Origin of the sequence: Microbacterium sp. LWO12-1.2, from assembly GCF_040675875.1 — a bacterium.
In the GTDB taxonomy this organism is placed as follows: Bacteria; Actinomycetota; Actinomycetes; order Actinomycetales; family Microbacteriaceae; genus Microbacterium.
In genome coordinates, this window is record NZ_JBEGII010000001.1 from 1127421 (window position 1) to 1183590 (window position 56170).

Annotated in this window: 58 protein-coding genes and 2 tRNA genes (2 of these 60 only partly in view); 41 read left to right on the forward strand and 19 right to left on the reverse strand. The window is 66.6% G+C overall.

Annotation, left to right across the window (positions count from 1 at the left end; genetic code table 11):
- Positions 1 to 840: the 5' portion of a glycerol-3-phosphate dehydrogenase/oxidase gene (locus MRBLWO12_RS05300; RefSeq protein WP_363553397.1), read on the reverse strand. It extends 870 nt beyond the left edge of the window; the window shows 840 of its 1710 coding nt (coding positions 1–840); it begins with the start codon at positions 838 to 840; the stop codon falls past the left edge of the window.
- Between the two features lie 102 nt (positions 841 to 942).
- On the opposite strand from MRBLWO12_RS05300, the gene MRBLWO12_RS05305 reads away from it, so the two are divergent.
- Positions 943 to 1914 carry a sugar-binding transcriptional regulator gene (locus MRBLWO12_RS05305; RefSeq protein WP_363553399.1) on the forward strand — a complete coding sequence of 324 codons (972 nt, stop codon included), beginning with the start codon at positions 943 to 945 and terminating at the stop codon, positions 1912 to 1914.
- A 41-nt stretch (positions 1915 to 1955) separates the two neighbouring features.
- On the opposite strand, the gene MRBLWO12_RS05310 is transcribed toward MRBLWO12_RS05305, so the two are convergent.
- Positions 1956 to 3107, reverse strand: coding sequence for a glutamate--cysteine ligase (locus tag MRBLWO12_RS05310; RefSeq protein ID WP_363553401.1), 1152 nt, complete (start codon positions 3105 to 3107; stop codon positions 1956 to 1958).
- A gap of 209 nt (positions 3108 to 3316) precedes the next feature.
- Between MRBLWO12_RS05310 and rpsP the strand changes: the two genes are divergently transcribed.
- The 4 genes from rpsP to trmD are packed head-to-tail and all read left to right on the forward strand — an operon-like array spanning position 3317 to position 5304.
- Complete coding sequence (rpsP, locus tag MRBLWO12_RS05315) at positions 3317 to 3745, forward strand: 30S ribosomal protein S16 (protein ID WP_017830730.1); 429 nt, start codon at positions 3317 to 3319, stop codon at positions 3743 to 3745.
- 6 nt (positions 3746 to 3751) lie between these two features.
- Complete coding sequence (locus MRBLWO12_RS05320) at positions 3752 to 3982, forward strand: RNA-binding protein (RefSeq protein WP_363553403.1); 231 nt, start codon at positions 3752 to 3754, stop codon at positions 3980 to 3982.
- Positions 3966 to 4583 (forward strand): ribosome maturation factor RimM, encoded by a 618-nt coding sequence (gene rimM, locus MRBLWO12_RS05325; protein WP_363553405.1) that lies wholly within the window; start codon positions 3966 to 3968, stop codon positions 4581 to 4583. Before MRBLWO12_RS05320 ends, rimM begins: the two co-directional genes overlap by 17 nt.
- 19 nt (positions 4584 to 4602) lie before the next feature.
- On the forward strand, positions 4603 to 5304 hold the full coding sequence (trmD, locus tag MRBLWO12_RS05330; RefSeq protein ID WP_363553407.1) for a tRNA (guanosine(37)-N1)-methyltransferase TrmD: 702 nt from the start codon (positions 4603 to 4605) through the stop codon (positions 5302 to 5304).
- On the opposite strand, the gene MRBLWO12_RS05335 is transcribed toward trmD, so the two are convergent.
- Complete coding sequence (locus MRBLWO12_RS05335; RefSeq protein WP_363553409.1) at positions 5301 to 5894, reverse strand: histidine phosphatase family protein; 594 nt, start codon at positions 5892 to 5894, stop codon at positions 5301 to 5303. The genes trmD and MRBLWO12_RS05335 overlap by 4 nt on opposite strands.
- A 62-nt stretch (positions 5895 to 5956) precedes the next feature.
- On the opposite strand from MRBLWO12_RS05335, the gene MRBLWO12_RS05340 reads away from it, so the two are divergent.
- Positions 5957 to 6694, forward strand: coding sequence for a class I SAM-dependent methyltransferase (locus MRBLWO12_RS05340; protein ID WP_363553411.1), 738 nt, complete (start codon positions 5957 to 5959; stop codon positions 6692 to 6694).
- 1 nt (position 6695) lies between these two features.
- Here the strand turns inward: MRBLWO12_RS05340 and map are convergent, their stop codons facing one another.
- Positions 6696 to 7478 (reverse strand): type I methionyl aminopeptidase, encoded by a 783-nt coding sequence (gene map, locus MRBLWO12_RS05345; RefSeq protein WP_363553413.1) that lies wholly within the window; start codon positions 7476 to 7478, stop codon positions 6696 to 6698.
- 109 nt (positions 7479 to 7587) lie between these two features.
- On the opposite strand from map, the gene MRBLWO12_RS05350 reads away from it, so the two are divergent.
- The 9 genes from MRBLWO12_RS05350 to MRBLWO12_RS05390 all read left to right on the forward strand — a co-directional run bounded on the left by MRBLWO12_RS05350 (position 7588) and on the right by MRBLWO12_RS05390 (position 14679).
- Positions 7588 to 8076, forward strand: coding sequence for an MFS transporter permease (locus MRBLWO12_RS05350; RefSeq protein WP_363553415.1), 489 nt, complete (start codon positions 7588 to 7590; stop codon positions 8074 to 8076).
- A 171-nt stretch (positions 8077 to 8247) separates the two neighbouring features.
- Positions 8248 to 8595, forward strand: coding sequence for a 50S ribosomal protein L19 (rplS, locus tag MRBLWO12_RS05355; RefSeq protein ID WP_091037582.1), 348 nt, complete (start codon positions 8248 to 8250; stop codon positions 8593 to 8595).
- Positions 8596 to 8713: 118 nt separating this feature from the next.
- Complete coding sequence (gene lepB / locus MRBLWO12_RS05360; protein ID WP_363553418.1) at positions 8714 to 9442, forward strand: signal peptidase I; 729 nt, start codon at positions 8714 to 8716, stop codon at positions 9440 to 9442.
- Complete coding sequence (locus MRBLWO12_RS05365) at positions 9439 to 10098, forward strand: ribonuclease HII (protein ID WP_363553420.1); 660 nt, start codon at positions 9439 to 9441, stop codon at positions 10096 to 10098. Before lepB ends, MRBLWO12_RS05365 begins: the two co-directional genes overlap by 4 nt.
- Before the next feature lie 50 nt (positions 10099 to 10148).
- On the forward strand, positions 10149 to 10475 hold the full coding sequence (locus tag MRBLWO12_RS05370; RefSeq protein ID WP_017830719.1) for a DUF2469 family protein: 327 nt from the start codon (positions 10149 to 10151) through the stop codon (positions 10473 to 10475).
- A 120-nt stretch (positions 10476 to 10595) separates the two neighbouring features.
- Positions 10596 to 10958, forward strand: a complete 363-nt coding sequence (locus MRBLWO12_RS05375; protein ID WP_363553422.1) for a YraN family protein — start codon at positions 10596 to 10598, stop codon at positions 10956 to 10958.
- Positions 10955 to 12484: a YifB family Mg chelatase-like AAA ATPase gene (locus MRBLWO12_RS05380; protein WP_363553424.1), complete on the forward strand. Its 1530-nt coding sequence runs from the start codon at positions 10955 to 10957 to the stop codon at positions 12482 to 12484. The genes MRBLWO12_RS05375 and MRBLWO12_RS05380 overlap by 4 nt, the downstream gene beginning before the upstream one ends.
- Positions 12481 to 13674, forward strand: a complete 1194-nt coding sequence (gene dprA, locus MRBLWO12_RS05385; protein ID WP_363553426.1) for a DNA-processing protein DprA — start codon at positions 12481 to 12483, stop codon at positions 13672 to 13674. Before MRBLWO12_RS05380 ends, dprA begins: the two co-directional genes overlap by 4 nt.
- Before the next feature lie 102 nt (positions 13675 to 13776).
- Positions 13777 to 14679: a tyrosine recombinase XerC gene (locus MRBLWO12_RS05390; protein ID WP_363553428.1), complete on the forward strand. Its 903-nt coding sequence runs from the start codon at positions 13777 to 13779 to the stop codon at positions 14677 to 14679.
- 61 nt (positions 14680 to 14740) lie between these two features.
- On the opposite strand, the gene MRBLWO12_RS05395 is transcribed toward MRBLWO12_RS05390, so the two are convergent.
- Positions 14741 to 15289 carry a murein hydrolase activator EnvC family protein gene (locus tag MRBLWO12_RS05395; protein WP_363553430.1) on the reverse strand — a complete coding sequence of 183 codons (549 nt, stop codon included), beginning with the start codon at positions 15287 to 15289 and terminating at the stop codon, positions 14741 to 14743.
- 295 nt (positions 15290 to 15584) lie between these two features.
- Here MRBLWO12_RS05395 and rpsB point away from each other — a divergent pair, with 295 nt between their 5' ends.
- The 9 genes from rpsB (at position 15585) to MRBLWO12_RS05440 (ending at position 22321) form a co-directional block, all read left to right on the forward strand.
- Positions 15585 to 16526, forward strand: a complete 942-nt coding sequence (gene rpsB, locus MRBLWO12_RS05400; protein WP_363553432.1) for a 30S ribosomal protein S2 — start codon at positions 15585 to 15587, stop codon at positions 16524 to 16526.
- Between the two features lie 44 nt (positions 16527 to 16570).
- Entirely contained in the window at positions 16571 to 17398 is an 828-nt protein-coding gene (gene tsf, locus MRBLWO12_RS05405) for a translation elongation factor Ts (RefSeq protein ID WP_363553434.1), read from the forward strand.
- Positions 17399 to 17489: 91 nt separating this feature from the next.
- Positions 17490 to 18206: a UMP kinase gene (gene pyrH / locus MRBLWO12_RS05410; RefSeq protein WP_141872152.1), complete on the forward strand. Its 717-nt coding sequence runs from the start codon at positions 17490 to 17492 to the stop codon at positions 18204 to 18206.
- A 68-nt stretch (positions 18207 to 18274) separates the two neighbouring features.
- Positions 18275 to 18829: a ribosome recycling factor gene (frr, locus tag MRBLWO12_RS05415; protein WP_363553436.1), complete on the forward strand. Its 555-nt coding sequence runs from the start codon at positions 18275 to 18277 to the stop codon at positions 18827 to 18829.
- 5 nt (positions 18830 to 18834) lie between these two features.
- Positions 18835 to 19995 carry a phosphatidate cytidylyltransferase gene (locus MRBLWO12_RS05420; RefSeq protein ID WP_363553438.1) on the forward strand — a complete coding sequence of 387 codons (1161 nt, stop codon included), beginning with the start codon at positions 18835 to 18837 and terminating at the stop codon, positions 19993 to 19995.
- Positions 19992 to 20573: a DivIVA domain-containing protein gene (locus MRBLWO12_RS05425; protein ID WP_363553440.1), complete on the forward strand. Its 582-nt coding sequence runs from the start codon at positions 19992 to 19994 to the stop codon at positions 20571 to 20573. Before MRBLWO12_RS05420 ends, MRBLWO12_RS05425 begins: the two co-directional genes overlap by 4 nt.
- A 66-nt stretch (positions 20574 to 20639) precedes the next feature.
- Positions 20640 to 21305, forward strand: coding sequence for a transglycosylase SLT domain-containing protein (locus MRBLWO12_RS05430; RefSeq protein WP_363553442.1), 666 nt, complete (start codon positions 20640 to 20642; stop codon positions 21303 to 21305).
- Between the two features lie 9 nt (positions 21306 to 21314).
- Entirely contained in the window at positions 21315 to 21602 is a 288-nt protein-coding gene (locus MRBLWO12_RS05435) for a hypothetical protein (protein WP_363553444.1), read from the forward strand.
- A 2-nt stretch (positions 21603 to 21604) separates the two neighbouring features.
- On the forward strand, positions 21605 to 22321 hold the full coding sequence (locus MRBLWO12_RS05440; RefSeq protein ID WP_363558528.1) for an alpha/beta hydrolase: 717 nt from the start codon (positions 21605 to 21607) through the stop codon (positions 22319 to 22321).
- Positions 22322 to 22327: 6 nt separating this feature from the next.
- On the opposite strand, the gene MRBLWO12_RS05445 is transcribed toward MRBLWO12_RS05440, so the two are convergent.
- Positions 22328 to 23383 (reverse strand): AI-2E family transporter, encoded by a 1056-nt coding sequence (locus MRBLWO12_RS05445; protein ID WP_363553446.1) that lies wholly within the window; start codon positions 23381 to 23383, stop codon positions 22328 to 22330.
- A 175-nt stretch (positions 23384 to 23558) separates the two neighbouring features.
- On the opposite strand from MRBLWO12_RS05445, the gene MRBLWO12_RS05450 reads away from it, so the two are divergent.
- Both MRBLWO12_RS05450 and MRBLWO12_RS05455 read left to right on the forward strand, forming a co-directional pair.
- The gene (locus MRBLWO12_RS05450) at positions 23559 to 25484 is read left to right on the forward strand and encodes a glycosyl transferase (protein WP_363553448.1); all 1926 of its coding nucleotides are present in this window, start codon (positions 23559 to 23561) and stop codon (positions 25482 to 25484) included.
- A complete protein-coding gene (locus MRBLWO12_RS05455) occupies positions 25481 to 26404 on the forward strand; it encodes a tetratricopeptide repeat protein (RefSeq protein WP_363553450.1) in 924 nt (307 codons plus the stop codon). Before MRBLWO12_RS05450 ends, MRBLWO12_RS05455 begins: the two co-directional genes overlap by 4 nt.
- Positions 26405 to 26462: 58 nt before the next feature.
- Here MRBLWO12_RS05455 and glgB read toward each other — a convergent pair whose 3' ends face one another.
- From glgB to glgX, 3 genes are all read right to left on the reverse strand, one after another.
- On the reverse strand, positions 26463 to 28664 hold the full coding sequence (gene glgB, locus MRBLWO12_RS05460) for a 1,4-alpha-glucan branching protein GlgB (protein ID WP_363553452.1): 2202 nt from the start codon (positions 28662 to 28664) through the stop codon (positions 26463 to 26465).
- Positions 28661 to 30733 carry an alpha-1,4-glucan--maltose-1-phosphate maltosyltransferase gene (locus MRBLWO12_RS05465; RefSeq protein WP_363553454.1) on the reverse strand — a complete coding sequence of 691 codons (2073 nt, stop codon included), beginning with the start codon at positions 30731 to 30733 and terminating at the stop codon, positions 28661 to 28663. Before MRBLWO12_RS05465 ends, glgB begins: the two co-directional genes overlap by 4 nt.
- A gap of 66 nt (positions 30734 to 30799) precedes the next feature.
- Entirely contained in the window at positions 30800 to 32872 is a 2073-nt protein-coding gene (glgX, locus tag MRBLWO12_RS05470) for a glycogen debranching protein GlgX (RefSeq protein WP_363553456.1), read from the reverse strand.
- Positions 32873 to 32965: 93 nt separating this feature from the next.
- On the opposite strand from glgX, the gene MRBLWO12_RS05475 reads away from it, so the two are divergent.
- From MRBLWO12_RS05475 to MRBLWO12_RS05490, 4 genes are read left to right on the forward strand one after another with little or no spacing between them, the layout of a single operon-like run.
- Entirely contained in the window at positions 32966 to 34141 is a 1176-nt protein-coding gene (locus MRBLWO12_RS05475) for a cysteine desulfurase family protein (RefSeq protein WP_363553458.1), read from the forward strand.
- 9 nt (positions 34142 to 34150) lie between these two features.
- Positions 34151 to 35248 carry a tRNA 2-thiouridine(34) synthase MnmA gene (mnmA, locus tag MRBLWO12_RS05480; RefSeq protein WP_363553460.1) on the forward strand — a complete coding sequence of 366 codons (1098 nt, stop codon included), beginning with the start codon at positions 34151 to 34153 and terminating at the stop codon, positions 35246 to 35248.
- A 58-nt stretch (positions 35249 to 35306) separates the two neighbouring features.
- Entirely contained in the window at positions 35307 to 37643 is a 2337-nt protein-coding gene (gene ligA, locus MRBLWO12_RS05485; protein ID WP_363553462.1) for an NAD-dependent DNA ligase LigA, read from the forward strand.
- Positions 37640 to 38107: a hypothetical protein gene (locus MRBLWO12_RS05490; protein ID WP_363553464.1), complete on the forward strand. Its 468-nt coding sequence runs from the start codon at positions 37640 to 37642 to the stop codon at positions 38105 to 38107. Before ligA ends, MRBLWO12_RS05490 begins: the two co-directional genes overlap by 4 nt.
- A 121-nt stretch (positions 38108 to 38228) precedes the next feature.
- On the opposite strand, the gene MRBLWO12_RS05495 is transcribed toward MRBLWO12_RS05490, so the two are convergent.
- Both MRBLWO12_RS05495 and MRBLWO12_RS05500 read right to left on the reverse strand, forming a co-directional pair.
- A complete protein-coding gene (locus MRBLWO12_RS05495) occupies positions 38229 to 40067 on the reverse strand; it encodes a DEAD/DEAH box helicase (protein WP_414685443.1) in 1839 nt (612 codons plus the stop codon).
- A 47-nt stretch (positions 40068 to 40114) separates the two neighbouring features.
- Positions 40115 to 41815: a long-chain-fatty-acid--CoA ligase gene (locus tag MRBLWO12_RS05500; RefSeq protein ID WP_363553466.1), complete on the reverse strand. Its 1701-nt coding sequence runs from the start codon at positions 41813 to 41815 to the stop codon at positions 40115 to 40117.
- 70 nt (positions 41816 to 41885) lie between these two features.
- Between MRBLWO12_RS05500 and gatC the strand changes: the two genes are divergently transcribed.
- The 6 genes from gatC to MRBLWO12_RS05530 are packed head-to-tail and all read left to right on the forward strand — an operon-like array spanning position 41886 to position 47451.
- On the forward strand, positions 41886 to 42185 hold the full coding sequence (gatC, locus tag MRBLWO12_RS05505; RefSeq protein WP_363553468.1) for an Asp-tRNA(Asn)/Glu-tRNA(Gln) amidotransferase subunit GatC: 300 nt from the start codon (positions 41886 to 41888) through the stop codon (positions 42183 to 42185).
- The gene (gene gatA, locus MRBLWO12_RS05510) at positions 42182 to 43699 is read left to right on the forward strand and encodes an Asp-tRNA(Asn)/Glu-tRNA(Gln) amidotransferase subunit GatA (protein ID WP_363553470.1); all 1518 of its coding nucleotides are present in this window, start codon (positions 42182 to 42184) and stop codon (positions 43697 to 43699) included. Before gatC ends, gatA begins: the two co-directional genes overlap by 4 nt.
- Entirely contained in the window at positions 43699 to 45213 is a 1515-nt protein-coding gene (gene gatB / locus MRBLWO12_RS05515) for an Asp-tRNA(Asn)/Glu-tRNA(Gln) amidotransferase subunit GatB (RefSeq protein WP_363553472.1), read from the forward strand. Before gatA ends, gatB begins: the two co-directional genes overlap by 1 nt.
- Positions 45214 to 45261: 48 nt before the next feature.
- Positions 45262 to 46518, forward strand: a complete 1257-nt coding sequence (gene dinB / locus MRBLWO12_RS05520) for a DNA polymerase IV (RefSeq protein WP_363553474.1) — start codon at positions 45262 to 45264, stop codon at positions 46516 to 46518.
- Positions 46519 to 46568: 50 nt separating this feature from the next.
- Positions 46569 to 46886, forward strand: a complete 318-nt coding sequence (locus MRBLWO12_RS05525; RefSeq protein ID WP_363553476.1) for a hypothetical protein — start codon at positions 46569 to 46571, stop codon at positions 46884 to 46886.
- Entirely contained in the window at positions 46870 to 47451 is a 582-nt protein-coding gene (locus MRBLWO12_RS05530) for a hypothetical protein (RefSeq protein WP_363553478.1), read from the forward strand. Before MRBLWO12_RS05525 ends, MRBLWO12_RS05530 begins: the two co-directional genes overlap by 17 nt.
- A 13-nt stretch (positions 47452 to 47464) precedes the next feature.
- On the opposite strand, the gene MRBLWO12_RS05535 is transcribed toward MRBLWO12_RS05530, so the two are convergent.
- The 7 genes from MRBLWO12_RS05535 to orn all read right to left on the reverse strand — a co-directional run bounded on the left by MRBLWO12_RS05535 (position 47465) and on the right by orn (position 52332).
- The gene (locus MRBLWO12_RS05535; RefSeq protein ID WP_363553480.1) at positions 47465 to 47953 is read right to left on the reverse strand and encodes a DUF2017 family protein; all 489 of its coding nucleotides are present in this window, start codon (positions 47951 to 47953) and stop codon (positions 47465 to 47467) included.
- Entirely contained in the window at positions 47950 to 48246 is a 297-nt protein-coding gene (gene clpS, locus MRBLWO12_RS05540) for an ATP-dependent Clp protease adapter ClpS (RefSeq protein ID WP_363553482.1), read from the reverse strand. The genes MRBLWO12_RS05535 and clpS overlap by 4 nt, the downstream gene beginning before the upstream one ends.
- The gene (locus tag MRBLWO12_RS05545; RefSeq protein ID WP_414685507.1) at positions 48243 to 48590 is read right to left on the reverse strand and encodes a metallopeptidase family protein; all 348 of its coding nucleotides are present in this window, start codon (positions 48588 to 48590) and stop codon (positions 48243 to 48245) included. Before MRBLWO12_RS05545 ends, clpS begins: the two co-directional genes overlap by 4 nt.
- 47 nt (positions 48591 to 48637) lie before the next feature.
- Positions 48638 to 49267, reverse strand: a complete 630-nt coding sequence (locus MRBLWO12_RS05550) for a LysE family transporter (RefSeq protein ID WP_363553486.1) — start codon at positions 49265 to 49267, stop codon at positions 48638 to 48640.
- Positions 49268 to 49307: 40 nt separating this feature from the next.
- Positions 49308 to 51467, reverse strand: a complete 2160-nt coding sequence (locus MRBLWO12_RS05555; RefSeq protein ID WP_363553488.1) for a heavy metal translocating P-type ATPase — start codon at positions 51465 to 51467, stop codon at positions 49308 to 49310.
- A 126-nt stretch (positions 51468 to 51593) separates the two neighbouring features.
- Positions 51594 to 51669, reverse strand: a tRNA-His gene (locus MRBLWO12_RS05560).
- A 36-nt stretch (positions 51670 to 51705) separates the two neighbouring features.
- Complete coding sequence (orn, locus tag MRBLWO12_RS05565; RefSeq protein WP_363553490.1) at positions 51706 to 52332, reverse strand: oligoribonuclease; 627 nt, start codon at positions 52330 to 52332, stop codon at positions 51706 to 51708.
- A 79-nt stretch (positions 52333 to 52411) separates the two neighbouring features.
- Here orn and MRBLWO12_RS05570 point away from each other — a divergent pair.
- Positions 52412 to 52483, forward strand: a tRNA-Arg gene (locus MRBLWO12_RS05570).
- Positions 52484 to 52500: 17 nt separating this feature from the next.
- Here the strand turns inward: MRBLWO12_RS05570 and MRBLWO12_RS05575 are convergent.
- Complete coding sequence (locus MRBLWO12_RS05575; RefSeq protein ID WP_363553492.1) at positions 52501 to 52770, reverse strand: hypothetical protein; 270 nt, start codon at positions 52768 to 52770, stop codon at positions 52501 to 52503.
- Positions 52771 to 52973: 203 nt separating this feature from the next.
- Here MRBLWO12_RS05575 and MRBLWO12_RS05580 point away from each other — a divergent pair, with 203 nt between their 5' ends.
- From MRBLWO12_RS05580 to MRBLWO12_RS05595, 4 genes are all read left to right on the forward strand, one after another.
- Positions 52974 to 53480, forward strand: a complete 507-nt coding sequence (locus MRBLWO12_RS05580) for a single-stranded DNA-binding protein (RefSeq protein ID WP_363553494.1) — start codon at positions 52974 to 52976, stop codon at positions 53478 to 53480.
- A gap of 78 nt (positions 53481 to 53558) precedes the next feature.
- On the forward strand, positions 53559 to 54050 hold the full coding sequence (locus MRBLWO12_RS05585; protein ID WP_363553496.1) for a DUF6993 domain-containing protein: 492 nt from the start codon (positions 53559 to 53561) through the stop codon (positions 54048 to 54050).
- A gap of 63 nt (positions 54051 to 54113) precedes the next feature.
- Complete coding sequence (gene ettA, locus MRBLWO12_RS05590; protein ID WP_363553498.1) at positions 54114 to 55793, forward strand: energy-dependent translational throttle protein EttA; 1680 nt, start codon at positions 54114 to 54116, stop codon at positions 55791 to 55793.
- A 7-nt stretch (positions 55794 to 55800) separates the two neighbouring features.
- Positions 55801 to 56170, forward strand: partial view of an acyl-CoA thioesterase gene (locus MRBLWO12_RS05595; RefSeq protein WP_363553500.1) — the 5' portion only. It continues 125 nt past the right edge of the window; 370 of the gene's 495 nt are visible here — the first part of the coding sequence; it begins with the start codon at positions 55801 to 55803; its stop codon lies off the right edge, out of view.

Genomic DNA, 56170 nt, shown 5'->3' on the forward strand with positions numbered 1-56170 from the left:
CGGGTGGTCCAGCACGATGTGCGAACCCTTGGTTCCGCCCATGAAACGGGTGTCCGTGCCCAGCGCGTCGTTGGTGAGGTCCGTCCAGGGGCCGGAGGTGTTGACGACCACGTCCGCCGCTACCGCGAACTCCGTGCCGCTCTCACGATCGCGAAGGAGCACGGTGTCTCCGTCGCGACCGATCGCCTCGACGTAGTTGAGGGCCTTGGCTGCGGGGTGGGCGGCAAGACCGTCCTGCAGGACGTCCAGCGCGAGGCGCTCCGGGTCATGCATCGAAGCGTCATAGTACGTCGCGGTGTACTTGATGTTCGGGTCGAGCGAGGGGAGCTCCGCGAGCGAGCGCTTACGCCCGAGGAAGCGGTGCCGGGGGACGCTGCCGCCGTCACGGGAGAACGTGTCGTAGATCGTCAGGCCGATCTTGATCAGGAAGGCGCCGCGCTCCTGCGGCTTGCCGCTGCGGTGCGTCAGGAAACGCAACGGAGCGGACAGGATCCCCGAGAAGGTCGAGTAGATCGGGATGGTCGTCTGCAGCGGCTTGACGTAGTGGGGAGCGATCTTGAGCAGACCGTTGCGCTCCTCGACCGACTCGCGCACGAGACGGAACTCGCCGTTCTCGAGATACCGGATGCCACCGTGGATCATGTGACTCGAGGCGGATGAGGCGCCCGAGGCGAAGTCTCCGCGTTCGACGAGGAGGACGTCGACTCCCTGCAGTGCCAGATCCCGGAATGCGGAGATGCCGTTGATCCCGCCACCGATGAGAAGGACGCTCGTGCGTCCGGATTCACGGACTGCGCGTACCTCAGCGCGTTCCGCTGACGAGTGCGTCGACTCGATCATCTTCGACCCCTATTCCTTGCTTGCCACCCAGCATCGACCTGTGGAACGCTGTGCGCAAGTCCACTGCACATATGTGCAAGGATCGAGGGCGAGGAGGAACCCATGGCCGACCCCGGCGCGCAATCCCGCGATTCGAAGCTGATCGCGGCGCTCACTGCTGCGCAGCTCTACTACATGCAGGACAAGACCATGGAGGTGATCGCCCAGGAGTTGGGTACCTCCCGCTCGTCGGTGTCGAGGCTGCTGAGCTTCGCGCGCGAGAGCGGACTGGTCGACATCCGGATCAACTCACCCCTCGAGCGGCTGGGGATTCTGGAGCAGCGGATCCGTGATCGCCATCGTGTGGCGGCGCACGTGGTCCCGATGTCTGAGATCGTGAGCGAGGTCGAACGGCTGGAGCGGGTCGCGCTGACCGCCGGCAGGCTCCTCTCGCAGTTCGTCGACTCGAACATGATCATCGGCGTCGCATGGGGTTCGACGATCAGCGCGGTCAGCCGCGGTCTGACGCAGAAGGAGACCCACAACACGACCTTCGTGCAGCTCAACGGTGCGGGAAACACGCAGACCAGTGGTGTCGAGTACTCCAGCGACATCCTGCAGCGATTCGGTAGCGCGTTCGGCGCGCAGGTGCAGCAGTTCCCCGTGCCGGCGTTCTTCGACGATCCGGCGACGCGTGAGGCCATGTGGCGTGAGCGCAGCACACGCAGGGTTCTCGACCTGCAGGCCAAGATGGACATCGCCGTCTTCAGCCTCGGTTCCCCGGCGGCGGAGGTGCCGAGCCGCGTCTACGTGGGCGGCTACCTCGGTCGCGACGACTACCGGAGTCTTCGAGAGGATCATGCGATCGGCGATGTGGCGACGGTGTTCTTCCGCTCTGACGGCTCATGGCGTGATATCAGGGTCAACGCGCGAGCAACAGGGCCGGGGCTCGATCGCCTGCGGCGGGTCCCTCGCCGGGTGTGCGTCGTCTCCGGCATCCCTAAGCTCGTGAGCCTGCGTGCCGCCATCGCGGCAGACCTCATCACCGACGTGGTGCTCGATGAAGGCCTCGCGCGACAACTCGTCGACGACTGAGCTGTTCGTCGACGACTGAGCTGTGAGGCTCCCCGAGAGGCTCAGGACTCGTCGATCGATGACTCCGGCCCTGAGCGGAACTCGCGGATCAGATGCTGCACGACCTCGCCCAGGTCGCCGTCCGACGCATCGGCCACCGCGAGCTGGCGTGCGTAGCTCGCTCCTTCGTCGAGGATCGTGTGCAGGCTGGCGAACTCTCTTGAGCATCCCATCTCGACGGCGATGGGGGCGAGGTCGTCGATGGTCTGCGCCAGGTGCTCGCTCACAGGGAGCTGCCTGCCCTCGGCATCGACGATGATGCGGGCGTCGAGTCCGTAGCGGGCGGCACGCCACTTGTTCTCACGGTGATACCAGGCAGGCATCTGGGGGAGTGCTTCTCCCGCGTCGAGTGCGCGGGAGAAGTGCTCGACCAGGACTTGGACCAGGGAGGCGATGGCGGCGAGCTCCGGGAGTGTGGAGACGCCGTCGCACGCGCGCACCTCGATCGTGCCCCACTTCGGGGCCGGTCGGATATCCCAGCGGACCTCGGAGGCATCGGCCATGACGCCCGTGCGCACCATGTCTTCCAGATACGCCTCGAATTGGGACCAGTCCTGCAGAGGCCAGGGGAGTCCGGCCGTGGGAAGCTGCTGGAACACGAGAGCGCGGTTCGATGCGTAGCCCGTGCGCTCGCCCGCCCAGAACGGACTGGAGGCGGCGATCGACTGCAGGTGTGGCAGGAAGCCCGTGAGCGCATTGATGATCGGGAACACCTTGCGCTGGTCCTCGACGCCGATGTGGACGTGGATGCCCCAGATCATCATGTTGCGGCCCCACCACTGCGTCCGCTCGATCAGCGTGTGGTACCGCGTCTTGTCGGTCACCTGTTGGTCGAACCACTGCGCGAAGGGATGACTGCCTGCCGACAGCAACTCGATACCTGCGGGATCGGTGGCCGATCTGACGGCGGCGATCGCCTGAGCGATGTCATCCACGGCCTGGGCGACGGAGTCGCCGACACCACTGGTGACCTCGATGGTGTTGGTGAGGAGTTCGCCGGTGACGGTGTGACGCTCGTCGACGCTTTCCTCCTCGAGCGCGGCCAAGAGGTCGGGGGCGCGTCCGACCAGGTCACCGCTCGCCGGATCGGCGAGCATGATCTCCCATTCCAGTCCGACGGTGGAGCGGGCCGAAGGCGCGAAATCGAGCGTCACGAGCACAGTCTGGCACGCAGAGCGAAGGTGTCTGCAACACCCGTGTCGCTGCGTTTCGCTCCTGGCGCTCCTATCTGGCAGAATAGAAGGTCGGACGACCTGCTCGACCCTCTATCCAGCTATCGTCCTCACCTTTTGAGCTTCCGCCGGGTGTGCACCCCACTCTCCAGGCGATCAGTTCGTTTCCTTCCACACAATTCAGGAGAATCGTGGCTGTCAAGATTCGTCTCAAGCGCCTGGGCAAGATCCGTGCGCCGTACTACCGCATCGTCGTCGCCGACTCGAAGACCAAGCGCGATGGTCGCGTGATCGAAGAGATCGGCAAGTACCACCCCACCGAGGAGCCCTCGTTCATCGAGGTCGACTCCGAGCGGGCTCAGTACTGGCTCTCCGTCGGCGCCCAGCCGACCGAGCAGGTCGCCGCGATCCTCAAGATCACCGGTGACTGGGGCAAGTTCAAGGGCGACAAGGACGCGAAGTCCACGCTCAAGGTCAAGGAGCCCAAGGTTCCGTTCGAGATCGACGCCGCCAAGAAGTCCGTCGTGAAGCCCAAGGCAGAGAAGAAGGTGGAGGCCCCCGCTGAGGAGGCTCCCGCTGCTGCCGAGGCCGACGCGGCTCCCGCCGCCGACGCAGAGTAATCCGTCGTGCTTGCCGCCGCGCTCGAACACATCGTCAAGGGGATCGTCGATCACCCTGAGGATGTCAGCATCAACGAATCCACATCGCCGCGAGGCGATCTCCTCGAGGTGCGCGTGCACCCCGATGACCGTGGACGTGTGATCGGGCGCGGCGGACGCACCGCGAAGGCGCTTCGTACGCTCATCACCGCGTTGGCCGACGGACGTCGCGTCCGCGTCGATGTCGCGGACGACTGACGTGGCGTCGCAGGACGGGAACAAGAGCAAGAACCAGCTGCGCGTCGGGCGCCTCGTCAAGGCTCATGGCCTCAAGGGCGGCCTCAAGGTGGAGCTGTACACGGACAACCCCGAGCGGCGCTTCCACACCGGCGCCGCGTTCACGTTGCAGGTGCCCGAGGCATCTCCGTGGCACGGAAAAGACGTCACTATCCGCGAGTACCGGGTGATGAACGGAAGCCCAGTGGTGTTCTTCGACGACGTCGAGGACCGCACCGCTGCCGAGAGCCTCGTGCGAGCGATCCTCTGGATCGATCAGGATGTCGATGAGGTCGAGGACAACGCGTGGTTCGATCACCAGCTCGTCGGGCTCGACGTCGTCCGTGACGATGTCGTCGTGGGCCGCGTGGTGAGGATCGAGCATTTCCCGGCCCAGGACCTCCTGATCATCAAGACGGGCGAACGCGAGATCATGGTCCCCTTCGTCGAGGCGATCGTGCCGTCGGTCGACGTGGCACAGGGACGAGTCATCGTCACACCGCCTCCCGGACTCTTCGAAGACCTCCCGGATTCGTCGGACGTCGAGGCTGCACCCAGCTCGGACGCCGACGCGGCCGAGTGACGCCGGATACGGTTCCCCTGTGCGCATCGACGTTCTCTCCATCTTCCCGTCGTATTTCGACGGTCTGACGCTGTCGCTCCTCGGCAAGGCGCAGAGCTCAGGGATCCTCGATCTGCACGTCCGCGACCTTCGCGACTGGACGAGCGATCGGCATCGCACCGTCGATGACACTCCGTACGGCGGCGGTGCCGGCATGGTGATGAAGCCGGAGCCATGGGGGCTCGCCCTCGATGAGATCAGTGCGCTGTCCGATCGACCGACGATCATCTTCCCTTCGCCTGCCGGCGAGGTCTTCACTCAGGCGACCGCTCGAGACCTGTCCGATCGCGATCACCTCGTGTTCGGCTGCGGGCGATACGAAGGCATCGACGAACGCGTCTTCGACTACGCGTCGACCCTCGGCGAAGTGCGACTCATCAGCCTCGGAGACTATGTGTTGAACGGGGGAGAGGTCGCGACGATGGCGATGATCGAGGCGATCGGTCGTCTCATCCCCGGCGTCGTCGGCAACCCGGAGAGCCTCGTCGAGGAATCGCATGAGGATGGGCTGCTGGAGTATCCGTCCTACACGAAGCCCTCGGTGTGGCGCGAACATGCCGTACCCGACGTGCTTCTCAGCGGAAATCATGCCGCGATCGCAGCGTGGCGCCGCGAACAGCAGCTCGAGCGCACGCGGAGGCGGCGTCCCGACCTGCTCGCACCCGGCGACGAACGAGCCTAGAGCACGCTCTCCACACCCCCGTCTATGCGGAAGACCACGCTGTGCGGGTGGCGGAGACCGAGAGCGCCCATCGCGTCGAGTCCGCGAAGCTCGGCGCGCAGCATCCTGCCGATCATCTCGTGACTGACCAGAAGTGGCGTGCCTGTCGCAGCCCAGCCGCAGCTGGTCAGAGCCTTGCGCGCCCGTACTCTGGCCTGCGCATAGCTCTCCCCACCGGGAAACGCCCAGCCGTAGCGATTCGCCGCTCGTTCCTCCCGCGCGGTCGGGAACGCTTCATCGATCTCGGCCCACGTCATCCCTGCGAGTTCGCCGTGGTGTACTTCGGCGAGCTCGGGCACTTCGATCAAGTCGGCGCCGAGACGCTCCGCGATGATCACGGATGTTCTGAGCGCTCTACCCAACGGACTCGAGCACACGGTGCTGATGCCGTACCCTGCAAGTCGGTCGGCCATCGAGCGTGCCTGCGCTATGCCGTCCGCGGTCAACGGGGAGTCCAGCTGGCCCTGCAAGCGGTGCTCGAGATTCCAGGCCGTCTGACCGTGGCGCACCAGGAAGACGCGCTCCGGTACATGGCGATCCTGGGGAATCATGTGCTCAGGATGGCACAGCGGCGTCCACGAGTGAGGAAGTGCTGCGTTGATACGGTCGAAGCATGGTGGATGACGCTCTCGCACGCTCCTTCGAGTCCATCGGTGCGGACTACGACCGGTACCGTCCCGGGTTCCCCGATCTCGCTGCGGAGGTGATCATTCCCGCTGCGGTTCGCTCGGTGTTGGATCTCGGGGCCGGTACCGGGAAATTCACCGAACTCCTGACCGGGCGTGCGGCGAGGGTGCTGGCCGTCGAGCCGTCCGAGGCGATGCTCGGCGTCCTGCGTCAGAAACTGCCGGCCGTCGACGCGATGAACGGTTCAGCCGAGAGGATCCCGATCCCGGACGGATCCGTCGATGTCGTGACTGTCGCGCAAGCGTTCCATTGGTTCGATCGTGAGCCCGCGTGCCGGGAGATCGGTCGAGTACTCGCCCCTGCCGGCGTGCTCGGCCTGCTCTGGAACCGCTCGGACCCGACATGCGGGTGGGATCGCGCGTGCCATCGGATCGCGCATCCAGCCGTCGGTGACTCTGACGCCACGACGTCGAGCGCGGCCGACGAGCTCCCCGGCTTCGAGTTCGTGCGTCACGAGACAGTTCGGTGGCGGGAGCGGCTCTCGCGGACGGTGTACGTGAGACGCTGGGCGACCGTCAGCAGCTTTCTCGTGGCCGACGAGGTCCGTCGCGCCGAGATGCTGGATGCAGTGGAGACCGTGCTCGATGCATCCGACGAGACTCGGGGACGCGAGGTGCTGGACCTGCCGCAGGTGACTGACGTCTTCGTGTATCGGCGTCGCTGATTCAGTCGACGCCGAGGAATGACCGGTCGGTGAGGACGACGGGGCCGTTCGTCGTGATCGCGACCGTGTGCTCGGAATGCGCTCCCCGGGAACCGTCCACGCTGCGGAGGGTCCATCCGTCCGGATCCGTGATCAGCTCGTCGGTCGTTGCCAGCAGCCAGGGCTCGAGCGCGAGGACGAGCCCGTCTCGCAAGGGGAAGCCGCGTCCGGGACGACCGTCGTTCGGCACGTGAGGGTCGCCGTGCATCGTGCGCCCCACGCCGTGGCCGCCGAAGTCGGTGTTGATCGAGTAGCCCTCTCCGTGCGCGATCGTGGCGATCGCGGCGGAGATGTCTCCGATGCGGTTGCCCACCACAGCGGCCGCGATCGCGGCGTCCAGAGCGCGCTCGGTCGTGTCGATGAGCCGCAGGTCCTCTTCGCGCGGAGTGCCGACGACGAACGAGAGGGCGGAGTCGGCCACCCAGCCGTCGACGGAGACGGCGAAGTCGAGGGACACCAGGTCCCCATCGCGCAGCGTGTAATCGTGGGGGAGTCCGTGCAGCACGGCGTCATTCACCGACGTGCACAGCACCTTTCCGAACGGGCTCGCACCGAACGACGGGTGGTAGTCGATGTAGCAGGACTCGGCACCTGCCTTGCGGATCAGCTCGTGCGCGCGCCGATCGATGGACAGCAGATTCGTCCCGACCTTCGTCTCATCGCGCAGCGTCGCGAGTGTCTCCGCTACGAAGCGCCCGGCGGCGCGCATCTCGTCGATCTCGGCAGGGGTGCGCAGTTCGATCATCGGGTGTCCTCTCGTCTTCTCCATTCTCCCCGATGGTGAGAGCACCGTTCGCCGCGCGCTCACAGCGAACACCGGAGTTCCCGCTGGCGAGGCGTCGTACGATCTGAGCATGTGGTTGCGACAGGCCTTCTTCCGCTGGCTCCTCCCGGCGGCGTTTCTGCTGCCGTTGTGGCTGCTGGTCGGGTGGGGCGTGTTCCAGGGCGGATGGGCGATCCTCTGGGTCTTGTTCATCGCGATCCCCTCGGTTCTGGTAGGGCAGCTGCTGTTGACGCTGCTCACGCGTTCACGACCGTCCGTGCGCATCGAGCGCGCCGTGTCCTGGTGGGACGTGTTGGGCTTCACGGTGTGGCATGGCCTCACGATCGCTGTCGGCTTCTTCATCGATGGTGCGTTTCCCTGGCTTCTGACCGGGGCGATCGTCGCCGGGATCGCCCTGTTCTGGCTGCAACTGTGGCAGCTGTGGAATGAGGCGAAGGGGAGCGGAGCACGCATCCGCGAGACGATCACATGGTCGACGATCCCCGGAGCGGAAGAGCCGACTCCCGAGACACGTGCGCATGAGGTCATCGTCGTGCGCGAGGCCGACCCGCGGGACTGATCTCCGGCGTTTTGGCCGGTGGTCCCATTCATGGCAGAATGGTTCTTTGTGCCGTGACCGGTTCTGCCACAGGGGAACCCGCGGACGCATCAGCGCCGTACGGCACACACACTTTCTTGTTCCTTCCATCATCATGCACGCGACCTGTGGCGAGTGCAGAGAGAGACGATCATGCAGATCCTCGACGCCGTTGACGCGGCTTCCCTCCGTTCGGACATCCCGGACTTCTTCCCCGGTGACACCGTCAAGGTGCACGTCAACATCACGGAGGGCACCCGCTCCCGTATCCAGGTCTTCCAGGGCGTCGTCATCGGCCGCCAGGGCGACAGCGTGCGTGAGACCTTCACGGTCCGCAAGATCAGCTTCCAGGTCGGCGTCGAGCGTACCTTCCCGGTGCACTCCCCGGTGATCGACCACATCGAGGTCGTCACCCGTGGTGACGTGCGTCGCGCGAAGCTCTACTACCTCCGCCAGCTCCGTGGCAAGAAGGCGAAGATCAAGGAGAAGCGCGACCGCTGACGCGCAGCTTCTCCACAGCACCCCGGGACACGATGTCTCGGGGTGCTGTGTTCTACCCCCGGTGTGCGACCCTTGATACTGCCGCTGGCGCGCGGTGCACGATTCGTGAAGGAAGCTGATGACGACCGACTCCCCGTCCGCACCCACGTCCAGGCGGCGTCGCGGCTTTCTGACATTCCTTCGCGACGTGTTGGTCATCATTCTCATCGCCGCGCTGGTGTCGTTCGTGGTCAAGACCTTCGTGGTCCGGTCGTTCTACATCCCGTCCGCCTCGATGGAGCGAACGCTCCTGATCAAAGACCGGATCCTCGTCGACGAACTCACGCCGCGGTGGACCGGCTATGAGCGGGGCGATGTGGTGGTGTTCAAGGACCCGGGCGGATGGCTGGAGCCCGCGCCGCAGAAGCCCGCTGCTCCTCCGCTGGTGCAGGCCGTGGACTGGGTGCTCAATGTCGTGGGAATCTCCGCCACGGATGCTCAGGACCATCTGGTCAAGCGGGTGATCGGATTGCCCGGCGACCATGTCGTGTGCTGCAACGCACTGGGCCAGATCACCATCAACGGTGCGCCCATCGACGAGCTCGGCTACCTCAACCTGCCGGAAGGCGACACCGCCGCGTCGAACGACCCGTTCGACGTCGTCGTGCCGGAGGGCTCGCTCTGGCTGCTCGGTGACAATAGAGACCGGTCGCGCGATGCACGCGCGCATCAGGACCTTCCCAGCGGGGGATTCGTCCCGCTGGACAATGTCGTGGGCAAGGCCTTCCTGACGACATGGCCGTTGAACCGCATGGGGACGATCGACGGTCACCACGACACGTTCAACGGCGTCCCGGATCCGGAATGACCGTCGTAGCCCCGAAGCTGACCCTGGAGCGGAGGCTCCTGGGTGAGTGCGAGCTGATCATCTCGCTGGACGAGGTGGGACGCGGAGCGCTGGCCGGTCCTGTGGCTGTCGGGGCCGCCGTGATGGATGCCGCCGGCGCGCGCCGACGCGTGCCGGAGGGGCTTCGCGACTCGAAACTCGTCACGGAGAGGCGTCGCCCGGACGTGGCGGCCAGGGCGGCGGCGTGGGTGCAGGCCTCGGCTGTCGGCTGGGCGAGCGCTGCTGAGGTGGACGAGGTCGGCATCATGCGCGCGCTCGGCCTCGCGGCTTCCCGGGCCGTACTCGGCGTGGTGTCGCAGGGAGCATCGGTCGAGAACGCTCTCGTGCTCCTCGACGGCAACCACGACTATGTGTCGGCCGTGCATCCCGTGCCCCTCCGGGTGCGTCCGGTGATCAAGGCCGATCGTGACTGTGCGTCGGTGTCTGCCGCGTCAGTGATCGCCAAGGTCGCGCGTGATTCCCTCATGGTGGAGCTGCACGCGGGTCACCCGGAGTATCAGTGGGACCGCAACAAGGGCTATGCGAGTGCGGAGCATCGCGAGGCGATCAGGGCGAGCGGACTGTCGCCGTATCACCGGGCGTCGTGGGCGATATCGGATGCTCCGACGTTGTTCTGAGCGGCAAGCGGTGCGGCATCATGGCAGTCCGACTCTAGGATGGATTCATCATGGATGAGGAAGCCTTCGACGACTACGACCGCGAGCTCGAGCTGGCACTGTTCCGGGAGTACCGGGACGTGGTGTCCCAGTTCCAGTACGTCGTCGAGACCGAGCGCCGGTTCTACCTGGCGAATGAGGTCAATGTCGTCCGTCGCGACACCGAGCACGACTTCTACTTCGAGATATCGATGACCGACGTCTGGGTGTGGGACATCTACCGTGCCGACCGTTTCGTCAAGGCGGTGCGCGTGCTGACGTTCAAGGACGTGAACGTGGAAGAACTGCAGCGCCGTGAGTTCGAGCTGCCGCAGGAGCTCTCTCTCGACGGAGAGTGACCTGGCGCCCGCCGAGGCACCTCTTCTGCACCGCGGGCCGATCCGCCGAGTTCTTCTGAATGGCCGGGTGATGCGCTAGTCGCGTGATCCTCGAACCCCGGGTTTCGCGATGCTGAGGTCATGGCAGCGAAAGATGATCTCGGAAGAGCAGGCGAGCAACGTGCGGTATCCCACCTGGTGGGACTCGGCTATGACGTGCTCGACAGAAACTGGCGCTGCGCCCAGGGTGAGATCGACATCGTCGCCGTCCATGGTGATGATCTCGCGATCGTCGAGGTCAAGACGCGTCGCTCGACAGCTTTCGGGCACCCGTTCGAGGCGATCGACGAACGCAAGAGACGCCGCCTGTGGAGGCTCGCGCATGCCTGGATAGAGTCGCACGCCCTCCAGGCGCGGGGTCTGACGGTGCGGATCGACGGAATCGGTATCGTCGGACCCGACCCCGTGACCGCAACGTTGGAACACCTGCGAGATCTCGCGTGAGCACCGCCCGGACGTGGGCCGTGGCGCTCACCGGTGTCGATGGACACCTTGTCGAGGTGGAAGCCGATCTCTCGAACCAGACACCGGAGTTCAAGATCATCGGGCTCCCAGACAAGGCGCTCGGCGAGGCGGTGCAACGCGTGCACAACGCCTGTAAGAACGCGGGGCTCGATCTGCCACGTAGGCGCCTCACGGTCAATCTCTCACCCGCGAGTCTGCCCAAGCATGGATCAGGCTTCGACCTCAGCATCGCCGTGTCGACGCTCGCGGCCGGGGGGCTGATCGCACGGCGCTCCATCGCGGGCACAGTGCACATCGGCGAACTCGGGCTCGATGGGCGACTGCGTCCGGTGCCCGGCATCCTGCCTGCGGTGTTCGCGGCCTCTCGCGCGGGTTTCGATCACGTGATCGTACCGAAGGCGAACGAAGACGAGGCACGCCTGGTCCCGGGGATCGACGTGCGAGCGGCCGCATCGCTCGCAGAAGTCGCGGTATGGCACGGAGCCGACGTCGAGGTCCCGGACGTGGTCGCCGTCGACGCGGCTGTGCCCGCCCCGGTTCAGGAAGAACCTCTCGATCTCGCCGATGTCGTCGGACAGCCGGAAGCGGTGGACGCGCTCATGATCGCTGCTGCCGGAGGACACCATCTGCTTCTCAGCGGTCCGCCCGGTGCGGGCAAGACCATGCTGGCGCGGCGTCTCCCCGGAATCCTGCCACGGCTGACCGAGGAGGAAGCTCTGGAGGTCGCGGCGATCCGATCGCTCAGCGGTGATGCCGTGACAAGACTCGATGCGGCGCCACCGCTGGAGTCCCCGCACCACAGTGCGTCCGTCGCCGCGCTCGTCGGCGGCGGGTCCCGTGCGGCGAGGCCGGGCGCGATCGCGCGCGCACATCGCGGCGTGCTCTTCCTCGACGAGGCGGCCGAGTTCTCTCGCGTGGCACTGGACGCCCTGCGTCAGCCGCTCGAGTCCGGGGCGATCGAAGTGCATCGCGCCGGATTCACCGCCCGCTTCCCCGCCCGGTTCCAGCTGGTGCTGGCCATGAACCCCTGCCCATGCGGGAACTACGGTGTCCGTGGCGCCGAATGCGTGTGCCCGCCGATGGCGATCAGGCGCTATGCGACGCGGCTCTCCGGCCCTTTGCGTGACCGCGTCGATATCGACCTCCAGGTGGCGCGGGTGGCCCTGCACAGGGCCGCAGCCGGTGAGGCTGCCCCTCTCACGTCGGCCGACGCGCGCGAACGGGTGCGTGTGGCACGGGAGCGGGCCTCGGAGCGCTGGCGGTCGACGCCGTGGCGGCGAAATGCGGAGGTACCAGGCACATGGCTCCGTCAAGGGGCGCTGCGGCTGGAGCCGCCAGTGCGAGCTCCGCTCGACCGCGCCCTGGAACGGGGCGCGCTGACACTTCGCGGGTATGACCGGGTCCTGCGTCTGGCATGGACGATGGCCGATATTACCGGCCATGACAGGCCGGGTCTCGAGGAGATCGGACGTGCACTGCACTTGAGGAGAGGAACGACATCGTGATCGACGACCTATTCGGGAGCGCTGAGATCATGGACGAAGTCAGGCTGCTCCGTGAGAACGAAGGCGTGCCGGATGCGCTCGCGCGGGCCGCGTGGAGCGTGCTCGCCGAGCCGGGTGACGGAACTGCCGGGGCGTTGATCAACGCGCTGGGTGCGGAGGAAGCGCTGCGATACGCGGTAGACGGCACCCAGCGCGACGGCGCGGTTGATGCGCTTCTCGATACGGCGGATCCACGCGTGCGACGCGCTGTCACGGAGGGAAGACGGCGGTGGACTCCACGCGTGGAGGCTCGTGCCGTGCGCGATGCCCTGCGCGGAGCCCGCGAGGTCGGCGCCATGCTTCTGCTGCCCGGCGACGACTTGTGGCCCGTCGCGCTGGATGATCTCGGAGACAACGCTCCGATCGCACTCTGGGTTCGGGGCGATCCGCGTCGATGGGTCGTCACGCCGCGGGTGTCGATGGTGGGCGCGCGCGCCTCCAGCGGCTACGGCGACCACGTCGCGTCTGAGCTCGCGGGCGACCTCGCCGCATCCGGTGCGCTCATCGTGTCGGGTGGAGCCTACGGAATCGATGGTGCGGCGCATCGCGCCGCGCTCGGCGTCGGAGGGGGCACCGTCGCCTTCCTCGCGGGCGGGGTGGACCGCGCCTACCCTGCCGGGCATCACGGTCTGCTCAAGCAGATTGCCGAAGAGGGCGCTGTGGTGAGTGAGCTGCCCTGCGGTGCCGCGCCGACCAAGTGGCGGTTCCTGGCGCGCAACCGATTGATCGCCGCCCTGGGAGATGTGACGGTCGTGGTCGAGGCGGGGTGGCGCAGTGGGTCATTGAACACGGCAGGGCACGCTGCCGCACTCGGCCGGCCTCTGGGCGCGGTCCCAGGAGCGGTCACTTCGGCATCGTCGGCAGGCTGCCATCGACTGCTCCGAGAGTACGACGCCGTGTGTGTGACCTCGGCGGCAGAGATCCGTGAGCTGTGCGGCGTGGTCTTCGACAGGGTGGAAGGCGCGGGCGGCGCGGACCCCGAGCGGGTGCGACTTCTGGATTCCCTCAGTGGCCGCGCTGCGCTGCCGACCATCGAGATCGCCCGTCGCTCAGGACTGTCCATCGAGCGGGTGCTCACGCACCTGGGTCTTCTGGAGCTGGAGGGACTGGTGCACCCAGTGGACGGCGGTTGGCGGCGTTCGCCCTCCTAGCCCGCTGCCGCTGCCAGAGCGGAAGGGCGGCGGGTGAACGGCGCGGTAGGGCGCAACGGCGAGGCTCCGCCGAAGTCCCACGTTCGACGGCAAGCTGAGTGTATGGAGCTTTCCGACGCGTCAGAGGTGTTCCTCGAACACCTCGCCCGTGTGCGTCGGCTCTCACCCGCGACGGTCAAGGCGTATCGGTCCGACCTTCGCGACCTGGCGGGCTCTGCGGGAGCGGTCGCCGTCGAGGACGTGGATCTCGAGGTGCTTCGCGAGTGGCTGTGGATGGCCACGCAGCGCGGTGATGCACGCTCCACGCTCGCGCGGAGGGCGGCTGCGGCGCGGTCCTTCTTCAGCTGGGCCAAAGAGCAGGAGCTGATCGCGCACGACCCCAGTCTGCGGCTGATCGCACCGAAACGTGGACGCACGTTGCCGACCGTGGCGTCGCAGGACGCGATGTCGACGCTTCTCGACCACCAGCGTTCGGCAGCCGCCGGAGGAGACCCGATCGCGCTGCGAGACCACGCGATCATCGAGATGCTCTACGGGGCCGGCATCCGTGTCTCTGAACTTTGCGGCCTCGACATCGACGATGTCGACCTCGACCGCCGCACGGCCAGGGTCCTCGGGAAGGGCTCGAAAGAACGTGTCGTTCCGTTCGGGCTTCCCGCCGGGGAAGCGATCGCTGCCTATCTCCGGCGCGGGCGACCTGTACTCATCGAGCGTTCGTCCGCCTCGACTCCCGCCCTGGTACTGGGATCCCGCGGCGGGCGCATCGGCGCGCGGTCCGTGTACACGCTCGTGGCCCGCGTGCTGTCTCCCGTCGTGGGTGCGGAGACGGTGGGCCCGCATGCGCTGCGCCACACCGCCGCGACACATCTCCTCGACGGCGGTGCGGATCTTCGAGCGGTGCAGGAGATCCTGGGGCATGCGAGCCTCGGAACGACGCAGATCTACACCCACGTCTCTTCCGAGCGTCTGGCCGCGACGTACCGGCTGGCCCACCCCCGCGCCTGACATCGTCCCGGTGCTGCGGAGGCGGTGCGCGGTTCGGCCAGACGATGTCGGAGCTTCACGGCTACACGCAGCAGGGGAGCAGCACGGCCCTCGGCACCGGACCGAACAGGAGCATCGGGTTGATGTAGTCCCCATCGCGCCGCACACCGAGGTGCACGGCCCCGCGCGGCGTGTGTCCTCCGGCTCTGACGATCCCGACCGGCTCACCGGCAGCGACCGCGTCACCGGGCGTGAGCTGTGATGCGACGGGTTCGAGCGTCGAGACGAGCCCGTCGGAATGCTCGATGGTGATGAGGGAGCGGTCGACCACCGTCCCTCGGAACGCGACGATGCCGGCGGCCGGGGCGGAGACTGTGGTCCCCTCGACGGCGACGAGGTCGACTCCACGGTGTCCGGCCCCGTATTCGTGCGCCGGAGCGCGATACGGAGCGGTGACCGCCCGAGGACCCGGGACCGGCCACGTCCAGTTCTGTCCCACGACGGGGACGGCTGAGAAGGCGCGCTCCGCGAGGGCGGACTCATCCGCTGCGGCAGTCGGCGCGACGGCCCACAGCAGCACCGGGCACAGGAGAACGAAGAGGCAGGTCACCAGTCGCGTCGCGGATGTCATCCGTGCATCCTGATACGGATCGGAACACTTCGGTGCAGACCAGCCGCGGACGGGGGAGAAGCGGGCAGCACCGCGCGGCGGTGCAGGTCAAGTGCGGTGTCTCATCCTGTATGCTGAGGGAGCACCTCGATATCGGGGTGACTACGCGTGCCCTCAGCGACTCAGGTCGCGGCATCCACTCCCTCAGGTCCTACTCCCAGAGCAGGCGGGTGTGCGCCGGGCACCAGGAAGTCCGATCGTCAGATCGGCTTGACAACCTCAACGGCGCAGAACGCGCCAGAATCAGGAGACGACCATGGCTGTGGTCACCATCCGCCAGCTGCTCGACAGCGGCGTGCACTTCGGACACCAGACCCGTCGGTGGAACCCGAAGGTCAAGCGCTTCATCCTCACCGAGCGCAGCGGCATCCACATCATCGACCTCCAGCAGTCGCTCGGCTACATCGACAAGGCCTACGACTTCGTCAAGGAGACCGTCGCCCACGGTGGCACGATCCTCTTCGTCGGCACGAAGAAGCAGGCGCAGGAGATCCTCGCCGAGCAGGCGACCCGCGTGGGCCAGCCCTTCGTCAACCAGCGCTGGCTCGGTGGACTCCTCACCAACTTCCAGACGATCTCCAAGCGTCTCGCACGCATGAAGGAGCTCGAGGAGCTGGACTACGAGACCCCGGCGAACAGCGGCTTCACGAAGAAGGAGCTGCTTCTCAAGAAGCGCGAGCTCGACAAGCTGCACAAGTCGCTCGGCGGTATCCGCAACCTCACCAAGACGCCTTCGGCCATCTGGGTCGTCGACGCCAAGCGCGAGCACCTCGCGATCGATGAGGCCAAGAAGCTCGGCATCCCCGTGATCGGCATCCTCGACACGAACGCCGACCCGGATGACTTCCAGTACCCGATCCCCGGCAACGACGACGCGATCCGCTCCGTCTCGCTGCTGACCCGCATCATCGCGGACGCCGCTGCCGAGGGCCTGCAGCAGAAGCACAACCCCGAGACGGGCGACGCTGAGCCGCTCGCCGACTGGGAGAAGGAGCTTCTCGAGACCCCCGTTCAGGAGTCCGCTGACGCTGCGGAGATCGTGACCGCTGAGGACGAGGCCGCCGTCGTCGAGACGCCCGCCGCTGACGAGACCGCTGCCGATGCAGCCGGTGCCGAAGCACACGACGAGGCCATCGCCGCCGCTTCCGGTGAGGAGACCGCTGAGGTCGCCGCCGCCGAGGCAGCTGACGCCAAGTAATCCCCTCGAACCGACATACATTACGAAGCAAGGAGCCACCACACATGGCCAACTTCACCATCGCGGACCTCAAGGCGCTGCGTGAGCAGCTCGGCACGGGAATGGTCGACACCAAGAAGGCACTCGAGGAGGCTGACGGCGACGTCGAGAAGGCCACCGAGATCCTGCGCCTGAAGGGTGCCAAGGGCAACGCGAAGCGTGCCGACCGTTCCACCAGCGAGGGCCTCATCGTCGCTCGCGAGCAGGATGGCGTCGTGACGCTCATCGAGCTCGCCTGCGAAACCGACTTCGTCGCGAAGAACGATCGCTTCATCGCGCTTGCCGAGAAGGTGGCCGACGCCGTCGCCGCCGTCAAGGCGGACTCGGTCGAGGCCGGTCTGGCCGCTCAGGCGGGCGACAAGTCCGTCGAGCAGGTCATCTCGGAGGAAGCCGCGATCATCGGCGAGAAGGTCGAGCTGCGCCGCGTGCGTACGATCTCCGGCGACAAGGTCGAGGTCTACCTGCACCGCACGAGCAAGGACCTGCCGCCGCAGATCGGTGTCGTCGTCGCCTACTCGGGTGACGACGCGGAGACCGCGCGCAGCATCGCCCAGCACATCTCGTTCGCCAACCCGTCGTACCTCGCTCGCGAGGACGTTCCGGCAGACGCCGTCGAGAAGGAGCGCGAGATCGTGACCGAGATCTCCCGGAACGAGGGCAAGCCGGAAGCGGCGCTGCCCAAGATCGTCGAGGGCCGCGTGTCCGCGTTCATCAAGCAGGTCGCACTGCTCGAGCAGGACTACGCCAAGGACAACAAGCTCTCTGTCGCCCAGGTGGCGAAGGACGCCGGTATCACCGTGACGGACTTCGCGCGCTTCAAGGTCGGCGCGTAGCAAAGTCGAAGGGGTTCGGATCGTCGAGATCCGAACCCCTTCTTCGTGCCCACGAGGCACTATCTTGAATCGGGACGAGAGGACAATACCCATGACCGAACGCACCGGACGCCGCCGCGTCCTTCTGAAGCTCTCCGGGGAGGCATTCGGCGCAGGTCAGCTGGGCGTCAATCCTGACGTCGTCGGCCAGATCGCGCGCGATATCGCCGCAGCGGTCGACCGCGTCGAGGTCGCCATCGTCGTCGGTGGCGGCAACTTCTTCCGCGGCGCTGAGCTCAGCCAGCGAGGCATGGACAGAGGTCGTGCCGACTACATGGGCATGCTCGGGACCGTGATGAACGCTCTCGCGCTGCAGGACTTCCTCGAGCAAGCGGGAGCGGCGACGCGTGTGCAGTCCGCGATCGCGATGACCCAGGTTGCGGAGCCGTACATTCCGCGGCGGGCTGAGCGGCACATGGAGAAGGGGCGTGTCGTCATCTTCGGCGCCGGCGCCGGTCTGCCGTACTTCTCCACGGACACCGTGGCGGCGCAGCGCGCGCTCGAGATCGGGGCGCAGGAAGTGCTGGTCGCGAAGAACGGCGTGGACGCGATCTACACGGCGGATCCCAACAAGCACGCGGATGCCGAGCGCATCGAGCAGGTCACGTACCGCGACGCTCTCCAGCGGGGACTCAAGGTGGTCGACTCGACAGCTTTCAGTCTCTGCATGGACAACAACATGGACATGCGTGTGTTCGGTATGGAGCCGGCGGGCAACGTGACTCGTGCTCTGCTCGGTGAGCCGATCGGAACACTCGTCACCGCGTGAGCGTGTGATCCGGGCGAACAGGCTTCGCCCGATAGAATTTCCAGAACACCCCGACGATAGGAGTCACCGTGATCGCGGATGTCCTCGCTGAAACCACCTCCCGCATGGCACGGGCGGTCGAGGCTGCCAAGGAGGACTTCTCCACGGTTCGCACCGGTCGTGCCAACCCGCAGCTGTTCCAGAAGGTTCTGGTCGACTACTACGGAACGCCGACCCCGCTCGCTCAGCTCGCGTCGCTGGCGAACCAGGAGGCCCGCACGCTGATCATCACGCCGTACGACAAGTCGGCACTGAAGGCGATCGAGCAGGCTGTCCGTGACATGCCCAATCTCGGTGCCAACCCGACGAACGACGGCAACCTCGTCCGCGTCGTGATGCCCGAGCTGACCGCCGATCGGCGCAAGGAGTACGTGAAGCTCGTCAAGACCAAGGCCGAGGACGCCAAGGTGCACGTGCGCGGCATCCGCCGCAAGTCGAAGGACGAGCTCGACGCGCTGAAGAGCGAACTCGGAGAAGACGAGATCGCTCGCGCTGAGAAAGAACTCGATGCGCTCACGCGTCAGCACGTCGATCTCATCGACGACGCGCTCAAGCGCAAAGAGGCCGAACTCCTCGAGGTGTAGTCGGCATGTCTGACGACACGCGAGATGACGAGGAGGGGACACCACCGTCGCGCCGTGAGGCAGTTGACGGGGCGAGCCCTGACGGCGGCATCCCGCTTGCGGACACCGCCTTCCCCGAGTTCGATGCGACGAGCATTCCTCCGCGTCCTCCGCTGCCCCGCGAGGAGTATGTGAGCGGGGGAGTCGAGGTCGTGACGACGGAGCAGCTCGACACCGCTGATCACAACGCGATCAGAGAGCAATGGCGGGCAGCGCGAGACGAGCTGGGAACTCACGTGTCGCATGCGCGGGACCAGCTGGATCAGGCGAACGAACGGATCAAGCAGCGCACGGGACGCGACCTCATCCTGGCCATCGTCATCGGACTCGCGTTCGGAGCGGCGCTGCTCGGGTCGTTGCTCTTCATCAAAGCGTTGTTCCTGCCGTTCGCCCTGGCGGCGGCACTCCTCGGTGTCTATGAACTTTCGCGCGCGCTCCGCTCCGGTGGGCGTCGCATCGATGTCGTCCCCCAACTGATCGCAGCGGCGATCCTGGTGCTCTCGGCGTACTTCGCGGAGATCTGGCTCTGCTGGGTCGTGCTTTTCGTCGCCGTCTCGTTCGTGATCGTCTGGCGTCTGGTCGCCCAGATGGTCTCGAAAGACGGCAGGACCTACGGCGATGTCCTCGCCGACGCGGTCGTCGGCGGATTCGTGCAGATCTACGTCCCCTTCCTCGCGGGCGTCGCCCTCATCCTGCTCAAGCAGGAGGGCGGGCAATGGTGGGTCCTGAGTTTCATCGCCATCGCCGTCGCCGCGGACACCGGCGCCTACGCGGCCGGCATTGCTTTCGGTCGCCATCCGATGGCACCGAAGATCAGCCCCAAGAAGACGTGGGAGGGGTTCGCCGGCGCTGTCGCGGCATCGTTGATCGCCGGCACACTCCTCGCGCTCTTCCTTCTGGACCTGCCCTGGTGGGCGGGGCTCATCTTCGGCGCAGCCATCCTGCTCTCCGCGACGCTCGGTGACCTCGGTGAGTCGATGCTCAAGCGGGACATCGGCATCAAGGACATGAGTTCGTGGCTGCCGGGACACGGTGGGCTGCTCGACCGACTGGACAGCATCCTGCCCTCGACGGTCCCTGCGCTGTGCCTCTACTTCCTCCTCTCTCCCTGGGTGGTGCTGTCATGACCGACCGATCTCTGGATACCGCGGCCACGGAGGACACTCCTCCCGCTTTCGCGCTCACCACCGGCCGCACGCTCGGCTATCACCGCGCCGCGGTGGACACGTTCCTCGTCTCTGCTCGCAAAGCCTTCGAGCTCGGGGGAGACCAGCTGGAGGCGGCAGACGTACGTACCGCGTCATTCCCCCTCGTCAAGGGTGGTTACGTGGTCGCGGACGTCGACGCCGCACTGGGACGGGTCGAGGACGCATTCGCCGCGCGCGAACGCGAGCGCGTCGTTCGTGCTCGCGGAGCGGGTGCATGGGTGGAGCAAGCGCGTGAGGACGCGCAGACGATCCTCGACCACCTCGCTCGGCCCGCACGTCATCGATTCGCACGGAGTGGTGTTCTGACCTTCGGGTATCGAGTCGACGAAGTGGATCACGTCGCCACCCGCATCGTGCGCTACCTCCGCGACGGCGATGCCCTGACCGCCGAGCAGTTGCGGTCAGCCGCGTTCCGGATGCAGCGCGGCGGCTACCGCGAAGAGCAGGTCGATGCGCTGCTCGATGCCACCATCGATGTCATCCTGGCCGTCCGCTGAGGCTTCCCATGGTCGTCTCAGACGTCTTTGCGTAGACTGTCGTTCATCGTGAACTCCCGAAACGACATGAAACTCGAACGAAGCAACGCCTCGCTGGTGCCTACGGCGGTGGCCACCTCGGCGCGCAAGGGAACTCGAAGGTGGTCTCGGCGCCGCGGTGTGGTCGGCTTCTTCAGTGCTGTCGCCGTCGTCGGATTCGCCGGAGCGATCGTGGCGCCGACCGGCGTCGCTTTGGCTGACCCGCCGACCGCCGACGTGGCGGACAGCGTGTACGCCGCTGCTCTGGCCGACACGCAGAATCTGACCGTCACCGTCGAAGGCGCGGCCATCACCCCTGTCGAACGCGGTGAGTTCGAGGTATACGTCAAACCGAAGCCCACGCCGAAGCCCGTGGTCGCGCAGACGAACGCCAGCGGCGGATCGAGCGGCGGCGGCCCTCTGCTCTACAGCGGCGGTGGCGCACCGGCCGAATGGATGGCGGCGGCGGGTATCGCTGCTGCCGATCAGGGATACGTGGACTACATCGTCTCCCGTGAGAGCGGCTGGAACCCGAACGCGACCAACTCGTCGTCCGGGGCGTGCGGTCTCGTGCAGGCACTGCCGTGCAGCAAGGTCCCCGGTAACGGTTACAACCCAGTCGACAATCTGCGTTGGGCTACCGGATATGCGGTCGGGCGCTACGGGAGCTGGGCAGGGGCGTACAGCTTCTGGATCAACAACCACTGGTGGTGAGCGCGCATCGTGCCACGCTCCCGCAAAAGGCCTCCGGCGCGCCCTGACGCCGAGGACTCGCTCGAACGGCTGATCTCCGGGTGGAAGCGTTCAGAGACGCGCCGTGGTGCCGAGTGGACTGTGCAACCCGTGTCGGCCGCGCAGGCGCAGAAGGCTTATATCTGTCCCGGGTGCGGCCAGGAGGTCACCGCAGGAACCGCGCACCTCGTCGCGTGGCGCGCTGATGGCGTGTTGGGTGACGCCGCCGACCTGGCGGCGCGCAGACACTGGCACACACACTGTTGGAGGATGGCGTGAGCATCGAGATTCGTGGCCCGTTGGAGCTGCCGGCCCGACGTGAGGACATCGAGCTGCAGACAGCCGACGGGCTGACTCTCGTCGGCGAGCTGGCTCAGCCGGAAGCCGGCGAGGCCGTGGCCACTCTCGTGACACTGCACCCGCTGCCCACCGCCGGTGGTTTCATGGACTCCCACATCCTGCGCAAGGCGGCTGGCCGTCTTCCGGCGCTGGCTGACCTCGCGGTACTCCGATTCAACACGCGGGGGACCACATCACCCCGGGGGACCAGCGACGGCGCATTCGACGGCGGCGGCGCTGAGCAGTTCGACGTGGCCGCAGCGATGGACTTCGTCCGCGAGCGCGCACTGCCGCGTCCGTGGCTCCTGGGCTGGTCGTTCGGTACGGAACTCGCGCTGAAATACGGCCGCGACCACGACATCGAGGGCGTGATCCTGTTGTCGCCGCCGTTGCATCGCGCGACGGACGAAGAGGTCGCTGCCTGGTCGGGCACCGATCGAGAGGTCGTGGTGCTCGTCCCCGAGCTCGACGACTACCTGCGCCCCGCCGAAGCGCGGGAGCGCTTTTCGTCGATCCCGCACGCGAAGTTGATCGCCGTGGATGGCGGAAAGCATCTCTGGGTGGGGGAGACTCAGACACGACGGGTGCTCACGGAGATAGTGGCCGCAGTGAACCCGTCGGCCCTTCCCCTCGCGACGCACTGGCCTCCGACCGCCTGAGCGGTCTCAGAGCTCGTTCATGCGCGGGATCAGCACCTGCCGATAGATGATCAGGATGCTCGCGGCCACCGGGATCGCGATCAGCGCCCCGAGCAGTCCGAGCAGGCTCCCGCCGGCGAGCGCAGCGACGACGACGACCGCGCCCGGCACGGATACCGCGCGGCTCATGATGCGGGGGGAGATGATGTACGCCTCGATCTGCATGTAGATGAGGTAGTAGATGGCTGCGGCGATGGCCGTGGCCGGGGAGCCCAGCCCCGGGATCAGACAGATCAGGACGATCAGTGTCGACCCGGTGAGTGTTCCCACCAGCGGGATCAGGGAGAAGAAGAAGGCGACCACAGCGAGCACGGCGGGGAACGGCGCCTGGATGATCGACAGGAAGATCGCGCTCAGCACACCGTTGATCACGCCGAGCGACAGCTGACCCATGACGTAGTAGCCGACCGAGTCGGTGATCTGCTCCGCAAGGTCAACGAAGCGGTCGCGCTTCGAGGCGGGTACGAGCTGGTAGACCGCGCGCTTGAGCGAAGGCGTCGAGGCGGTGAGGTAGATCGTGAGGATCAGCACGATGAAGGCACCGAACAGACCTGTGACGATGGCGGTTCCGACGACGATGACGCTTTCGGTGATCGAACCCCAGTTCTCCACCAGCCAGTCCGTCGCTCGTGTGAACGTGTCGTCGATGAAATCCGGTTGCAGCCCGGGGAACACCTCGATGATCCACGTCTTGACATCCCCGATGTACGTGCTCTGGAGGAACAGCGTGATCCGGCGCACCAGCTGACTGATCTGATCGACCAGGAGCGGGAGGATCATGAGCACGATTCCGGCGAACACGCCGAGTACGACGAGCATGGTGACCAGCACTGCTGACCACCGAGGGAGCTTGCGCCGCTCGAGGAACGCGACAACAGGGTCGAGACCGAGGCTGAGGAAGAGCGCGGTGCCGACGTAGAGCAGAACGGTGGAGAGGTTCTGCACGCTCCCGATCAGGAGGATGCCCAACCCCACGCCGAGAGTCGCCACCAGGGCGGTGCGGAAAGGATTGTGGATCTTCATCTGAACTCCTCGGGACTGCTGGTGTCAGGCTATCGACCCGGCACCCCGGCGCTGCAGCGACGTGCCGAACAGCATCGCACGAACGTTCTTTGGGCAACACACAGGTGGTTTCGATAGTCTGGAATGTCGAGTGTTGCGTCATGGGAAGGTTCCGAGACGCGTGAGGAGACTATTCGTGCGTTTCGTATGGGCCGTGGTGGCCTTCGTGCTGGCCGCGGTGCTGATCGGCGCCGGGATCGCTCAGCGGACCATCTTCATGGGTCCGTCGACCGAGTCGAGCCGGGTCGAAGTCCAGGAACCCGCGCCGTTCGTGCTGATGGATGGCGAGGTGCTCCGGAGCAATCCGGGAGCGCAGACGCTGCTGATCCACGGCGACGGTGACATCTTCGCCGCCTACGGGCGCACCTCCGACCTCGAGGCCTGGCTCGCCGATTCGGACTACAACCAGGTGAGCGTCGCGAAGGACGGCACCTTCGATGTCGAGCATGTCGCGGCACCCCCTGTCGAGGATGAGGGCGAGGGCGACGCCGACGGTGGCACCACGGACGAGCCCGTCGTGCGCAACCCCGTCGGTTCCGACCTGTGGCTCGACTCGTTCAGCGACACGGATGACCTGATCGCCAACAACATGCAGCTTCCCGACGGCATGAGCGTGCTGATCGCCTACGACGGTACCCAGGATGCGCCGGATGACATCGCTATCTCCTGGCCCCTCGACAACAGCACGCCGTGGGCTGGTCCCCTGATGGCTGCCGGCGGCGCCGTGCTGCTGGTCGGTCTGATCCTCTATGTCCTCGGCATCCGTCACCAGAGACGCGGACGTGGACCCCGCCGTAAGGGGCCGGGGCCGTTGCCCGTCACCGAGCCGATCGATGTCGCTTCGCTTCCGCCCGCGGAGCGCGATGCCCTTGAGCAGCCGTCCGGAGAGTCCGCGGCTCCCCAGACTCCGAACTCCGAGGTGGAGGATGCGGAGATCGTCGACGAGACCAAGGATCCCGATTCGAAGACCTCATTGCGTGCCACCCGCACGCCTCGACGTCGTCTGCGCCTGATCGCGCTGCCCGCGATCGGCCTCACCGCGCTTCTTGCGAGCGGATGCTCGGCGGATTCCTGGCCGCAGTTCGAGGACGCGTCCGCGACGCCGTCGCCGACCCCGACCGTCATCGCTCCGGACAACCAGAAGCCGCCCGCCGTGACCGAGTCCCAGGCGACGCGGATTCTTCAGGAGATCTCCGCGACTCTCGTCGACGCGGACACTGCTCTTGACCTGGACCTCGCGGCCACCCGTCTCGACGGGCCCGCGCTCACCGCCCGGACGACCGAGTATGCGCTGCGCACGGAGCTCCCAGACACGACACCTCCCGCGGCGATTCCGACCGACAAGGTCGAGGTCGTCCTGCCGGAGGCGACTGATCGGTGGCCTCGTACCGTGCTCCTGTTGTCGAAGAGCACGAGTGACGACACCGTCCCCCCGGTGATCCTCACGATGACGCAGCAGGATCCTTGGTCGAACTACAAGGTCTCCCACATGGCGGAGATGTCAGCCGATGTGGCGCTTCCCGAAGTCGCGGCCAGCTGGCTGGGCACCTCGCTGGTCCCCGAGGACTCCGCCTTCCTCACTGTTCCTCCTGCTGACCTCGCCACCGCGTTCGCGGATGTCGTCGACGAAGGGGAGAAGAGCGCCTCCTACGGCCTGTTCGACGATCCGTCGCTGAGTCTCGCGACGTCCATCAATGACAGCCGTCAGGAACTGGTGCAGAGGCTCGTCGACAACAACGCCTCGGAGACGTCCCAGGTGACGTTCGACATGACCCCCGCCGATGTGGCGCCGGTGGCGATGACCACGCTCGGCAGCGGCGCGATCGTGAGCGTCGTCCTCACTGACACCGAGACGGTCACTCCGACCGTGCCGGATGCCGTGATCCGGTTCGGTGAGAACCCGCAGGCAAAGGCTCTGACGGGTGTCTCGGAGGCTGCCAAGGGCATCGAGACCACCTATTCGTTCCAGGTGTTCTTCGCGGTCCCCGCGCAGGGATCCACAGAACAGATCAGACTCCTCGCCGTCCACCAGGACCTCATCTCCGCAAAGGTGATCAAGTGACCGATATTTCTCCCGCCGCCCTGCGCGGTGCCGTCGACCTGTCGAGCCTGCGCAACCGGCCGGATCCCTCCGCGCCGAGCGCGCCCGCACCGCGCGTCGGCGATGTGGTCGTCGACGCCACCGACGAGACCTTCGGGCAGATTCTCGAGATCTCGCGCACCGTGCCGGTCGTGATCGACCTGTGGGCCGAGTGGTGCGGCCCGTGCAAGCAGCTCAGCCCGATCATCGAGAAGGTGACGAGGGAGCTGGGCGGCCGTGTGCTGCTCGCCAAGGTCGACGTGGATGCGAACCCGCAGCTCGCGCAGAGCTTCCGTGCGCAGTCGATCCCGATGGTGGTCGCGCTGATCGCGGGGCAGCCGGTCCCGATGTTCACCGGCGCTGTGCCGGAATCCCAGGTCCGCGAGGTCTTCGCGCAGCTGCTGCAGCTCGCCGCCCAGAACGGGGTGACCGGCTCACTGCCCGTCGGCGACGCTGTCGCGGCCGACGAGGCGCCGGCGGAGCCGCCGCTCCCGCCGCTGCACGCGGAAGCGTTCGCGGCGATCGAGATCGGTGACTACGCGGCTGCGGTCACCGCCTACGAGAAGGCATTGGCAGAGAACCCCCGCGACGAGGATGCTCTCGCGGGCCTCGGCCAGGTGCGACTTCTCGACCGCACGCAGGGGCTGGATCTTCAGACGTCGCGTGCGGCAGCAGCTGCTGACCCGCTCGATGTTCAGGCGCAGTTCGACGTTGCCGATCTAGATCTCGCGGGTGGGCACGTGGAGGATGCCTTCGGGCGACTTCTGGACCTGTTCGAGAAGCTCCCGTCGGACGAGCGCACGCCGGTCCGTGAGCGTCTGGTCGAGCTGTTCGGGCTGATCGGCGTCGCAGACCCGCGCGTGCTCGCGGCACGCAACAGGCTCACATCGCTGCTGTTCTGAGCTCAGCGCCGCGTGCGACGGCGCCGGGCTCGCTGAGTCGTGCTGTCGTCGCCGCGCCTCAACCTCTGCTGATCGTCGGCACGTGCGGATCGTTCTGGTGGCGTAGCCAGATGGTCGACAGCGCCGGCAATGTCATGGTGGCGGTTGCCGCTTCACCGTCGGCGTGCGCGTAGACGAGTCCGAGATTCCCTGAACCCCGCCCGCCGTACTCTCCGGCGTCGGTGTTCAGGATCTCCTGCCACACACCCTCCTTCGGGAGGGCGAGAGGGTGACCTGCGCGCTCGACCCCGGAGAAGTTGCTCACCACGACGACCCTGCCGCCATGGGCATCGCGCCGCTCGAAGGCGATGACGGTGGGATCCCAGCTCGGGGCGCCGAGGCGGGAGAAGGACGAGCCGTCGCTGTCGCGCTCCCAGAGGGGCGCCTGGGCTCGATAGGTCTGGTTGAGCACGCCGACGAAGTCCTGCAGCTGCCGATGCGAGGGCTGATCGAGCAGCCACCAGTCGAGTTCTCTGCCCTCCGACCACTCGGCGAGCTGGCCGAACTCCTGCCCCATGAACAGGAGCTTCTTGCCAGGGTGACCCCACATGTACGCCAGGTAGGCGCGCGCGTTCGCGAGCTTGTGCCAGTGGTCGCCCGGCATCTTGGCGAGCAGACTGCCCTTGCCGTGCACGACCTCGTCGTGGCTGATGGGGAGCAGATAGTTCTCGCCGAACGCGTAGACGAACGAGAAGGTCATCTCACCCTCGTGGTGGGAACGATACATCGGATCGCGTTCGATGTACTGGAGGGAATCGTTCATCCACCCCATGTTCCACTTGAAACCGAAGCCGAGTCCGGCGTGGTCGGTCGGAGCGGTGACTCCGGGGAAGCTCGTCGACTCCTCGGCGATCATCATGATGCCGGGGTGCAGGCGATAGGCGGTCGCGTTGACCTCCTGCAAGAAGCGGATGGCCTCCAGATTCTCCCGACCGCCGTGGATGTTGGGCTCCCACTCACCTGCCTCTCGCGAGTAGTCGAGGTAGAGCATCGAGGCGACCGCGTCGACGCGGAGGCCGTCGACGTGGAACTCGCTGAGCCAGAACAGCGCGTTCGCGACGAGGAATCCGCGCACCTCCGGGCGACCGTAGTCAAAGATCAGCGTGCCCCAGTCCTGGTGCTCGCCTCGGCGGGGGTCCGGGTGCTCGTACAGCGGCTGACCGTCGAAGCGCGCGAGCGCGAAGGCGTCCTTGGGGAAGTGGCCGGGCACCCAGTCCATGATCACGCCGATACCGGCCTGGTGCAGGCGATCGATCAGGTAGCGGAGGTCGTCCGGGCTCCCGAACCGGCTGGTCGGCGCGTAGTAGCCGCTGACCTGATACCCCCACGATCCGCCGAAGGGGTGTTCGGCGAGCGGCATGAACTCGACGTGCGTGAATCCGGTGTCGGTGACGTGCTGGATGAGCGGCTCGGCGGCGTCACGGTAGCCGAGTCCACCGCGCCACGAACCGAGGTGGACTTCATAGATCGACAGCGGCTGCGCCACAGCGTGTGTCGCTGCACGCCGCGTCATCCAGGCGCCGTCCGCCCAGCGATACGAGGAGGTCGCGACGACGGACGCCGTCGCGGGAGGCACCTCGGCACGGGATGCCATCGGGTCGGCCTTCAGGATCCAGGACCCCTCACGGGTGCGGATCTGGAACTTGTAGTGGTCGCCGGCGCTCAACCCGGGGATGAAGAGCTCCCAGATGCCGCTCACGCCCATCGACCGCATCGCGTGCGGCTCACCGTTCCATCCGTTGTGGTCCCCGACGACCCGCACAGCGGTGGCGTTCGGCGCCCATACCGAGAATGCGACACCATCCTCGCCGTCCAGCGTGCGCGGGTGTGCGCCCAGGACGTGCCACAGGCGCTCGTGACGACCCTCCGCGATCAGATGCAGGTCGAGGTCGCCCAGCGTGGGAAGGTGGCGATAGGGGTCGCCGGCGATCGTCTCTTCATCGTCGCCGTAGGCGGTCGCGAGGCGATACGCGACGGGTGGTCCGTCATGCCGCGCCTCCCAGATCCCATGAGCGACATGCGCGAGTTCGAGTCGACTGCCATCTGCGAAGACGGCCGCCACATACGACGCGAGCGGGCGCCGGGCGCGGACCACGGTGACGGTACGATCAGCGGCATCCGTGATCGGGTGGGAGCCGAGCAGGGAATGGGGATCGTGGAACGATCCGGCTGCGATCGCCTCCCAATCGGTGGATGCCGCGACGTCTTCGAGGTAGCTCATGACCGCTCCTTCACCTTCAGGATGTGCACCGGCTCCATGAAGGCGTCGAGGCGTACGTAGTTGTGGTCGTTCCAGGTCCACACCGCTCCGGTGAGGAGATCCTCGACCTCGAAGCTCTCACCGGGCGTGACACCCCACACCGTGGTGTCGAGGTGCACGGTCGTCTCGCGGACCGAATGGGGGTCGACGTTCGCGACGACGATGATGGTGTCCGCCTGGCCTGTGCCGGTGAAGGCGGCATCCAGATGCTTGCTGTACACAAGCACGGCGTCGTCATCGCTCCAATGCGCGCGGAAGTTGCGAAGCTGGCGGAGGGCGGGGTGCGCGCGGCGGATCGTGTTGAGGGATCGCAGGAGAGGGGCGAGCGAGTCGCCGCGCTTCTCTTCGCCCTCCCAGTCGCGGAACTTGTACTCGTACTTCTCGTTGTCGATGTTCTCTTCCGAACCTGGCCTGGCGACGTTCTCGAAGAGCTCGTAGCCCGCGTACACGCCGTACAGAGGAGCTGCGGTGGCCGCGATGCACGCCCGGATGCGGTAGGCCGCTCTGCCGCCGAACTGCAGGTACTCGGTGAGGATGTCGTGCGTGTTCACGAAGAGGTTCGGACGCATGTAGTCGCTGGTCTCCTGCGACACCGAGGTGAGGAACTCCTCGAGCTCCGCCTTGGTATTTCGCCAGGTGAAGTAGCTGTAGCTCTGCTGGAATCCGACCGCCGCGAGAGCGCGCATCACCGCCGGACGGGTGAAGGCCTCCGCCAGGAAGATGACATCCGGATCCTCTGCGTTCACGACAGCGATCAGCCACTCCCAGAACTGCAGCGGCTTGGTGTGCGGGTTGTCGACGCGGAAGATCTTCACGCCCTGCCGGACCCAATGCTGCACGATGCGCAGCATCTCGTCGTAGATGCCCTCGGGGTCGTTGTCGAAGTTCAGCGGATAGATGTCCTGATACTTCTTCGGCGGGTTCTCGGCATAGGCGATCGTGCCGTCCGGCAGCGTCGTGAACCACTCGGGATGCTCGGTGACCCACGGGTGATCGGGCGACGCCTGCAGCGCCAGATCGAGGGCGATCTCGAGGCTCTCCTTGCGTGCAGCGCGCACGAATGCCCGGAAGTCTTGTGCGGTGCCCAGGTCGGGGTGGATGGCGTCGTGTCCACCGTCCGCCGAGCCGATCGCATACGGAGACCCGGGGTCGCCCGGCTCGGTGGTGAGCGTGTTGTTGCGTCCCTTGCGGTTCGTCTCTCCGATCGGGTGGATCGGCACGAGGTAGAGCACGTCGAAACCCATGGCGGCGACCGCGGGCAGTCGCTTCGCAGCCGTGCGGAATGTGCCGCTCTTGACCGTGCCGTCCTTCAACCGCTTCGCGCCTTCGGACCGAGGGAAGAACTCGTACCAGGCGGCGACGCCAGCGGCGGTGCGATCGACGACGATCGACTGCGCGTCCGAGGTGGAGCTCAACGTGATCGTGGGGCGGTCCGCGAAGATCCGAGCGAGGCCGGCGTCCGTCGACAGCGCAAGAGTCGTGGCCGCGTCTCCCGCAGCAAGGGCGGCGGCATCTGCACGCAACCGCGCGCGCTGCGCGGCAGGTCGATCCTTCTCCGCCGCTGCGCGGGTGAGCAGCTCGGCTCCGAGAGCCGCCATGATGTCGACGTCCACTTCGGCCGCGACCTTCAGAGAGGCCGCGTGCGCCCACGTCGCGAAGTCATCCGAGAACGCCTCGAACCGATAGGTCCACGTCCCCTGGACGTCGAGCGCGACATCGACCGTCCAGCGATCGGTGCCGTCGTTGCGGGGAGTCAGCCGATGCAGACTCTGCTCGCCGTGCGGATCCGTGAGCCGGAGATGCACACCGAGTGCGTCATGACCTTCGCGGAACGAGACGACGCTGAACGGGACGACCTCTCCGACGAACGCCTTCGCGGGGAATCCGCCGGGAACCGACGGCGACGCGTCCGAGAGCGGGAGCCGTGTCGCGCGGAGGCCTTCTCTGCCAGTATCACCGACCAGCGCGCGCGTCGGGATCTGAGCGGAGCTCCGAAGAGCCGAGGACCGGGTACCAGCACGTGCAGCCACACCCCGAATGTACCGCGCAGAAGGGGCCGCGGGTAGCGACCGCTCCGGGTGCGTCGGCCAGGGATGTCATTCCACCCGGAAGAGCCTCATCGAGGTTCCGGGGATCGGCAGCACATCGCCGGGCGAGAACGACTCCTCGGTGTCGGACGGACGCTCATCGGCGCTCGACCAGAGCGACACGAATCGCGTCGCGTCCTCGATCTCGTCGGGCAGCCGCACGTCGATCGGCGATTCGGTCCCGTGCACGATGAGCAGGATGCGGTTGTACTGCTCGCGATCCGGGGTCGAGGCCGCGACATACTGGAGCGTACGGTTGCCGGGGTCCGTCCACTGCGCGCTCTCCATGGTCTCGCCGTTCTGGTCGAACCAGTCCATGACCGAGGCGTTCGGGATGTGCTCGCCGAGGCGGGCGTAGCGGCTCGGGCGCAGCGCGGGGTTCGATGCGCGGAGTGCGATGAGCCGGGAGACATGCGCACGCAGATCGTTCTGCCAGGGCTCGAACTCCCAGCCCAGCCACGTCATGGCGGAATCCTGCGCGTAGGCGTTGTTGTTGCCACGCTGTGTGCGGCCCACCTCGTCGCCGGCCGTCAGCATGGGGATGCCCGCGGACAGCAGCAGCGTGCCCAACAGGTTGCGCATGGCTTTCCGTCGCGCCGCGAGGATCGTCGGGTCGTCGGTCGGGCCCTCCACGCCATGGTTGAACGCGCGGTTCATGTCGGCGCCGTCGCGGTTCTGCTCGCCGTTCGCCTCGTTGTGCTTGACGTCGTAGGACACCAGGTCGTGCAGGGTGAACCCGTCGTGGGCGGTCACGAAGTTGACGCTGGCGAGCGGGCCGCGGTCTTCGCTGAACGTGTTCGAGGAACCGGCGAGGCGCGTCGCGAAGCCGCCGATGCCGACAGGGGCGGATGCACGTCGTGCGTAGTCGATGTCGCTGAGCCAGAAGTTGCGGACGCGGTCGCGATACCGGTCGTTCCACTCGTGCCAGCCGGCCGGGAAGTTGCCGGTCTGCCATCCGCCGAGACCCACGTCCCACGGCTCGGCGATGAGCTTCGTGTCGCGCAGGATCGGATCGTTCGCGATGGCGGTGAGTAGGGGATGCTCCGGCGTGTAGGTGTGCGAGGCGTCGCGGGCGATCGCGGCGGCGAGGTCGAAGCGGAAGCCGTCGATCTGCATCTCCTGAGCCCAGTAGCGCAGGGAGTCCAGGACCAGCCGTGCACCGGCATCGGTCGACGTGTCGAGCGTGTTGCCGCACCCCGTGGTGTCGATGTAGACCCCGGATTCGTCCTGCCGATAGTAGCTGGCGTTGTCGATCCCGCGCAGGCTCGACCGCGGACCTCCGATGCCCTCTTCGGACGTGTGGTTGTAGACGACGTCGAGGATGATCTCGATCCCGGCCTCGTGCAGCAGCCGCACCATCCCCTTGAACTCGGCGAGGACTGCTTCCGGACCCTGTTTGCGTGCGTCCTCGCTGGCGTAGGCGTTATGAGGTGTGAAGAAGTTGAGGGTGTTGTATCCCCAGTAGTTCGTGAGTCCGCGTTCGAGAAGTCGCGGCTCGGGCACGAATGCGTGCACCGGGAGGAGCTCGACCGAGGTGATCCCGAGCTCGTGGAAGTACGCGATCATCGCGGGATGCGCAAGTCCTGCGTACGTGCCGTGCAGCGCGGGCGGCACGTCAGGGTGACGCTTGGTCAGGCCCTTCAGGTGGCCTTCATAGATCACGGTCCGGTCGAGCGGGATACGAGGCTTCTGGGAGTCGCCCCAGTCGAAGCCGTCGACGATCACGACGGAGCGCCACTCTTCGTAACCGTCGCCCTGGGCGAGGCCGCGCGCATAGGGGTCCAGGAGCATGGTCTCCGGGTTGAACGTGTTCCCGGGACCGTGAGGACCGCCGACACGGATCGCGTAGCGGGTACCCGGCTGGAGGAGGGGGGTGGTGACCTGCCAGATGCCACCGGGGAGGCGCTCCAGCGCAACCTGATCGGTCGCCCAATCGAGGTCGGTCGCATCGAAGACGACGAGTTCGACGGACGAAGCGTTCTGCGACCAGATGCGGAGGGTACCGACACCGTCGTGCAGGCGCACGCCGAGGTCGTCGAGTGCTGTTCCGCCGGGCGCAGTGAAGTCTCGGGACGCGGGCATGAGTACACACTAGGCGGATGTGACCGGGTGTCAGGACAACGTGCACTCGGTTCCCCGTGCCCTGGGGGTGCGGAAATGGGGGAGCATGGACTCATGCGGCACTATCTCGATCATGCGGCGACCACGTCGTTGCGGCCGGAGGCGCGTGACGCCTGGCTGGCGGCGTCGGAGCTGGTGGGCAACGCCTCCTCGACCCACGGGGCTGGACAGGACGCCCGTCGACTCCTGGAGGAGTCACGAGAGCGCGTGGCGGCGGTGCTCGACGCCGACCCCATCGAAGTCGTCTTCACGTCGGGTGGCACCGAGTCGATCAACCTCGCCCTGCAAGGCCTCTGGCATGCCAGGACCCCGGGGACGTGCGACATCGTGCTCCCCGACGCGGAGCATCACGCGACGATGGACACGGTCGCGGCTCTGGTCGTCGAGGGAGCGGTCGTGCGCACGGTCCCGGTGCGGACGGACGGGCGCATCGCCTCGTCCGACTTCGCGGAACGGCTGCCCGGTGCCGCCCTCGCCACGGCTCTCATCGCGAACAACGAGGTCGGCACGATCAACGATGCGGCATCGCTGACGGCGGCTGCCGCTTCGGCCGGAGTGCCGTTGCATCTCGACGCCGTCGCCGCGCTCGGACACCTTCCGATGTCGTTCCGTTCGCTGCGTGGGCAGGCGAGCGCGGGGACAGGCCTGGTCGCGCTGAGCGTCGCCGGCCACAAGATCGGGGCGCCGGTCGGCGTCGGAGCGCTGGTGGTGGCGCGGACGGCCAAGCTGACCGCGCTGCTCCGCGGTGGCGCGCAGCAGCGCGGCCTCCGCGCCGGTACGCAGGATGTCGCAGGTGCGGCGGCGTTCGCCACCGCGATCGAGCTCGCCGAGCAGGAACGAGAGGCGGAGAGTGCACGCCTCAGCGCGTTGCGCGACCGTCTGGTGGACGGGATCAGATCGCGTGTCCCCACCGCAGAGCTGCTCGGTGATCCTCGCCAGCGTCTGCCCGGGAACGCGCATCTCCTCTTCCCTGGCGCAGTCGGCGAGAGTCTGCTGTTCCTCCTCGACGTCGCCGGAGTCGCGGCCTCCACCGGATCGGCGTGCCAGGCCGGCGTGGCGGAACCGTCGCACGTCGTGATCGCGATGGGGCGAGGGGAGCAGGATGCCCGGAGCGTGCTGCGATTCACGTTGGGTCGGACATCCACCGACGCGGACGTGGACGCGGTGCTCGGCGTCATCGCCGACGTCTATGCGCGCGCATCCGGGTCCAGCACAGGCGCGCGCTCGTAGACTGGTCGTATGCGGATACTGGCGGCGATGAGCGGGGGAGTGGACTCCGCCGTGGCGGCTGCGCGCGCCGTGGAGGCAGGACACGACGTGGTGGGGGTGCATCTGGCCCTCTCGCGCGCGGGCGGTACGCTGCGCACCGGCAGCCGGGGCTGCTGCACGATCGAGGATGCGATGGACGCGCGCCGAGCCGCTGACAGACTCGGCATCCCCTTCTACGTATGGGATTTCTCCGAGCGCTTCCGCGATGACGTCATCGACGACTTCATCGCCGAGTACCAGGCGGGGCGCACCCCGAACCCGTGTATGCGGTGCAACGAGAAGATCAAGTTCGCGGCACTGCTCGAGCGCGCGATCGAGCTGGGCTTCGATGCGGTGTGCACGGGCCACTACGCGACGCTCATCGAGGGCGAGGCCGGGCTCGAGCTGCACCGCGCGTCAGACAACGCCAAGGATCAGTCGTACGTGCTCGGCGTGCTGAACGCGGAGCAGCTCGCGCACACCTACTTCCCGCTCGGCACGACCCCCTCGAAGGCCATCGTCCGTGCCGAGGCCGCAGAGCGCGGCCTCACGGTCGCGCAGAAGCCGGACAGCCACGACATCTGCTTCATCCCTGACGGAGACACCCGCGGCTGGTTGGCCGACAAGGTCGGCACGGCCACGGGGGAGATCGTGGATCGCTCCGGAGCCGTGGTCGGCTCGCACGAGGGCGCTCACGGATTCACTGTCGGGCAGCGGCGTGGGCTCAAGCTCGGTGTTCCCGCTGCCGACGGCAAGCCTCGTTTCGTGCTCGAGGTACGGCCCGTGTCCAACACGGTCGTGGTCGGTCCCAAGGAGGCGCTCGCCATCGGCGAGATCTCTGGTGCGCGCTTCAGCTGGGCTGGTGCGGGCCCGGTCGAAGCGGAGTTCTTCTGCCACGTGCAGATCCGTGCGCATGCGGAACCGGTCCCTGCGACGGCGTTCGTCACGGCGGACGGCGTGCGCGTCGTCCCGGAGCAGCCGCTCGACGGCGTCGCGCCCGGACAGACCGCGGTGCTGTACATCGGCACGCGCGTACTCGGGCAGTTCACGATCGATGCGACGGTGTCGGCCGTTCCCGTCGTTGTCTGACCGCTGAGGATCAGCGAGGCACCGGAGCGATGTCGGTGGGCGCTCGTAGACTGACGGGGTGCCTGAGAACATCTCGTTGGAAGACGCCCGCACCGAGGCCGAGGGGCTGACGACCCGCATCCTCGAGGCGAAGGATGCGTACTACGGGCGCGACACCTCTGTGGTCGACGACTTCACCTACGACGGCTGGATGCATCGGCTCGAAGAACTCGAGCGATTGCATCCGGAGCTTCAAGGGCAGGATTCGCCGACGCAGATGGTCGGGGCAGCCGAGGCGACTGGACTCGCGACGATCGAGCACGCCGAGCGGATGCTGAGCCTCGACAACGTGTTCTCCATCGAGGAGCTGCGGGAATGGGCCGCCAAGACGCACGCCGCCGCGGGGCGAGACGTGGCGTGGCTGACCGAGCTGAAGATCGATGGTCTCGCCATCAACCTCCGCTACGAGCATGGCGTTCTCACTTCGGCGGCGACACGCGGCGACGGCCGCGTGGGCGAGATCGTCACCGAGAACGCGCTGCGGCTCCCGGAGATTCCCGAGCGCCTGGTGGGCAGCGGGCATCCTGCGATCGTGGAGGTGCGCGGCGAGGTGTTCATCCCCGTCGCCGCGTTCGAACGTCTCAACGCCGCTCAGGCGGACTTCCGTGAGCGCGCCTACAACGATGCCCTGAGCCGCTGGGAGGCGCGCGGTGGTGCCAAGAAGCCGTTCGACGAGGAGAAGGCGAAGACGGCGGCTGCACGACGATTCCCCTCGTTCGCGAACCCTCGCAATGCCGCCAGCGGTGGTCTCCGGCAGCAGATCGACAAGAAGGACGGGCTGGAGCTCGAGGCAGGCCTGCTGCGCATCGAGTCACTCGCGCTGTACGTGCACGGGATCGGCGCGTGGGCGAAACCCCCGGTCTCGTCCCAGAGCGAGGTATACGGGCTGCTGGCCGAATGGGGCCTGCCGACCAGCCCGCACACGAAGGTGTGCTCGAGCATCGACGAGGTCGCGGACTTCGTCGCCTACTTCGGCGAGCATCGACACGACATCGAGCACGAGCTCGACGGCATCGTGGTGAAGGTCGATGAGCTCTCCCTGCACGACGAACTCGGGGCGACGAGCCGCGCGCCGCGATGGGCGATCGCATACAAGTACCCGCCGGAGGAGGTGCAGACCACGCTTCTCGACATCGTGGTGTCGGTGGGACGCACCGGCCGTGCGACTCCGTTCGCCGTCATGGCGCCTGCGCACGTGGCAGGGTCTGTGGTGCGTCAGGCGACCCTCCACAACAAGGACGTGGTCAAGGCCAAGGGAGTTCTGATCGGTGACACGGTCGTACTCCGTAAAGCGGGAGACGTGATCCCCGAGGTGCTGGGGCCGGTCGTCGAGCGTCGCGACGGTACGGAGCGCGAGTTCGTGATGCCCGAGAACTGCCCCGAGTGCGGAACCCCGCTGCGCGCGATGAAGGAAGGCGACATCGACCTCCGTTGCCCGAATGCGCGCTCGTGCCCCGCGCAGGTGCGGGGGCGCGTCGAGCACATCGGCTCGCGCGGCGCCCTCGATGTCGAGGCACTCGGTGAGGTGACGGCGGCTGCACTGACCCAGCCGACCACGCCCGAGGTGCCTCCGCTGGTGACCGAGGCGGGGCTGTTCGCCCTCACCCTCGATCAGCTGGTGCCGATCGAGCTGTTCGTGCGGGATGCCGAGACCGGACTGCCGAAGGAAGATGACGACGGTGTCGTCAAGACCAGAGCGCCGTTCCGGCGAAACCCGACCGCTGCGGAGAAGAAGGCGGGCAAGGACGGCCCTCAGCCCTCGTCGCAGGCTCTGACACTGCTGGCAGAGCTCGAGAAGGCGAAGACCAAGGAACTCTGGCGGCTGCTCGTATCGCTCAACATCCGGCACGTCGGTCCCGTCGCGGCTCGCGCACTGGCCCAGTGGTTCGGGTCGCTCGACGCGATCCGTGCCGCGTCGCGGGAGGAGTTGGCGGCTGTCGAAGGCGTCGGTGGGATCATCGCCGACTCGCTGCTCGACTGGTTCGACGTTGACTGGCACCAGGAGATCGTGCAGGCATGGGCGGATGCCGGCGTGCAGTGGTCGACACCCGGTCATCCTGGTCCCGGAGCGGCCGTGGCAGAGGGCGGTGTGCTCGACGGGCTGACCGTCGTCGCGACCGGGTCACTGGACGGGTACACGCGTGATGGTGCGCAGGAGGCGATCATCCAGGCGGGTGGCAAAGCCGCATCAAGTGTCTCCAAGAAGACCGACTTCGTGGCGGCAGGGCCTGGCGCGGGCTCCAAGCTCGCGAAGGCGGAGGAGCTCGGTGTGCGCATCCTCGATGCGGCGCAGTTCCACATTCTCGTGACCGAGGGGCCGGACGCGCTCCCGCCCGTCGGACCCTCGGGATCGTGAAGCGCTACGGACCGCTGATCGCTGTCTCCGAGGCACTAGCCGTCGGGGACCCCGGTAGGAATCACCTGCGTCTGACGCAGGATGCGGTCCTCCTTCGGGAGGGCGCGGAGAGCCGGGGCATCCTTTCGTGGGCGAGCGTCGATGAGATCGCGCTGGACGTGCCGACGACGCGGTTCCGGTTGCCTGGCCTCGTGGGGACGGTCGTGCTCGGCGCGTTGACGGCGGTCGCGCTGTCCGATATCGGCATCGACCCCGACGATGGCGCTGTGACGCTCACCGTCGATGGCGAGCCGCTGACCGTGCCACTGAGTCGTCACCACGTCGGTGGGTACTGGGCGCCGACGGTCGCAGGCGCACACAGCCTGCTTGCCTACCTCATCGAGAACCCCGAGCAGCGCGCACTCCTGGCGCATCCGGAGCAGCTGATCGACGTCGCCGCGCAACTCGCTCGTGGGGCGGCCTGACTCGCGAGCAGAGCGGCAGACTCGACGGCGCCACGACGACCTTCTCGATGCGGGACTCTTCGACGAAGACAAAAGAGCGGGGCCGGCGAACCGGCCCCGCTCTTCTTTCGTGCTCCGGCCCTCAGGCCTTGTGGCGTGGCTTCCGGTACGGCTTCTCGTCGCGGTCCGAGTGCGCGGGGCGCTCGTCGCGTTCGCGGCGCTCGAAGCGGTCTCCGCGACCACCGTCGGCATCGCGGGGTCCGCTGTTGCGTCGGCCGATCGGTCCGCGGTCCGGCTTGATCTCGATCAGGCGGCCCGAGATGCGCGTGTCGCGGAGCTTGTCGAGCACTGCAGGGCTGAGGTTCGACGGCAGCTCGACGGTCGAGAAGTCGGGGCGGATGTTGATGACACCGAAGTCATCGCGCCCGAGCCCGCCCTCGTTCGCGAGCGCACCGACGATCTGACGCGGCTCGACGCGGTGGCGACGGCCGACCTCGATGCGGTATGCGGTGTAGTCGCCACGTCCGCGGCGCTCAGTGCGCGGCTCGCGCGGTTCACGAGTGCCGCGCTCTCGCGGCGGACGGCTGTCTGCCTCGAGCGCCTTGGCGAGCGGGTCATCGGCCGGGTCCAGCAGCAACGGAGTGTCGCCCTGCACCACGATCGCCAGCGCCGCGGCCACATCGGCTTCTGGCACATCGTGATTGCGCACGTAGTGGGCGATCACATCGCGGAACTTCTCGACGCGCGCGGCGTCGCCGAGCGCGGCAGTGATCGCGTCGTCGAAGCGTGCGAGACGCGTGGTGTTCACGTCGTCGGTGCTGGGCAGCTGCATCTGCGTCGGGACCTGACGCGTCGCCTTCTCGATGTGCTTGAGCAGGTAGCGCTCGCGCGGCGTGATGAAGCTGATCGCATCGCCGCTGCGTCCGGCACGGCCGGTGCGTCCGATGCGGTGCACGTACGACTCGGTGTCGGTGGGGATGTCGAAGTTGATGACGTGGCTGATGCGCTCGACGTCGAGACCGCGTGCCGCGACGTCGGTCGCGACCAAGATGTCGAGCTTGCCGGCCTTCAGCTGGTTCACGCTGCGTTCGCGCTGCACCTGGGGGACGTCACCGTTGATCGCTGCAGCGGAGTAGCCGCGGGCACGCAGCTTCTCGGCGAGCGTCTCGGTCTCGTTCTTGGTGCGGACGAAGACGATCATCCCGTCGAAGTTCTCGACCTCGAGGATGCGGGTGAGCGCGTCGACCTTCTGTGCGTACGACACCACGAGGTAGCGCTGCGTGATGTTCGTCCCGGTCGCGGTCTTCGACTTGATGCTGATCTCTTCCGGATCGCGCAGGTACTTCTGCGCGAGGCGACGGATCTGCGGGGGCATGGTCGCGGAGAACAGTGCGACCTGCTTCTCGACGGGGGTCTGCGCGAGGATCTGCTCGACGTCCTCCGCGAAACCCATCTTCAGCATCTCGTCGGCCTCATCGAGAACCAGATACTGCAGCTGGGAGAGATCCAGAGTGCCCTTGGCAAGGTGGTCCATGATGCGGCCGGGTGTTCCGACGATCACGTGCACTCCGCGGCGCAGCGCGGAGAGCTGCACACCGTACGCCTGTCCGCCGTAGACGGGCAGCATGTGCACGCCCTTCATCTTGGAGGCGTAGGACTCGAACGCCTCGCACACCTGCAGCGCGAGCTCGCGGGTCGGCGCGAGCACGAGAGCCTGCGGCGACTTCTGCGACACGTCGAGTCGCTCGAGGACGGGAAGCGCGAATGCCGCGGTCTTACCGGTTCCGGTCTGGGCCATGCCGACGACGTCGCGTCCGGCGAGCAGCGTCGGAATCGTTGCGGCTTGAATGGGGGAGGGGGTCTCGTATCCGAGATCACGGATCGCCTTGAGGACGGGCCCGGTGATGCCGAGTTCCTCGAATCCGGGGGTCGCGGGGGAGTCCTCGGGGGCGTCGGTCAGCACTGCATCTTCAGGAGTCACTGACCAAGGGTAGCGTGGCGGGCTGCTCCCTGCCTGTGAGGGCGTCCTCAGGAACCGTTCGTGAGAGCCAGGAGCTTCTCCTTGACCTGCCGTCGGAGCACCTTTCCGATCAGCGATTTCGGCAGGTCGTCGACGACGAAGATCCGACGCGGCACCTTGTATGGCGTCAGGATGGTGCGGGCGAACTCACGGATCGCCTCGACGTCGAGATCGGCGGCGCCGTCGACCACGATCGCCGCGACCACTTCTTCGCCCGAGTGCTCGCTGGGCAGCCCGACGACAGCTGCGTCGACCACCTGCGGATGCTGACGCAGCACGTTCTCGACCTCGGTCGGTGCGACGTTGAAGCCACCCGTGATGATCAGCTCCTTGATCCGGTCGACGATCCGGATGAAACCGGCGTCATCGATCGTGACGATGTCGCCGGTGCGGAACCAGCCGTCCGCGAACACCGCATCGGTCTCCTCGGGCTTGCCGTAGTAGCCGGAGAAGACCTGCGGTCCCCGCACGATCAGCTCACCGGCCGAGCCTGCGGGAACATCGACGGTCGGATTCTCGGGATCGACGACGCGGCATTCCGTGCCGGGCAGCGGAAGCCCGACCGTGCCGGGGACGCGGTTGTCCGCCACCGGGTTGGCCATCAGCACCGGCGAGCATTCGCTGAGTCCGTAGCCTTCGACGAGGAAGCCGTGGGTCGCCGCCTCGAAAGGCACGACGAGTTCGTGCGGCAGCGCCATGGCGCCGGAGATCGCGACCTCGACCCCGTCGAGAGACACGCCCTGCTGGGTCGCCGCGGCGAGCAGGCGGTCCGCGATCGGGGGGACGAGAGGCAGGAACGTCGCGGGATGCTTCTTCATCACGTCGAGCACCAGATCGGGGTCGAACTTCGGGAACAACACGAGGCGTGCGCCCATCGACATCGCGAACGTGAGACAGAGCGTCAGGCCGTAGGCGTGGAACATCGGCAGCACGGCGTAGACGACGCATCCCTTGCCGCGCTGGATGGACGGCACCCAGGCCTGTGCCTGCGCCGCGTTCGCGAGCAGATTCCGATGCGTCAGCGCCGCGCCCTTCGGCGTGCCTGTCGTGCCTGAGGTGTACTGGATGATCGCCAGATCGTCGGTGGACGGGCTGGGGTGGGATGCGGGGAGCGGGGCAGCGGAGAGCAGCGTCTCCCACGGCACGGTTCCGCGTACCTTCTCGGTCAGAGCCGCACGCGACTCGCGCGCCTTGGTGACCGGCAGCCGGAGGGCGAAACGCGTCAGGAACGGCATGGAACGTGTGACATCGACGGAGATGAGCGTGCTCACGGCGAGGTCGGTCGGAAACTCCTGGACTGTCGCGACGACCTTGTTCCACACGATCGCATGCTTCGCGCCATGATCCTCGAACTGCTTGCGCAGTTCCCGAGGTGTGTAGAGCGGGTTGTGCTCGACGACGACGGCTCCGAGTCTGAGCACCGCGTAGAACGCGACGATGTGCTGCGGGCAGTTCGGCAGCACGATCGCGACAGGATCTCCGCCGCGCACGCCTCGATCGCGCAGACCGGCCGCGGCGCGATCGATCGCCTCCTGCAGTTGCGCGTAGGTGGTCTCACGACCGAAGAACTGCAGGGCAGGTGCGTCGGGGTAGTCCCGTGCGGACGCGGCGACGATGTCGATCAGCGATCCCGATACGGGGGCGAGGTCTTCCGGGACACCGGCGGCGTAGCTGGCGACCCACGGGCGAGGAGGCTGGAACGTGCTCACCCGCTCAGCATAGGCCGCGCCCGGGAAGCCGCGGGTGAGCGGCGCCGAGCGCGACAACTAGACTTGGGGCGTGTCTGAAATCACCCCTGATCTTGTACGCCATCTCGGTGTGCTCGCGCGCATCCAGCTGAACGACGACGAGGTGTCGCGGCTCACGGGCCAGCTCGACGCCATCGTGGACAACATCGCGAAGGTGTCGGAGGTGGCAACCGACGACATCATCGCGACGAGTCACCCGATTCCGCTGAGCAACGTCTTCCGTCCCGATGTGGTCGGCGAGACTCTCACGCACGAGCAGGTGCTCCAGAATGCACCGGATGCCGCCGACGGCCGCTTCCGTGTCACCGCGATCCTGGGAGAAGAGCAGTGAGCGACATCATCCGACTGACCGCGGCAGAACTCGCCACGAAGCTTGCGTCGCGCGAGGTGTCAAGCGTCGAGGCCACGCAGGCGCACCTCGACCGCATCGCCGTCGTGGATGGCGACGTCCATGCCTTCCTGCACATCAACGAGCGCGCACTCGACACGGCTGCAGCGATCGACGCCCAGCGTGCGGCGGGGGAGGCCCTGGGTCCTCTCGCCGGTGTTCCGCTGGCGATCAAGGACGTCCTGGTCACGACCGACCAGCCCACAACGAGCGGTTCGCGCATCCTCGAGGGATACCTCTCGCCGTATGACGCCACCGTGGTCGCGCGGTCGCGCGCAGCCGGCCTCGTGCCGCTGGGCAAGACCAACATGGACGAATTCGCCATGGGGTCCTCCACGGAGCACTCGGCCTACGGCCCGACCCGCAACCCATGGGATCTCGACCGCATCCCCGGTGGATCCGGTGGGGGATCCGCCGCAGCCGTCGCCGCCTTCGAGGCGCCTCTCGCGCTCGGCTCCGACACGGGTGGCTCGATTCGCCAGCCCGCGCACGTCACCGGAACGGTCGGTGTGAAGCCGACGTACGGCGGCGTGAGCAGGTATGGAGCAATCGCTCTGGCCTCGAGCCTCGATCAGGTCGGCCCGGTCACCCGGACCGTGCTGGACGCCGGCCTGCTGCACGATGTCATCGGTGGGCACGACCCGAAGGATTCCACCTCCCTGCGCGATGAATGGCCCTCCTTCGCCGCCGCCGCACGGGAAGGCGCCCGGGGCGATGTGCTCAAGGGCCTCAAGGTGGGCGTCATCCGCGAGCTCCCCGACAGCGGCTTCCAGCCCGGTGTCGCGGATTCGTTCCGCAGCGCACTCGCACTCATGGAGGCCCAGGGGGCGGAGATCGTCGAGATCGGCGCTCCGCACTTCGAGTACGGCGTCGCCGCCTACTACCTGATTCTCCCTGCGGAGGCATCCAGCAATCTCGCGAAGTTCGACTCCGTGCGCTTCGGCCTGCGCGTCACCCCGGACGGCAACCCCACGGTCGAGGACGTCATGTCCGCGACACGTGATGCCGGCTTCGGCGACGAGGTCAAGCGTCGAATCATCCTCGGCACCTATGCACTGTCGGCCGGCTACTACGACGCCTACTACGGCAGCGCGCAGAAGGTCCGCACGCTGATCCAGCAGGACTTCGCGGCGGCATTCGCCGACGTCGATGTCATCGCCACGCCTTCGGCGCCGACCACGGCCTTCAAGCTCGGCGAGAAGATCGACGACCCGCTGCAGATGTACCTCAACGACATCACAACGATCCCGGTGAACCTCGCCGGTGTGCCCGGTATCTCGATCCCCAGCGGTCTCGCTGCCGAGGACGGGCTGCCCGTCGGCATCCAGTTCATCGCCCCGGCCAGAGAGGACGCCCGTCTTTATCGCGTCGGCGCCGCCCTCGAAGCCGTGCTCCTCGATGCGTGGGGGGCACCACTCCTCACACGCGCACCCCAGCTCGCAGGAGGGACCCGCTGATGGCTGCCGCCAAGCTCATGGACTTCGACAAGGCACTCGAGCTCTTCGAGCCGGTTCTCGGATTCGAGGTTCACGTCGAGCTCAACACCAATACGAAGATGTTCTCCGACGCGCCGAACCCGGCGAACGAAGCATTCCACTCCGCTGCGCCGAACACGCTCATCGCGCCCGTGGATCTCGGTCTGCCCGGCTCGCTGCCCGTCGTGAACGAGACCGCGATCCGCTCGTCGATCAGCCTCGGTCTCGCGCTCGGCTGCTCGATCGCCGAGTCGAGCCGTTTCGCTCGCAAGAACTACTTCTACCCGGACCTGGGCAAGAACTACCAGATCTCGCAGTACGACGAGCCGATCGCCTTCGAGGGCTCGGTGGAGGTCGAACTCGAGGACGGCACTCTCGTGACGATCCCGATCGAGCGCGCGCACATGGAAGAGGACGCCGGCAAGCTCACTCACATGGGTGGCGCCACCGGCCGTATTCAGGGCGCCGAGTACTCGCTCGTGGACTACAACCGCGCGGGCGTTCCTCTCGTCGAGATCGTCACCAAGGTGATCTTCGGCGCCGAGCACCGTGCTCCCGAGGTCGCGAAGGCGTACGTTTCGACGATCCGTGACATCGTGCGCAGCCTCGGAATCTCCGAGGCGCGACTGGAGCGCGGCAACCTCCGCTGCGACGCCAACGTCTCCCTCCGTCCCCGGGGCGCAGAGAAGCTGGGCACACGCACCGAGACGAAGAACGTGAACTCGATGCGTTCGGTGGAGAGGGCCGTGCGGTACGAGATCCAGCGTCAGGCGCAGATCCTCGCTGATGGCGGAACGATCACCCAGGAGACGCGTCACTGGCACGAGGACACCGGCACGACCTCACCCGGCCGCCCGAAGTCGGACGCCGACGACTACCGGTACTTCCCCGAGCCCGACCTGCTGCCCGTGCAGCCGGCACCGGTGCTGATCGAGGAGCTGCGGGCTGCTCTGCCCGAACAGCCCGTAGCCCGCCGTCGCCGCCTGAAGGTGGACTGGGGCTTCACGGACCTGGAGTTCCAGGACGTCCGCAACGGTGGTCTGATCGACGAGGTCGAGGCCACTATCGCCGCCGGTGCGACTCCCGCCACGGCACGAAAGTGGTGGACCGGCGAGATCAGCCGCCTGGCGAACGCGCAGGAGAAGGATGCGGCTGCCCTGATCAGCCCCCAGAACGTCGCCGCGCTGCAGCTGCTCGTCGACGCGGGAACGCTGACGGACAAGCTGGCCCGTCAGGTACTCGAGGGTGTCATCGCCGGCGAGGGAACCCCGCAGGAAGTCGTGGACGCCCGCGGGCTCGCGGTCGTGTCGGATGACGGCGCCTTGATCGCCGCGATCGATGAGGCTCTCGCCGCGCAGCCCGACGTGCTCGCGAAGATCCAGGACGGCAAGGTGCAGGCCGCCGGTGCGGTGATCGGTGCGGTCATGAAGGCGATGAAGGGCCAGGCCGACGCCGCCCGGGTGCGCGAACTGGTTCTCGAGCGCGCAGCACAGTAATCATCGACCCTGGGCCTCCATGTCGGAGGCCCGGGGGAGAATGGTCATATGGGACACGGCGACGGTAGAGGACGGACTGTCTCGCCCGCGAACGCCGATGACGCCGGTACTCGCATTCTTCATGTCGACATGGACGCGTTCTACGCGGCGGTCGAGGTGCTCGACGACCCGAGTCTGCGGGGACTGCCGCTGATCATCGGTGCACCGGACGGTCGGTCCGTCGTATCGAGCGCGTCGTATGAAGCGAGACGCTACGGTGTGCGCGCGGCGATGCCGGTAGCACAGGCGATGCGCCTGTGCCCGACCGCTCGCATCGTCATGCCACATTTCCATCGATATCAAGAGGTCTCCCGTCAGGTGATGGCGATCTTCGAATCGTTCACGCCTCTTGTGGAACCGCTCTCGGTCGACGAGGCGTTTCTCGACGTGCACGGCGTCCGGCGGCTCTGGGGCAGCCCTTCGCAGATCGCGGCCCTCATTCGGGAGCGTGTGAGTGCGGAGGTGGGGATCACCTGCAGCGTCGGCGTTGCAGCGACGAAGCATGTCGCGAAGATGGCATCCACCGTCGCCAAGCCCGATGGCATGTTGGTGGTCGCCGCAGCCGACACGCTCGCCTTCCTCTCTCCGCGGCCGGTCCGAGCGATGTGGGGCGTCGGGCCGAAGGCCGCCGAAGCGCTCGAGGCGCGGGGCATCAGGACCATCCAGGACATCCGCGACGCACCGCACGAGATGCTCGACCGTGCGGTCGGAGCGGCGCTGAGCGCGCGGTTGGAGCAGCTCGCCAGAGGTCAGGATGCACGGGCGATCGAGACCGATCGCGTCGAGAAGAGCGTCGGGCACGAGGAGACCTTCGAGCACGACATCGTCGACAGGGTGTTCCTCCGCGGCGAGCTGCTGCGGCTCGCGGATCGTGTCGCCGCGCGGCTGCGCCGTGCGGGGTGGGAAGCCGGTACCGTCTCGATCAAGGTTCGCTTCGACGACTTTCGAACGCTCACTCGCTCGCAGACGTTGGCGGAGCCGACCGCGGTGGGCCAACGGATCGGAGAGTCCGCGAACGCGCTGTTCGAGCAGATCGAGCGCCGCGACCCGGTCCGTCTCGTCGGAGTCCGAGCGGAGAAGCTCCGTCCCGCCGGGGGCGGCGGCCTCGGGCTGTGGGACGACGATGAGGACTGGCGCCGGGTGGAGGGTGCCGTCGACGACGCGGTCGCCCGCTTCGGCAGCGCCACGATCACGCGGGCACGGCATCTCGGACGCGACGACGGGCGCGGCGCGGTTCAGCACCCGAAGGCGCACGGTCTGGACTGACGAGAGCGACTGACCCCGCACGCACGCCTTCTGTCGAGTACCGTGGGACCATGCCGAACATCGCACTGGAACTCGGAAAGCAAGCTGCAACCTTCGGCGTGAAGAGCGCCTACGGCGAGACGCAGGACGTCGATGGCGTCAGCATCACACCGGTCGCCTTCACGTACTCGGGCTTCGGCGGAGGAAGCGGAGACGGAGCAGAAGGTGGTGGCGGTGGCGGCGTGTCGGTCCCCGTCGGCGTCTACGTGCGCCGCGAGGAAGGCCTTCGCTTCGAGCCGAACATCGTCACGCTTCTCGTCGTCGCCGTGCCGTTCATCTGGGTCACCGGTCGCGCGCTCAGCCGCATCATCCGTGCCCTCAAGAAGTGACGACCCCGTCGCGGCCGCACTCGAGCGCGCCGCGACTCTGATCGAGCAGGACATCCGAGCCGTATCGGCAGCCAATCCGGTCGTCCTGATCGACGGGCGAAGCGGAGCCGGCAAGTCGTCCTTGGCGACTCGAGTGGCGCAGCAGTGGCCGCTGGTGGGGCGGGTGCAGGTCATCGCGCTCGACTCCCTGTATCCAGGCTGGGACGGGCTCGATGCGGGGGTCGCTCACGTCCTCGACGGTGTTCTGCGTCCGCACGGTCGCGGCTACTTGGGCACGTGGCACCGCTGGGACTGGGAGCAGGGCGTCCAGGCGGAGAGCCATGCGGTGGATCCGGCCCTCGGGGTGATCATCGAGGGCAGCGGTGTGTTGACGCCTGCGACCGCCGCGCTTGCCGACGTGCGCGTCTGGGTGGAGGCAGCTGATCCCGTCAGGAAGGCGCGGGCTCTCGCGCGCGATGGCGAGAGTTACCGGCCCCACTGGGACCGCTGGGCCGCGCAGGAACTCCGCCATGTGGAGCGTGATCAACCGCGCACGCACGCGACTCGGATCGTCGAGATCCCCTAGCGACCGAGCCTGTTCAACTGATCTCGTCCGCGGCCTGGATCACTGTCTCGAGACGGTATCCGAGCCAGTCGTAGATGCCGTAGCGGTCGTCTTCTGGATCGTGATCGTCGTCGGAGGTGATGCCCAGCCGTGTGGCGATGACCAGGCGCAGGGCTGTGAGAGTCCGCATCCACGCATCGATATCCGTCGTGCGGATGACCACGTCGTGCGGGGCCAGAGCAGCGTCCTCGGTGAGGTCGTCCTCGACACGGAAACCGCGCAGCGCGTTATGCACGGTCTGGGCGTCGAGAAGCCGACGGTCGAGCAGATCCTCACGAGTGCTCGCCGCGAAGGAAACCGACGCCTCTTCATCCTCCGGATACGGCGTCGGCGTCAGCCGAGCGAGAGCGGGATCCTGCACGTCGCGGTCTGCTCCGAGCAGGTCAATGAAGTCATCCACCAGCTGTGCCAGATGAACACCCTCGAGGTAGGCGAGGGCGATGACGATCCTCGATGAGGTCATTGCGGTGCCCTTCGCACGGTCGCCCACAGCCCGTAGTCGTGCATAGCCTGCGCGTGCACTTCCATGGTCTCCCGCGGTCCTGTGGCGACGATGGCGTGACCCTCATGGTGCACGGCGAGCATCAGTGAGGTCGCGTGCTCTTGGCTGTATCCGAAATACGTCCGGAAAACCCGCACCACATAGCTCATGAGGTTGACCGGGTCGTTCCAGACGACGACCTGCCAGGGCTCGAGAGGCGCCGCGCTGAGATCCGTGACCTCGTCGAGGTCCGGCGTCGCAAGAGGAGCGGTCATGCCCATCCCAACTCGTGGAGCTGCTCGTCATCGATGCCGTAGAAGTGCGCGATCTCGTGTACGAGCGTGGTGTGGATCTCGTCGCGGAGCTCTTCCTCGGACTCGCAGGCAACCAGATGGGGTTCACGGAACACGATGATCCGGTCGGGGAGGTCGCCCATGCCGTACTGCGTCCGCTCCGTGAGTGCCAAGCCGTCGTACAGTCCCAGCAGGTCGAGTGTCCCGTCCTCCGGGCGGTCCTCGACGACGAAGACGACGTTCTCGAGTCCTTCCACCATGTCGTCAGGTAGACGGTCGAGTTCGTCGATCACGAGGGCCTCGAAGGCCACGGCATCCATCTCCATCATGTCCAGCCTAGACGGGTGTTCACGCCAGCAGATCGGTGCAGCCCTCAGTGCAGGAAGACCAGGAGCCCTGCGACGGCGATGAAGAGAGCGCCGAAGACCGTGTTGAGTGTTCGTTGACCTCGCGGAGATCGTGTGAGGCGGCGGAACGGTCGTGCCGCTGCGGCGAAGAAGCCCCACATGACCATCACGTCGACCACGATGACGGTGCCGATCAAGGTGAGGTACTGGGGGAGCTGTGGCTGATCCAGCCGGATGAACTGAGGAATGAACGCGAGGAAGAAGACGATCGCTTTCGGATTGAGCAGGTTCACCCAGAATCCACGCCGGATCATGGACCAGTGGCTCTCACGGGTTTCGATGACGGTGACGTCGTCGACCTCGGTGCCGCTGGGCTTCGACAGCATCAGTCGGATGCCGAGATACACCAGATACGCTGCACCCGCGTAGCGGATGACGTTGAAGAGCACTTCTGAGCGCGAGACCAGGAGCCCCACTCCTGCAGCCACGATCACCACGTGGACGATCAACGCGAGCTGTTGCCCGATGATGCCCCAGATCGATCGCCGCCACCCCTGGCTGAGAGCGTTGGACATCGTGTTGATCGCGCCGGCGCCCGGCGTGAAGCTGATCACCACGCAGGCGGTCAGCAGGGAGAACCAGACGGCGAGTGACACCTCGCAAGTCTAGGGCTCGTCCCTACCGCCGCCCGCGCAGTCAGGAACTGGTGCGGAATCGCTGCGGACGCAGGTCGAGGCGCCGCAGCAACTGAGCGTTCAGTGCCACCACGATCGTGGAGAGCGACATCAGCACCGCACCCACCGACATCGGCAGGACGAAGCCGATCGGGGCCAGGACGCCTGCAGCCAATGGAACCGATAGCAGGTTGTACCCGGCGGCCCACCACAGGTTCTGCCTCATCTTGCGGTAGCTCGCACGGGACAGTGCCATGACCGACAGGACCGCTCGCGGATCATCGCTCGCCAGGATCACGCCCGCCGATGCGATGGCGACATCGGTCCCCGCGCCGATCGCCAGTCCGACGTCGGCCTGTGCAAGGGCGGGCGCGTCATTCACGCCGTCGCCCACCATCGCGACCGACCTGCCTTCCGACTGGAGCTGACGGACGCGTGATGCCTTGTCCTCCGGGCGCACTCCGGCGAACACCCGCTCGATCCCGAGCTGGGCGGCGACATGCTGTGCCACGGCTTTCGCATCACCCGTGATCATCACGACCTCGACGCCGTCGCGGCGCAGGGCGTCGACCGCTTGACGTGACTCCTCGCGGATCTCGTCGGCGAGTCGCAGTCCGCCGACGACCTGCTGGTCGACCAGCACGTGGAGGATGATCGCGCCCTCGGCACGCCAGGAGTCTGCGACGGTGAGCTCAGAAGCGTCGGCGTCCGCGAGGAGGTGCGGTCCACCCACCGCCACTCGCTTTCCTGCCAGAAGCGCGCTCACACCGACGGCTGGCGAGGAGAAGAAGTCCGTCGAGGTCGGAATCGTGAGGTCGCGGTCGTGTGCCGCGCGCACGATCGCCCTGGCCAGTGGATGCTCCGAGTCGCGTTCGGCGGCGGCGGCGAGACCGAGCAGTTCGTCAGGAGTGAGCGGTGCGACAGCCTCGATCGCCGTGACCGCCGGTGAGCCCTTCGTGAGTGTTCCGGTCTTGTCGAAGAGGACGGTGTCCACGGTGCGCATGCTCTCGAGCGCGAGCCGATCCTTGACCAGGATCCCTGCCCGCGCGGCGCGCTCGGTCGCGATGGACACGACCAGCGGGATCGCAAGGCCCAGAGCGTGCGGGCAGGCGATCACCAAGACGGTGATGGCACGGATGACGGCCTCGTCTGGTGCGCCGACGATCGTCCACACGATGGCCGTGATCGCGGCGGCGCCGAGTGCGAACCAGAACAGCCAGGCGGCAGCCCGGTCGGCGAGCCGCTGTGCACGGGAAGACGACGCCTGCGCATCGGCCACGAGCTTCTGGATGCCGGCGAGGGCGGTATCTGAGCCGATCGCGGTGACCTCGACGCGGAGACCCGAGTCGGTTGCGACGGTGCCGGCAATCACTCGATCACCGGAATCACGGCGAACGGGCGCGGACTCTCCCGTGATCATCGATTCATCGATGCTCGCACTTCCCTCGATCACGATGCCGTCTGCGGGGAGGCGTCCTCCCGGACGTACGACCACGACGTCTCCGACGCCCAGGTCGGACGGCGACACCGTGACGATCAGCTCGCCCTCGACGCGTTCGGCCTGGTCGGGGAGCAACGCCGCGAGAGAGTCCAGAGCGGACGTGGTCTGGGCGAGCGAACGCATCTCGATCCAGTGTCCGAGAAGCATGATCACGATCAGCAGAGCGAGCTCCCACCAGAACTCGAGTTCGTGATGCAGCAGTCCGAGGCTCGCGCCCCAGGAGGCCAGGAAAGCCACGGTGATCGCGAGTGCGATGAGCAGCATCATGCCGGGCTTGCGGGAACGGATCTCGCTCGCAGCGCCGGTCAGGAACGGCGTGCCACCCCACACATACATCACGGTTCCGAGCGCCGGGGCGACCCACTGCGCCCATCCCGGGACGTCGTATCCCAGGATCATCGCGAACATAGGCGAAGCCGCGACGACCGGCACCGCGATCACGAGCATGATCCAGAACAGCCTGCGGAAGCGATCGGTGTGGCCGGAGTGGTCCCCGTGGCCGGCGTGGTCAGCATGGTCGCCGTGCGCTGCATGCTCACCATGCACATGAGTGGCGTCATGTTCCGCGTGGACGTCGCGAAGTTCGTGCCTGTGTTGCGGATGGTCCCCGGCGTGGGCGTCGTGTGTGTGCTGCGCGGAATGTGGTGCGGGTTCCGAGTGCTTCTTGTGCTGCGCCATCATGACGTTCCCTTCGTGGCTACTCCGAGAACAACAGGGTACCCCTAGGGGGTATTCCGAATTGAGTGATGAAATTTCGGATCGGATACGCGAAAAGGCCCGAACCTTACGATTCGGACCTTTTCGTGATGGGGTGAGTAACGGGACTCGAACCCGCGACATCCGGCACCACAAGCCAGCGCTCTACCAGCTGAGCTATACCCACCATGTGCCCACCGGAGCGGGCGACCACACGAGTCTATTACATGTTCGGAGTGAACTCTGACACGGTGCGGGTCGCGATGTCGCGTGCGTCGTCGCTCGATGGTCCCGGCTCATCGACGAACACCGCTTCGCGGTAGTAGCGGAGCTCCCGGATCGACTCGAGGATGTCGGCGAGGGCGCGGTGACCGCCGTCCTTGCTGGGCGCCTGGAAGAAGACTCGCGGATACCAACGGCGCGAGAGCTCCTTGATGCTCGACACGTCCACATTCCGGTAGTGCAGCCACTGATCTACCTCGGTCATGTACTTCGCGAGGAACATTCGATCGGTGCCGATCGTGTTGCCTGCCAACGGAGCCTTGCGCTCGAGCGGAACGAACCGCTTGATGTAGGCCAGCGTCTGCGCTTCGGCCTCTGCCAGGGAAACCCCGAGCGGGATCTCGGTGATGAGGCCGGACTTCTCGTGCATCTTGGTGACGAAATCGTTCATGTTCGCCAGCGCCGCATCGCTGGGACGGATCACGATCTGGAAGCCGGGATCGACAGGCCGCAGCTCGAAGTCGGTGACGACCACAGCAATCTCGACGAGCTCATCGATCGCAAGATCGAGCCCTGTCATCTCGCAGTCGATCCAAACGAGTCGATCATTATCCGACGCAGATACCATGTCGTCATCCTATCGACGGACCAGACATCGGTTTCCTGACGCGGAACGTGGTGCGTGAGGCGGTACGGTAGAAGCAATCGCCTCCGTAGCTCAGAGGAAGAGCAGCGGCCTTCTAATCCGCCGGTCGCAGGTTCGAATCCTGCCGGGGGCACCCTTCACTCCTATCGCTCAGGAGTATCGCAACGCCGAGATCGCGTCGTCCACGCGCCAGAACTCCCCGATGATGCGGAAAGCTCCCGTCGCCAGGTGCAGTCGCTCGGCGCGGTAGCGGAGTCCGAGGGGATCGGCGACGATGCGGAGGTGCCCCAACACCTTGTCTGCCGTGTCCTGCACGCGCCACAGATGATCGGCGGCGCGAACCAGATGCTCGCGGGACGAGGACAATTGCGGTGTCGCGTAGGGCACCTCGGGCAATGACGTGATCAGGCTGTCGGACATGGGATTCTCCTTCCGCTTTCGAACATATGACCGACCTCCGACATTCGGTCGCAGACCGGGCTCCGTGCCATCACGGCTCTCACTGCACGTTCCCGTGAGTTGACGGGTTCTCCACCTATCGCGCAATCAGCCGGTCCGGCGCGGCTCTCGAGCGCGCACTCTGGGTGCAAGCCGGGCGACGTCCCGGGATCGAAGGAGAGATGATGACCGAACTACTCACCGTCGTAGGCAGAGTCGCGACCGATCCGGTGCGCGGCCAGACCCGCGGCGGGATCGCCGTGACGAACTTCCGCCTGGCGAGCACGCACCGCCGACTCGATCCGGTGACGCAGACCTGGGTCGACGGCGAGACGAACTGGTTCTCGATCGCCGCCTTCCGGCAGCTCGGAGAACATGCCAAGGCATCTCTCCGCTGCGGTGACAGCGTGATCGTGACCGGGCGCCTCAAGATCCGCAACTGGGAGAGCAACGGGAAGAACGGCACGAGCGTCGACATCGAGGCCGATGCGATCGGACACGACCTGCGGTGGGGGACGACGGCGTATCTGCGCACGCCGCGCGCGTCGACCGGTGAGAGTCCGCACCGCGTGACCCCGGAACCAGATCCCGACTCTCACGAACAGCTGGAGGAGGCGGGCATCCCGATGCCGCTCTCGACATCGTGGGACGAGTTGCCCGGTGCCAGCGAATCCGTGAGTTTGTCGCACTGAGCAGGATTGTCGCTGCGCCCCGCCCGGGAGCAAGCGGGGCGCAGCGGGGGAACCCCGGCAGACACGTAGACTCAGGTCGTGTTTCGACGATCGGGATCTTCTGCACGACGCGCTGCGGGCGTGGCGGGTGCGGCGGCAGCGCTGCTCTTCAGTCTTGCGGCCTGCGCCCCGAGCGCGGTGGAGCCGCCGAACAGCGCCTCGCCGGAGCCCACCGTGGACCCGACGGCTTCAGCTCCGACGTTGCAGCCCGACGGAAGCGCAGACGACAACCTCCCACTGTTCACCGCCGTGGCGGATGCCGTCTGGGCGAGCGAGCAGCGTGGAGCAGGACGTGCCTACATCGATGCACTGATCGCCGCGGGATTCGATCGGGAAGCCATGCAGGTGACGCAGGACACCTCCACGGTGGGCAACCCCGCGGAGAGCCTCCAGTTCTCGGTGCGATGGGGCGAGAAGGAGTGTCTGGTCGGACAGGTCGGCCCGTCGACCGGACAGGTCGTCACTGTCGTGATGCCCCAGTTGGCAGAAGGCCGTTGCCTGATCGGAACCACCCGTTCGATCGACTGGTGACCACGGCGATGGCCGGTAGGCTGGAGTGTCGATCTTCGACGCCAATAGAAGGAGCGGTTTTCGGTGGCTGAGTACATCTACTCGATGGTTCGTGCGCGCAAGGCGGTGGGCGAGAAGCTCATCCTCGACGACGTCACGATGGCGTTCCTCCCCGGAGCGAAGATCGGCATGGTCGGTCCGAACGGTGCCGGTAAGTCGACGATCCTCAAGATCATGGCAGGGCTCGACACGCCGTCGAACGGCGAGGCCAAGCTGTCGCCGGGATTCAGCGTAGGCATCCTCATGCAGGAGCCGGAGCTCGATGAGTCGAAGACCGTGCTGGAGAACATTCAGGACGGCATCGCGATCAAGGCGAAGGTCGACCGTTTCAACGAGATCTCCGCGCTGATGGCGGATCCCGATGCCGACTTCGATGCGCTTCTCGCCGAGATGGGCGGTCTTCAGGAAGAGATCGACGCCGCGGACGGCTGGGATCTCGATTCTCAGCTGGACCAGGCGATGGACGCTCTTCGCACCCCGCCGGGCGACGCCGCGATCGCTCCGCTCTCGGGCGGTGAGAAGCGACGCGTCGCGCTCGCAAAGCTCCTGCTGCAGAAGCCCGACCTCCTGCTCCTCGATGAGCCCACCAACCACCTCGACGCCGAGAGTGTGCTCTGGCTCGAGCAGCATCTGCAGGCCTATAAGGGTGCGGTGATCGCGATCACCCACGACCGGTACTTCCTCGATCACGTCGCGGAGTGGATCGCAGAGGTCGACCGTGGTCGTCTCATCGGCTACGAGGGCAACTACTCGACCTACCTGGAGAAGAAGGGCGAACGCCTCGAGATCCAGGGTAAGAAGGACGCGAAGCTCGCGAAGCGCCTCAAGGAGGAGCTCGACTGGGTGCGCTCCAGCGCGAAGGGCCGTCAGACGAAGTCGAAGGCGCGACTCGCCCGCTACGAGGAGATGGCATCGGAGGCGGAGCGGACTCGGAAGCTCGACTTCGAGGAGATCCAGATTCCCGCCGGCCCTCGTCTCGGAAGCGTCGTGATCGAGGCCAAGAAGCTGCAGAAGGGCTTCGACGACCGGGTGCTGATCGACGGACTGAGCTTCAGCCTTCCGCCGAACGGCATCGTCGGCGTGATCGGTCCGAACGGTGTCGGAAAGACGACACTGTTCAAGACGATCGTCGGACTGGAGCCTCTCGACGGTGGCGACCTGAAGATCGGCGAGACGGTCAAGATCAGCTACGTCGACCAGTCGCGCTCCAACATCGATCCGAACAAGACGCTGTGGGAAGTCGTGTCTGACGGGCTCGACTACATCACCGTCGGCAAGACCGAGATCCCGTCGCGTGCGTACGTGTCGAAGTTCGGCTTCAAGGGACCCGACCAGCAGAAGAAGGCCGGCGTGCTCTCCGGTGGTGAGCGCAACCGCCTGAACCTGGCCCTCACCCTGAAGGAGGGTGGCAACCTGCTGCTGCTCGACGAGCCGACGAACGACCTGGACGTCGAGACGCTCAGCTCCCTCGAGAACGCTCTGCTCGAGTTCCCCGGCTGCGCAGTGGTCATCACTCACGACCGGTGGTTCCTCGACCGCATCGCCACGCACATCCTCGCGTACGAGGGCACAGACGACGCTCCCGCGAAGTGGTACTGGTTCGAGGGCAACTTCGAGTCGTACGAGGAGAACAAGATCGAGCGCCTCGGGCCGGATGCGGCGAAGCCGCACCGCTCCACCCACCGCAAGCTCACGCGCGACTGAGCTGACGATGAGCGAGTCGACCTCGACGCCGGGACCGCGCCTCCACATTCCGATCCAGCTCCGCTGGGGGGATCTGGACGCGTTCAATCACGTCAACAACACCTCGATGCTCAAGCTTCTCGAAGAAGCTCGGGTCAGGGCGTTCTGGCGTGCAGGTCCCGGCGAAGAGGCTCCTTCGACCGCGGTGCTCGATTCGGGGATCGACGAGGGCATCCTCACTCTGATCGCGCGGCAGGAGATCGAGTATCTCGCCCCGGTGCCGTATCAGCGGCGCCCGCTTGAGGTGCAGATGTGGTTCGGCAAGCTCGGCGGGTCCAGCGTCGAGGTCTGCTACGAGGTGCACAACGACCCGAGCGCGACTCCCCGGGAGCTCTACG

Coding starts and splice junctions, on each gene's coding strand:
- MRBLWO12_RS05305 (WP_363553399.1), top strand. CDS start 943: ATGGCCGACCCCGGCGCGCAATCCCGCGATTCGAAGCTGATCGCGGCG.
- rimM (WP_363553405.1), top strand. CDS start 3,966: ATGTCGCGGACGACTGACGTGGCGTCGCAGGACGGGAACAAGAGCAAG.
- MRBLWO12_RS05335 (WP_363553409.1), bottom strand. CDS start 5,894: ATGATTCCCCAGGATCGCCATGTACCGGAGCGCGTCTTCCTGGTGCGC.
- MRBLWO12_RS05340 (WP_363553411.1), top strand. CDS start 5,957: ATGGTGGATGACGCTCTCGCACGCTCCTTCGAGTCCATCGGTGCGGAC.
- map (WP_363553413.1), bottom strand. CDS start 7,478: ATGATCGAACTGCGCACCCCTGCCGAGATCGACGAGATGCGCGCCGCC.
- MRBLWO12_RS05350 (WP_363553415.1), top strand. CDS start 7,588: ATGTGGTTGCGACAGGCCTTCTTCCGCTGGCTCCTCCCGGCGGCGTTT.
- rplS (WP_091037582.1), top strand. CDS start 8,248: ATGCAGATCCTCGACGCCGTTGACGCGGCTTCCCTCCGTTCGGACATC.
- lepB (WP_363553418.1), top strand. CDS start 8,714: ATGACGACCGACTCCCCGTCCGCACCCACGTCCAGGCGGCGTCGCGGC.
- MRBLWO12_RS05365 (WP_363553420.1), top strand. CDS start 9,439: ATGACCGTCGTAGCCCCGAAGCTGACCCTGGAGCGGAGGCTCCTGGGT.
- MRBLWO12_RS05370 (WP_017830719.1), top strand. CDS start 10,149: ATGGATGAGGAAGCCTTCGACGACTACGACCGCGAGCTCGAGCTGGCA.
- MRBLWO12_RS05375 (WP_363553422.1), top strand. CDS start 10,596: ATGGCAGCGAAAGATGATCTCGGAAGAGCAGGCGAGCAACGTGCGGTA.
- MRBLWO12_RS05390 (WP_363553428.1), top strand. CDS start 13,777: ATGGAGCTTTCCGACGCGTCAGAGGTGTTCCTCGAACACCTCGCCCGT.
- MRBLWO12_RS05395 (WP_363553430.1), bottom strand. CDS start 15,289: ATGACATCCGCGACGCGACTGGTGACCTGCCTCTTCGTTCTCCTGTGC.
- rpsB (WP_363553432.1), top strand. CDS start 15,585: ATGGCTGTGGTCACCATCCGCCAGCTGCTCGACAGCGGCGTGCACTTC.
- tsf (WP_363553434.1), top strand. CDS start 16,571: ATGGCCAACTTCACCATCGCGGACCTCAAGGCGCTGCGTGAGCAGCTC.
- pyrH (WP_141872152.1), top strand. CDS start 17,490: ATGACCGAACGCACCGGACGCCGCCGCGTCCTTCTGAAGCTCTCCGGG.
- MRBLWO12_RS05420 (WP_363553438.1), top strand. CDS start 18,835: ATGTCTGACGACACGCGAGATGACGAGGAGGGGACACCACCGTCGCGC.
- MRBLWO12_RS05425 (WP_363553440.1), top strand. CDS start 19,992: ATGACCGACCGATCTCTGGATACCGCGGCCACGGAGGACACTCCTCCC.
- MRBLWO12_RS05430 (WP_363553442.1), top strand. CDS start 20,640: ATGAAACTCGAACGAAGCAACGCCTCGCTGGTGCCTACGGCGGTGGCC.
- MRBLWO12_RS05445 (WP_363553446.1), bottom strand. CDS start 23,383: ATGAAGATCCACAATCCTTTCCGCACCGCCCTGGTGGCGACTCTCGGC.
- glgB (WP_363553452.1), bottom strand. CDS start 28,664: ATGAGCTACCTCGAAGACGTCGCGGCATCCACCGATTGGGAGGCGATC.
- glgX (WP_363553456.1), bottom strand. CDS start 32,872: ATGCCCGCGTCCCGAGACTTCACTGCGCCCGGCGGAACAGCACTCGAC.
- MRBLWO12_RS05475 (WP_363553458.1), top strand. CDS start 32,966: ATGCGGCACTATCTCGATCATGCGGCGACCACGTCGTTGCGGCCGGAG.
- mnmA (WP_363553460.1), top strand. CDS start 34,151: ATGCGGATACTGGCGGCGATGAGCGGGGGAGTGGACTCCGCCGTGGCG.
- gatB (WP_363553472.1), top strand. CDS start 43,699: ATGGCTGCCGCCAAGCTCATGGACTTCGACAAGGCACTCGAGCTCTTC.
- dinB (WP_363553474.1), top strand. CDS start 45,262: ATGGGACACGGCGACGGTAGAGGACGGACTGTCTCGCCCGCGAACGCC.
- MRBLWO12_RS05525 (WP_363553476.1), top strand. CDS start 46,569: ATGCCGAACATCGCACTGGAACTCGGAAAGCAAGCTGCAACCTTCGGC.
- MRBLWO12_RS05535 (WP_363553480.1), bottom strand. CDS start 47,953: ATGACCTCATCGAGGATCGTCATCGCCCTCGCCTACCTCGAGGGTGTT.
- clpS (WP_363553482.1), bottom strand. CDS start 48,246: ATGACCGCTCCTCTTGCGACGCCGGACCTCGACGAGGTCACGGATCTC.
- MRBLWO12_RS05545 (WP_414685507.1), bottom strand. CDS start 48,590: ATGGAGATGGATGCCGTGGCCTTCGAGGCCCTCGTGATCGACGAACTC.
- MRBLWO12_RS05555 (WP_363553488.1), bottom strand. CDS start 51,467: ATGATGGCGCAGCACAAGAAGCACTCGGAACCCGCACCACATTCCGCG.
- orn (WP_363553490.1), bottom strand. CDS start 52,332: ATGGTATCTGCGTCGGATAATGATCGACTCGTTTGGATCGACTGCGAG.
- MRBLWO12_RS05575 (WP_363553492.1), bottom strand. CDS start 52,770: ATGTCCGACAGCCTGATCACGTCATTGCCCGAGGTGCCCTACGCGACA.
- MRBLWO12_RS05580 (WP_363553494.1), top strand. CDS start 52,974: ATGACCGAACTACTCACCGTCGTAGGCAGAGTCGCGACCGATCCGGTG.